Source organism: Acinetobacter sp. XH1741 (assembly GCF_041021895.1).
Lineage (GTDB): Bacteria > Pseudomonadota > Gammaproteobacteria > Pseudomonadales > Moraxellaceae > Acinetobacter.
Map to the genome: position 1 here is coordinate 1 of NZ_CP157428.1, position 57,671 is coordinate 57,671.

54 protein-coding genes, 2 tRNA genes, 4 rRNA genes and 1 pseudogene (1 of these 61 running past the window's edge) are annotated in these 57,671 nt (G+C 39.5%); 28 read left to right on the plus strand and 33 right to left on the minus strand.

Annotated elements, in window-relative coordinates:
* A 16S ribosomal RNA gene (locus ABLB96_RS00005) occupies positions 1–1,115 on the minus strand.
* 542 nt (positions 1,116–1,657) lie between these two features.
* Here ABLB96_RS00005 and ABLB96_RS00010 point away from each other — a divergent pair.
* Genes ABLB96_RS00010 through ABLB96_RS00020 form a run of 3 tightly spaced genes read left to right on the plus strand, consistent with a single transcriptional unit; the run spans position 1,658 to position 3,884 of the window.
* Entirely contained in the window at positions 1,658–2,161 is a 504-nt protein-coding gene (locus ABLB96_RS00010; RefSeq protein ID WP_309455035.1) for a YfiR family protein, read from the plus strand.
* A gap of 5 nt (positions 2,162–2,166) precedes the next feature.
* Complete coding sequence (locus ABLB96_RS00015) at positions 2,167–3,390, plus strand: diguanylate cyclase (RefSeq protein WP_348898473.1); 1,224 nt, start codon at positions 2,167–2,169, stop codon at positions 3,388–3,390.
* A 14-nt stretch (positions 3,391–3,404) separates the two neighbouring features.
* Complete coding sequence (locus tag ABLB96_RS00020) at positions 3,405–3,884, plus strand: OmpA family protein (RefSeq protein ID WP_004796325.1); 480 nt, start codon at positions 3,405–3,407, stop codon at positions 3,882–3,884.
* A 47-nt stretch (positions 3,885–3,931) separates the two neighbouring features.
* Here the strand turns inward: ABLB96_RS00020 and ABLB96_RS00025 are convergent, their stop codons facing one another.
* Entirely contained in the window at positions 3,932–4,942 is a 1,011-nt protein-coding gene (locus ABLB96_RS00025) for a metallophosphoesterase (protein WP_348898474.1), read from the minus strand.
* 106 nt (positions 4,943–5,048) lie between these two features.
* On the opposite strand from ABLB96_RS00025, the gene ABLB96_RS00030 reads away from it, so the two are divergent.
* Entirely contained in the window at positions 5,049–6,674 is a 1,626-nt protein-coding gene (locus tag ABLB96_RS00030; RefSeq protein ID WP_348898475.1) for a phospholipase D family protein, read from the plus strand.
* On the opposite strand, the gene ABLB96_RS00035 is transcribed toward ABLB96_RS00030, so the two are convergent.
* A complete protein-coding gene (locus tag ABLB96_RS00035; RefSeq protein WP_348898476.1) occupies positions 6,675–7,484 on the minus strand; it encodes a lysophospholipid acyltransferase family protein in 810 nt (269 codons plus the stop codon).
* A 203-nt stretch (positions 7,485–7,687) separates the two neighbouring features.
* On the opposite strand from ABLB96_RS00035, the gene hflX reads away from it, so the two are divergent.
* The 4 genes from hflX to ABLB96_RS00055 all read left to right on the plus strand — a co-directional run bounded on the left by hflX (position 7,688) and on the right by ABLB96_RS00055 (position 10,652).
* Positions 7,688–9,022: a ribosome rescue GTPase HflX gene (gene hflX / locus ABLB96_RS00040; RefSeq protein WP_348898477.1), complete on the plus strand. Its 1,335-nt coding sequence runs from the start codon at positions 7,688–7,690 to the stop codon at positions 9,020–9,022.
* 42 nt (positions 9,023–9,064) lie between these two features.
* Complete coding sequence (locus tag ABLB96_RS00045) at positions 9,065–9,436, plus strand: hypothetical protein (RefSeq protein ID WP_002048719.1); 372 nt, start codon at positions 9,065–9,067, stop codon at positions 9,434–9,436.
* Between the two features lie 10 nt (positions 9,437–9,446).
* Complete coding sequence (locus ABLB96_RS00050; RefSeq protein ID WP_348898478.1) at positions 9,447–10,124, plus strand: LrgB family protein; 678 nt, start codon at positions 9,447–9,449, stop codon at positions 10,122–10,124.
* An 84-nt stretch (positions 10,125–10,208) separates the two neighbouring features.
* Positions 10,209–10,652 carry a DUF2147 domain-containing protein gene (locus tag ABLB96_RS00055; protein ID WP_348898479.1) on the plus strand — a complete coding sequence of 148 codons (444 nt, stop codon included), beginning with the start codon at positions 10,209–10,211 and terminating at the stop codon, positions 10,650–10,652.
* A 37-nt stretch (positions 10,653–10,689) separates the two neighbouring features.
* Here the strand turns inward: ABLB96_RS00055 and ABLB96_RS00060 are convergent, their stop codons facing one another.
* Genes ABLB96_RS00060 through pdxA form a run of 3 tightly spaced genes read right to left on the minus strand, consistent with a single transcriptional unit; the run spans position 10,690 to position 13,349 of the window.
* Positions 10,690–11,529 (minus strand): symmetrical bis(5'-nucleosyl)-tetraphosphatase, encoded by an 840-nt coding sequence (locus tag ABLB96_RS00060; protein WP_348898480.1) that lies wholly within the window; start codon positions 11,527–11,529, stop codon positions 10,690–10,692.
* A complete protein-coding gene (gene rsmA, locus ABLB96_RS00065; RefSeq protein ID WP_309454229.1) occupies positions 11,530–12,342 on the minus strand; it encodes a 16S rRNA (adenine(1518)-N(6)/adenine(1519)-N(6))-dimethyltransferase RsmA in 813 nt (270 codons plus the stop codon). It lies immediately after the preceding gene.
* Between the two features lie 23 nt (positions 12,343–12,365).
* Positions 12,366–13,349: a 4-hydroxythreonine-4-phosphate dehydrogenase PdxA gene (gene pdxA, locus ABLB96_RS00070; protein ID WP_348898481.1), complete on the minus strand. Its 984-nt coding sequence runs from the start codon at positions 13,347–13,349 to the stop codon at positions 12,366–12,368.
* 173 nt (positions 13,350–13,522) lie between these two features.
* On the opposite strand from pdxA, the gene rplM reads away from it, so the two are divergent.
* From rplM to ABLB96_RS00115, 9 genes are all read left to right on the plus strand, one after another.
* Positions 13,523–13,951 (plus strand): 50S ribosomal protein L13, encoded by a 429-nt coding sequence (rplM, locus tag ABLB96_RS00075; protein WP_002117832.1) that lies wholly within the window; start codon positions 13,523–13,525, stop codon positions 13,949–13,951.
* Between the two features lie 12 nt (positions 13,952–13,963).
* On the plus strand, positions 13,964–14,350 hold the full coding sequence (rpsI, locus tag ABLB96_RS00080) for a 30S ribosomal protein S9 (RefSeq protein ID WP_174729024.1): 387 nt from the start codon (positions 13,964–13,966) through the stop codon (positions 14,348–14,350).
* 174 nt (positions 14,351–14,524) lie between these two features.
* On the plus strand, positions 14,525–15,178 hold the full coding sequence (locus tag ABLB96_RS00085; RefSeq protein WP_348898482.1) for a glutathione S-transferase N-terminal domain-containing protein: 654 nt from the start codon (positions 14,525–14,527) through the stop codon (positions 15,176–15,178).
* 6 nt (positions 15,179–15,184) lie between these two features.
* Entirely contained in the window at positions 15,185–15,613 is a 429-nt protein-coding gene (locus tag ABLB96_RS00090) for a ClpXP protease specificity-enhancing factor (protein WP_348898483.1), read from the plus strand.
* Between the two features lie 17 nt (positions 15,614–15,630).
* A complete protein-coding gene (locus ABLB96_RS00095; protein ID WP_348898484.1) occupies positions 15,631–16,287 on the plus strand; it encodes a hypothetical protein in 657 nt (218 codons plus the stop codon).
* Between the two features lie 341 nt (positions 16,288–16,628).
* Positions 16,629–16,988, plus strand: coding sequence for a hypothetical protein (locus ABLB96_RS00100; RefSeq protein WP_017387724.1), 360 nt, complete (start codon positions 16,629–16,631; stop codon positions 16,986–16,988).
* Positions 16,989–17,074: 86 nt separating this feature from the next.
* Complete coding sequence (locus ABLB96_RS00105; protein ID WP_348898472.1) at positions 17,075–18,040, plus strand: hypothetical protein; 966 nt, start codon at positions 17,075–17,077, stop codon at positions 18,038–18,040.
* 8 nt (positions 18,041–18,048) lie between these two features.
* Positions 18,049–18,609, plus strand: a complete 561-nt coding sequence (locus ABLB96_RS00110; protein WP_348898471.1) for an ATP/GTP-binding protein — start codon at positions 18,049–18,051, stop codon at positions 18,607–18,609.
* The gene (locus ABLB96_RS00115; RefSeq protein WP_348898470.1) at positions 18,602–19,021 is read left to right on the plus strand and encodes a roadblock/LC7 domain-containing protein; all 420 of its coding nucleotides are present in this window, start codon (positions 18,602–18,604) and stop codon (positions 19,019–19,021) included. Before ABLB96_RS00110 ends, ABLB96_RS00115 begins: the two co-directional genes overlap by 8 nt.
* Positions 19,022–19,070: 49 nt before the next feature.
* Here the strand turns inward: ABLB96_RS00115 and ABLB96_RS00120 are convergent, their stop codons facing one another.
* The 6 genes from ABLB96_RS00120 to ABLB96_RS00145 are packed head-to-tail and all read right to left on the minus strand — an operon-like array spanning position 19,071 to position 27,455.
* Positions 19,071–21,011, minus strand: a complete 1,941-nt coding sequence (locus ABLB96_RS00120) for an acetyl/propionyl/methylcrotonyl-CoA carboxylase subunit alpha (RefSeq protein WP_348898469.1) — start codon at positions 21,009–21,011, stop codon at positions 19,071–19,073.
* Between the two features lie 21 nt (positions 21,012–21,032).
* Positions 21,033–21,866 (minus strand): enoyl-CoA hydratase-related protein, encoded by an 834-nt coding sequence (locus ABLB96_RS00125; RefSeq protein WP_348898468.1) that lies wholly within the window; start codon positions 21,864–21,866, stop codon positions 21,033–21,035.
* A gap of 10 nt (positions 21,867–21,876) precedes the next feature.
* Positions 21,877–23,034: an acyl-CoA dehydrogenase family protein gene (locus ABLB96_RS00130; RefSeq protein ID WP_348898467.1), complete on the minus strand. Its 1,158-nt coding sequence runs from the start codon at positions 23,032–23,034 to the stop codon at positions 21,877–21,879.
* Positions 23,035–23,076: 42 nt separating this feature from the next.
* A complete protein-coding gene (locus ABLB96_RS00135; protein ID WP_348898466.1) occupies positions 23,077–24,690 on the minus strand; it encodes a carboxyl transferase domain-containing protein in 1,614 nt (537 codons plus the stop codon).
* Between the two features lie 9 nt (positions 24,691–24,699).
* A complete protein-coding gene (locus ABLB96_RS00140) occupies positions 24,700–25,629 on the minus strand; it encodes an SDR family oxidoreductase (RefSeq protein ID WP_348898465.1) in 930 nt (309 codons plus the stop codon).
* A gap of 20 nt (positions 25,630–25,649) precedes the next feature.
* Positions 25,650–27,455 (minus strand): acyclic terpene utilization AtuA family protein, encoded by a 1,806-nt coding sequence (locus ABLB96_RS00145; RefSeq protein WP_348898464.1) that lies wholly within the window; start codon positions 27,453–27,455, stop codon positions 25,650–25,652.
* Between the two features lie 186 nt (positions 27,456–27,641).
* On the opposite strand from ABLB96_RS00145, the gene ABLB96_RS00150 reads away from it, so the two are divergent.
* Positions 27,642–28,241 (plus strand): TetR/AcrR family transcriptional regulator, encoded by a 600-nt coding sequence (locus tag ABLB96_RS00150; protein ID WP_348898463.1) that lies wholly within the window; start codon positions 27,642–27,644, stop codon positions 28,239–28,241.
* A gap of 30 nt (positions 28,242–28,271) precedes the next feature.
* Here ABLB96_RS00150 and ABLB96_RS00155 read toward each other — a convergent pair whose 3' ends face one another.
* From ABLB96_RS00155 to ABLB96_RS00210, 12 genes and pseudogenes are all read right to left on the minus strand, one after another.
* On the minus strand, positions 28,272–29,435 hold the full coding sequence (locus ABLB96_RS00155) for an acyl-CoA dehydrogenase family protein (protein WP_348898462.1): 1,164 nt from the start codon (positions 29,433–29,435) through the stop codon (positions 28,272–28,274).
* A gap of 135 nt (positions 29,436–29,570) precedes the next feature.
* Complete coding sequence (locus tag ABLB96_RS00160) at positions 29,571–30,134, minus strand: DUF4256 domain-containing protein (protein ID WP_348898461.1); 564 nt, start codon at positions 30,132–30,134, stop codon at positions 29,571–29,573.
* A gap of 20 nt (positions 30,135–30,154) precedes the next feature.
* The gene (locus tag ABLB96_RS00165) at positions 30,155–30,505 is read right to left on the minus strand and encodes a GFA family protein (RefSeq protein ID WP_348898460.1); all 351 of its coding nucleotides are present in this window, start codon (positions 30,503–30,505) and stop codon (positions 30,155–30,157) included.
* 173 nt (positions 30,506–30,678) lie between these two features.
* Positions 30,679–31,083: an SRPBCC domain-containing protein gene (locus ABLB96_RS00170; protein ID WP_348898459.1), complete on the minus strand. Its 405-nt coding sequence runs from the start codon at positions 31,081–31,083 to the stop codon at positions 30,679–30,681.
* 323 nt (positions 31,084–31,406) lie between these two features.
* Positions 31,407–31,521, minus strand: a 5S ribosomal RNA gene (gene rrf / locus ABLB96_RS00175).
* A gap of 177 nt (positions 31,522–31,698) precedes the next feature.
* Positions 31,699–34,590: ribosomal RNA gene (locus ABLB96_RS00180) — 23S ribosomal RNA — on the minus strand.
* Between the two features lie 360 nt (positions 34,591–34,950).
* Positions 34,951–35,026 (minus strand) — tRNA-Ala (locus ABLB96_RS00185).
* A 56-nt stretch (positions 35,027–35,082) separates the two neighbouring features.
* Positions 35,083–35,159, minus strand: a tRNA-Ile gene (locus tag ABLB96_RS00190).
* A 59-nt stretch (positions 35,160–35,218) separates the two neighbouring features.
* Positions 35,219–36,756 (minus strand): 16S ribosomal RNA (locus ABLB96_RS00195).
* The 16S, 23S and 5S rRNA genes sit together here with 2 tRNA genes alongside, the layout of an rRNA operon.
* A gap of 410 nt (positions 36,757–37,166) precedes the next feature.
* A pseudogene (locus ABLB96_RS00200) lies at positions 37,167–38,286 on the minus strand (DUF6670 family protein).
* Between the two features lie 17 nt (positions 38,287–38,303).
* Complete coding sequence (pssA, locus tag ABLB96_RS00205) at positions 38,304–39,137, minus strand: CDP-diacylglycerol--serine O-phosphatidyltransferase (RefSeq protein WP_348898383.1); 834 nt, start codon at positions 39,135–39,137, stop codon at positions 38,304–38,306.
* 41 nt (positions 39,138–39,178) lie between these two features.
* A complete protein-coding gene (locus ABLB96_RS00210; RefSeq protein WP_348898384.1) occupies positions 39,179–40,036 on the minus strand; it encodes a 23S rRNA (adenine(2030)-N(6))-methyltransferase RlmJ in 858 nt (285 codons plus the stop codon).
* Positions 40,037–40,153: 117 nt separating this feature from the next.
* Between ABLB96_RS00210 and ABLB96_RS00215 the strand changes: the two genes are divergently transcribed.
* Together ABLB96_RS00215 and ABLB96_RS00220 are read left to right on the plus strand one after the other, a co-directional pair.
* Positions 40,154–40,759 carry a 2OG-Fe(II) oxygenase gene (locus tag ABLB96_RS00215; RefSeq protein WP_348898385.1) on the plus strand — a complete coding sequence of 202 codons (606 nt, stop codon included), beginning with the start codon at positions 40,154–40,156 and terminating at the stop codon, positions 40,757–40,759.
* A 68-nt stretch (positions 40,760–40,827) separates the two neighbouring features.
* On the plus strand, positions 40,828–41,355 hold the full coding sequence (locus tag ABLB96_RS00220; RefSeq protein WP_348898386.1) for a hypothetical protein: 528 nt from the start codon (positions 40,828–40,830) through the stop codon (positions 41,353–41,355).
* 47 nt (positions 41,356–41,402) lie between these two features.
* On the opposite strand, the gene ABLB96_RS00225 is transcribed toward ABLB96_RS00220, so the two are convergent.
* From ABLB96_RS00225 to ABLB96_RS00240, 4 genes are all read right to left on the minus strand, one after another.
* The gene (locus ABLB96_RS00225) at positions 41,403–41,648 is read right to left on the minus strand and encodes a DUF2789 family protein (protein ID WP_347913876.1); all 246 of its coding nucleotides are present in this window, start codon (positions 41,646–41,648) and stop codon (positions 41,403–41,405) included.
* Positions 41,649–41,811: 163 nt separating this feature from the next.
* Positions 41,812–42,798 carry a malate dehydrogenase gene (locus tag ABLB96_RS00230; RefSeq protein ID WP_348898387.1) on the minus strand — a complete coding sequence of 329 codons (987 nt, stop codon included), beginning with the start codon at positions 42,796–42,798 and terminating at the stop codon, positions 41,812–41,814.
* A 211-nt stretch (positions 42,799–43,009) separates the two neighbouring features.
* On the minus strand, positions 43,010–43,672 hold the full coding sequence (locus tag ABLB96_RS00235) for a ribonuclease I (RefSeq protein WP_348898388.1): 663 nt from the start codon (positions 43,670–43,672) through the stop codon (positions 43,010–43,012).
* A 55-nt stretch (positions 43,673–43,727) separates the two neighbouring features.
* The gene (locus tag ABLB96_RS00240) at positions 43,728–45,671 is read right to left on the minus strand and encodes a transglycosylase SLT domain-containing protein (RefSeq protein WP_348898389.1); all 1,944 of its coding nucleotides are present in this window, start codon (positions 45,669–45,671) and stop codon (positions 43,728–43,730) included.
* 287 nt (positions 45,672–45,958) lie between these two features.
* On the opposite strand from ABLB96_RS00240, the gene miaB reads away from it, so the two are divergent.
* Genes miaB through ybeY form a run of 3 tightly spaced genes read left to right on the plus strand, consistent with a single transcriptional unit; the run spans position 45,959 to position 49,022 of the window.
* Positions 45,959–47,410, plus strand: a complete 1,452-nt coding sequence (gene miaB / locus ABLB96_RS00245; RefSeq protein WP_348898390.1) for a tRNA (N6-isopentenyl adenosine(37)-C2)-methylthiotransferase MiaB — start codon at positions 45,959–45,961, stop codon at positions 47,408–47,410.
* Positions 47,411–47,447: 37 nt separating this feature from the next.
* Positions 47,448–48,536, plus strand: coding sequence for a PhoH family protein (locus tag ABLB96_RS00250; protein ID WP_348898391.1), 1,089 nt, complete (start codon positions 47,448–47,450; stop codon positions 48,534–48,536).
* Between the two features lie 9 nt (positions 48,537–48,545).
* The gene (gene ybeY / locus ABLB96_RS00255; RefSeq protein WP_348898392.1) at positions 48,546–49,022 is read left to right on the plus strand and encodes an rRNA maturation RNase YbeY; all 477 of its coding nucleotides are present in this window, start codon (positions 48,546–48,548) and stop codon (positions 49,020–49,022) included.
* A gap of 87 nt (positions 49,023–49,109) precedes the next feature.
* On the opposite strand, the gene ABLB96_RS00260 is transcribed toward ybeY, so the two are convergent.
* Positions 49,110–49,994: an energy transducer TonB gene (locus tag ABLB96_RS00260; protein WP_348898393.1), complete on the minus strand. Its 885-nt coding sequence runs from the start codon at positions 49,992–49,994 to the stop codon at positions 49,110–49,112.
* A gap of 234 nt (positions 49,995–50,228) precedes the next feature.
* Here ABLB96_RS00260 and ABLB96_RS00265 point away from each other — a divergent pair, with 234 nt between their 5' ends.
* The 3 genes from ABLB96_RS00265 (at position 50,229) to ABLB96_RS00275 (ending at position 52,419) form a co-directional block, all read left to right on the plus strand.
* Positions 50,229–50,900 (plus strand): hypothetical protein, encoded by a 672-nt coding sequence (locus ABLB96_RS00265; RefSeq protein ID WP_348898394.1) that lies wholly within the window; start codon positions 50,229–50,231, stop codon positions 50,898–50,900.
* Between the two features lie 157 nt (positions 50,901–51,057).
* Complete coding sequence (locus ABLB96_RS00270; RefSeq protein ID WP_348898395.1) at positions 51,058–51,771, plus strand: DUF3108 domain-containing protein; 714 nt, start codon at positions 51,058–51,060, stop codon at positions 51,769–51,771.
* Positions 51,772–51,843: 72 nt separating this feature from the next.
* Entirely contained in the window at positions 51,844–52,419 is a 576-nt protein-coding gene (locus tag ABLB96_RS00275; RefSeq protein WP_348898396.1) for a xanthine phosphoribosyltransferase, read from the plus strand.
* Positions 52,420–52,471: 52 nt separating this feature from the next.
* Here the strand turns inward: ABLB96_RS00275 and wrbA are convergent, their stop codons facing one another.
* On the minus strand, positions 52,472–53,074 hold the full coding sequence (gene wrbA / locus ABLB96_RS00280) for an NAD(P)H:quinone oxidoreductase (RefSeq protein ID WP_348898397.1): 603 nt from the start codon (positions 53,072–53,074) through the stop codon (positions 52,472–52,474).
* Positions 53,075–53,354: 280 nt separating this feature from the next.
* On the opposite strand from wrbA, the gene ABLB96_RS00285 reads away from it, so the two are divergent.
* Entirely contained in the window at positions 53,355–54,602 is a 1,248-nt protein-coding gene (locus tag ABLB96_RS00285; RefSeq protein WP_348898398.1) for a YihY family inner membrane protein, read from the plus strand.
* A gap of 21 nt (positions 54,603–54,623) precedes the next feature.
* Here the strand turns inward: ABLB96_RS00285 and ABLB96_RS00290 are convergent, their stop codons facing one another.
* Entirely contained in the window at positions 54,624–55,538 is a 915-nt protein-coding gene (locus ABLB96_RS00290; RefSeq protein ID WP_348898399.1) for a DMT family transporter, read from the minus strand.
* A 104-nt stretch (positions 55,539–55,642) separates the two neighbouring features.
* Between ABLB96_RS00290 and ABLB96_RS00295 the strand changes: the two genes are divergently transcribed.
* A complete protein-coding gene (locus ABLB96_RS00295; protein ID WP_348898400.1) occupies positions 55,643–56,437 on the plus strand; it encodes a helix-turn-helix transcriptional regulator in 795 nt (264 codons plus the stop codon).
* A 70-nt stretch (positions 56,438–56,507) separates the two neighbouring features.
* Here ABLB96_RS00295 and ABLB96_RS00300 read toward each other — a convergent pair whose 3' ends face one another.
* Positions 56,508–57,149 (minus strand): fumarylacetoacetate hydrolase family protein, encoded by a 642-nt coding sequence (locus ABLB96_RS00300; protein WP_348898401.1) that lies wholly within the window; start codon positions 57,147–57,149, stop codon positions 56,508–56,510.
* A 38-nt stretch (positions 57,150–57,187) separates the two neighbouring features.
* Positions 57,188–57,671: the 3' portion of a hypothetical protein gene (locus tag ABLB96_RS00305; protein ID WP_348898402.1), read on the minus strand. Its footprint extends 14 nt past the window's final position; only the last 484 of its 498 coding nucleotides appear in the window; the start codon falls outside the window, past its right edge; it ends in the stop codon at positions 57,188–57,190.

Genomic DNA, 57,671 nt, shown 5'->3' on the forward strand with positions numbered 1-57,671 from the left:
AGGAAAAGGGTTGCGCTCGTTGCGGGACTTAACCCAACATCTCACGACACGAGCTGACGACAGCCATGCAGCACCTGTATGTAAGTTCCCGAAGGCACCAATCCATCTCTGGAAAGTTCTTACTATGTCAAGGCCAGGTAAGGTTCTTCGCGTTGCATCGAATTAAACCACATGCTCCACCGCTTGTGCGGGCCCCCGTCAATTCATTTGAGTTTTAGTCTTGCGACCGTACTCCCCAGGCGGTCTACTTATCGCGTTAGCTGCGCCACTAAAGCCTCAAAGGCCCCAACGGCTAGTAGACATCGTTTACGGCATGGACTACCAGGGTATCTAATCCTGTTTGCTCCCCATGCTTTCGCACCTCAGCGTCAGTGTTAGGCCAGATGGCTGCCTTCGCCATCGGTATTCCTCCAGATCTCTACGCATTTCACCGCTACACCTGGAATTCTACCATCCTCTCCCACACTCTAGCTAACCAGTATCGAATGCAATTCCCAAGTTAAGCTCGGGGATTTCACATTTGACTTAATTAGCCGCCTACGCGCGCTTTACGCCCAGTAAATCCGATTAACGCTTGCACCCTCTGTATTACCGCGGCTGCTGGCACAGAGTTAGCCGGTGCTTATTCTGCGAGTAACGTCCACTATCTCTAGGTATTAACTAAAGTAGCCTCCTCCTCGCTTAAAGTGCTTTACAACCATAAGGCCTTCTTCACACACGCGGCATGGCTGGATCAGGGTTCCCCCATTGTCCAATATTCCCCACTGCTGCCTCCCGTAGGAGTCTGGGCCGTGTCTCAGTCCCAGTGTGGCGGATCATCCTCTCAGACCCGCTACAGATCGTCGCCTTGGTAGGCCTTTACCCCACCAACTAGCTAATCCGACTTAGGCTCATCTATTAGCGCAAGGTCCGAAGATCCCCTGCTTTCTCCCGTAGGACGTATGCGGTATTAGCATCCCTTTCGAGATGTTGTCCCCCACTAATAGGCAGATTCCTAAGCATTACTCACCCGTCCGCCGCTAGGTTAGGTAGCAAGCTACCTTTCCCCGCTCGACTTGCATGTGTTAAGCCTGCCGCCAGCGTTCAATCTGAGCCATGATCAAACTCTTCAGTTAAAATCATTTTGTACCTTATTTAAAGACAAGGTACCAATTCTGGCTCATCAATTACTGACTTAAATTCGCTCAAATAAACTTCGAGTAATTTAAACCAATCAATCAATGAAAATTATTTCGATTAATCAATCAGTAAAAATCCACACAAGTTGTTCTTCAATTCTCTTAATGATCTTCTTCCTGGTTCGTCACCAGCAAGCTAGGTCGGCTATATTACTCTTAATCTCTTAAAAGTCAACAGGTAATTTCGATATTTTTTAAAACTTATTTTCTAAACCTTCTCATCATCAAATTCATCACTTAACGCAACCAACTCAATCACAAGTAACTGTTTTTCAACAAGTTTCTATCTGCATCACCGCCGATGGATGTGCATTATAGACCATTAATTTCCACTTGCAACCCCTTTTTCACCACCTTTGTATCAAGTGGGCGTTTTTTAGGCTTTTTAATAGAAATTAGATGAGATATTAAACTTTTTTTAGTTAATCAACTTCATGTAGAATAGATTATTCGTGCAATTGATTTGGCATTAACTCACCATGTGGCACTCTGCTAAGAAGGTATTATTCTGCATACTTGTAGTGTTTGCTACGAGCGGGCCTTCTTATGCCAACTCAAAACATAACTTCTATGTGCTGACTTTATCTATTTTAAGTTATAGCAAATGGGAGAATGTAAGCACCCCTACTCTTTGTGTAATTGATAATCCCTCAATTACTTCTACATTCCAGTCTTATATTCAACAATTATCTTATAATTATCGTGTGCAAACGGTTAATGCTAAAGATTTCTCTAAGTCGCATTGCCAAGCAGTTTATTTCTCTACTACCTCACCCCAACAACAACAGACTCTAATTCAAAACTATCCATATCGTTCTTTACTTTCTTTGAGCATTAATAATCCTGAATGTGAAACCGGTAGTATCTTTTGTCTATATGACCAAAATAATTACACTACTTTTAAAGTTAACTTAGACGCATTAAGTCATTCCAAGGTCCATATTGATCCAAGGGTATTACTCTTGGCCAAGAATGCGGAGTAAGGGCCATGATATCTAAGTTGTATCAGTCCACTTCACTACATGCTCTTTTTAGAAAATCTCAATTCACTATTTTTGCTATTACTTTTTTTATCTGCTCTTTTACGTTTGTATCAATTTCCGTTTTTACTATGGAAACTTATGCAAAACAAAATTTGCAATTACTCAGCCACACCTTACTTGAACGTATCCAACCTGCTGTCGTGTTTAATGACAAGATCACGATAGAACAAATTTTAAATGAATATACAAATGATCATTCGATTCGAGCGATTCATATTTATGATTCTGAACATCATTTAATTGCTCAAAGTTTTAAATTGTCGAGTCAGACTTCTATTTTAGAAGGCTGGTTTGATCATTGGTTTCTCAATGAACCTGTTCATTTAAATATTTATCATCATCAACAAAATGTAGGTGAGTTAACTCTTTTTGGTAGTTCAGAAAAAATATTGCAATTCTTAAAAATGATTATGGTTGGTCTTGCGATTGCCATGTTATTTATTGTTTGTGCGTTATGGTGGTCAGTGAATTTGACTTATCGTCAGATCATGCAAGCAATTTATCCACTTACAAATATTGCCCAAATCGTAAGTGAACAAAAAGCTTATAATCTTCGTTTTCCATATAATCGAATTAAAGAGTTTCAAGATTTAAATACGGTCTTTAATGAGCTTCTTGAAGAAATTCAGATTTGGGATAATCAGCTTCAAAAAGAAAATCGTAAATTATCATTTCAAGCTCATCACGATCAGCTTACCCTTTTACCAAATAGACATTATTTTTATCAAATCTTATTAGACATGTTTGAAGATAAAGATTTTGATAACAAGTCTGCCCTCTTGTTTATAGATAACAATAACTTCAAATCAATTAATGACCAGTTCGGACATTTGGCTGGTGATGAAGTTTTAAAAGAAATGGCTAAAAGGTTACAAACACGCTTAAGACATCGAGATTTTATTGCTCGTTTAGGGGGTGATGAATTTGCGGTTATTTTGCATTCCATTACGCATGCCGATCATTTAATATCTATTGCTGAAAATTTACTCGAAAGCTGTAAAGAACCTTTGCATCTAAATGATCAAACAATTTATTTCAGTTTTAGTGTAGGGATTGCTTTATCCCAATTTGCGTCTAGTCCAGAAGATTTTATTATGCAAGCAGATCAAGCAATGTATAAAGCTAAGACTTCTGAGCAACATTGGTTTATTTATAAACCAGAGAATTAAATTTAGGCTAATCTATGAATACAAGATCTTTGAAACTCTCTTTTATTGCATTGCTGTGCATTACTCTTGCAGGCTGCTTGAGTTTTGGTCCTTTGAAATATCGTCAAGTAAAATTGCTCAAAAAAGAAGGTTTTGTTCTTACTGATGAGGGATGGACTTTAGGTTTACCAGAACGTTTGTTGTTTGACTTTAATAATGCAGAGTTAAAACAAAGTCATGAAGCCGAATTAGTTCGTCTAGCAAATCAATTGAACAAATATGATCTGAATAAATTGAAAATTGTTGGTCACACTGATGATGTTGGCGACGCTGCATATAACCAGAAGTTATCTGAAGAGCGCGCACAAAGTGTGGCAAATCTTTTCTTAGCTCGCGGATTTAAAAAAGAAAATATCTATGTAATTGGTCGTGGTTCAACGCAACCTTATGTTCCAAATACAACGAATGAAAATCGTGCGATTAACCGACGTGTTGCCATTGTCGTTATTCCATAACTTCAGTTCATATAAAAAAGCCAATCTTTATGATTGGCTTTTTTGTTTTATAAAAGCTCAATAATATCAATGGTAGGTGGTACACGGAATCTTAGGGGAATTCCAACCATACCTGTTCCTACAGTAACAAATACATCCGCATGCTCATGCGAGTAAAAGCCACGCTTATGACCTAAAATTGATACTTTTTTCATAATATAGTTAGTCACCCAAGGAAGTTCGACCTGCCCTCCGTGGGTATGCCCAGATAACATTAAAGGACGATTAGGTAATTGGGGCACCATATCTACAGTATCTGGATTGTGGGAAAGAATTAGCCAAGGTTTATCTTGGGGTAAATCTGGCATTGACCGCATATCGGTTTTTCCAGCCCAAAGATCACCAATGCCAATTAAGCGAAACTCATCAAATTCAACAACTTTCCCTTCAATATCCATAACTTCATTGTAGTGAAGTGCATCTTTTAATAATTGTTGGATAGGAGGCCCTGGATATTGTTCGTCGTGATTCCCAGGAACAGAATATACAGGAGCCTGAATATCTTTGAGCACAGCCAGTTCTTGCACTAATTTATCTTCTGGCTCATAAGTCCAGTCCCCTGCCACAACCACTAAGTCTGGTTGTTGCTCATTAAGTTTTTTTACAATGATTTTGAGTTGGCGCTCGTGACCTGAAAATAAACCTATATGTAAATCAGCAATTAAGGCAACTTTTACAGGTTTATTAAAACGGCGGTCTGAATTTAAACGATATTGATGAACATCAACACGTACTAAATGTGGCTCTATAAAGCGTGCGTAAATTAAAATACCGCTTAAGAAAAAGATAAAAATAGTTTGATGAATTGAGTAATAACCCATCCAGCCTGCGTATAGATTAAAGAACCAGAGTGGAATAAGAAGATAAGATAGATAAAAAGCAAGTAAATGAACAAAAGCTTTAAATGGATGGATAGTTTCGGTACGCGACTGATGAGTCCAAGCTTCAGCAATTCCCCAGAGAGCAAGTATTGAAAAAATAAAGTAAAAACAAAAGAGGATTGAATTTGGGTTCCACATTACGACTCTCGACTTATCTTATATTGATTGCTAGTAATCAAATTCAATATTTATCTTTCAATATGCACGAACTATACTCTAGCTCACGTTATCGTATGTATTGATTATGGCACAAACCTTTCATTCCAAACAGCTTCAAACGCATCAACAGGCTAAAGGCTTTTTGATTAAAGCTTCTATAGTCGTATGTTCAAGTTTTGCTGTGACTTTGACAGGTTGTAGTACTCTACCGAAACATAGTGTTGAACCCGTTCAGTACGCACGAGATATTGATACCTCTCAGACTTCGCTTGCAAAAATTATTACGCCTTTACGTGAGCAAAATCCGGGATTAACAGGTTATCACGTTTTAAATGACCCATTAGAGGCACTTGCAGCCCGTTTAAGACTCATTGATAAAGCCGAAAAGACTTTAGATTTACAGTATTACATTTGGGATAATGACAAAATTGGCGCTTTGGCCTTGCATGCCATTATTCGTGCTGCTGACCGCGGCGTTAAAGTTCGTTTATTGATTGATGACAATAATGCTAAAAAAATGGAAGGGGTATTACTTGCCCTTTCTCAGCATAAAAATATTGAAGTTAAATTATTCAACCCTTACCGTTTTCGCCAATACCGTGCGATGGATATGATTTTAGATTTAAAGCGTATCAATCGTCGTATGCATAATAAGAGTTTTATTGCCGATAATCAGGTTGCGCTTATTGGCGGTCGTAACATGACAAATCAGTATTATAACGTCAGTGACAGTTATCAATTTTCTGATGTTGATGTCATGTTAGTTGGTGCTGCCGTTGATGACATCGTGAATTCTTTTGATGACTACTGGAATCATGATTATGCATATTCGGTTCAAAGTATTGTAAGTGCTCAATACCATCGTTTGCGCTATGAAAGTTTAAAAGAACAACTCGATGCGCATTATCAACAAGCCACTGTTCAAAACTTTCTAGACTTAACTTCTAGATCGCACGCTTTTGATAAGTGGCTAGACCATAATATCCAATTTGATTGGGTAAAAGCAGAAGTTGTGAAAGACTCACCCGATAAGATTAGATCAAAAGCAAAGAAAGAAGATCACTTAAATTTCCAATTAATTAATCACTTGGAAAAGCCAGAAAGTAATGTTGACTTGATTTCTGCTTATTTCATTCCAGAAAAGCAAGGTGCTAAAATTTTAAGTAGTCTTGCAAAAGAAGGCGTAGAAGTTCGAGTTTTAACAAATTCATTTAAAGCAAATGACGTGGCTGTTGTGCATGCTTTTTATGGTCGATATCGTAAAGAGCTTTTGAAAAACGGCGTTCAACTTTATGAGTTTTTGCCTACCCCAGATAAACGTAATTTAAATAAAAACACCGATGAGTTGGCAACTAAAGCAAAAGTAAATATGAAAGGCTTAAGCCGTTCAAGTTTACACACTAAACTTATGGCTTTAGATGAACAGGTTTTTATTGGATCATTCAATTTTGATCCACGCTCAGCCTACTTAAATACTGAAATTGGTGTAATTTTAGATAGCCCATCGCTAGCGAAAACAATTCACCATACGATGGATGAAAATTTAAATAAATATGCCTATAAATTAAAGCTCGATCCAAACAATAATATTTATTGGCAACAAGAAACGCCAAAAGGTCCTGTAATTTATAAAAAAGAGCCAGCAATGAAATGGTGGCAAAAGGCAGGCATGAAATTTCTTTCATGGCTGCCACTCGAAGGTTTTATGTAATTAGCTTCTTGGCTTAAGTACTTTTTGATGTAATTGAGCCAAACCTTCTACCATTTTTTCTTGGACTTCTTGAGTCAGACTTTTTACATCATGTCCTTCTACCGAGATAGGAGGTAATGTCAATAAATGAGCAGTTACTTTCGGCATTTCTAGGACACGCTGAATATGCTCAGCAAATGACATCTCACCAATAAATGGTGCAACGGTATCTAATTCGCCATGACGATTTACATAACAGATTAAACACACCTGTACAGGACGCCCTGCTTCAATAGCAGCTCCAAGTAAGCGACCATGTACTTTCTTAACAGAATGACCATCTGTCGTAGTCGCTTCAGGAAAGAATAAAACTGGAATATTTTGTTTTAAAAATTTGGTAATTTGCTCTCGAATTTTAATAGAGTCACCTGACCCACGTTTAATAAATAAAGTACCACCACCTTTCGCCAAGTTACCAAGAATAGGCCAACTTTCTATCTCGGCTTTAGCTAAAAAGAAAACTCGTGCACCTGAACCCAAAACTGCAATATCAAGCCAAGAGATATGATTACTTACCCATAAAGCAGGCTCTCTAGGGATTGTGCCATGTACTTGAACCTCTAGGTTAAAGACTTGACACAAACGGCGGCAGAAATATTGGACATAGCGTGTATTAACAGGATTATTTGGGTCTTTATAAAGCCCATGACGATAAACTAAGTAAAAACCTTCACTGATTGCCGCAGTTGCTGAAGTAACTTTTTTCCCGTACAAACCTATTTTTGAAAATTTCTTTAATGTTGAATTCACTATACTTTGCGTTTGAGCCATAAAATTTCACTAACGATCAATCATTGTTATACCCATCTTTGAGCCATTCTATACGTTTCAGAATAAACTTGCATCGCTATGCTCTACCATAAAAGCAAATAAAATGAGCTATGGTTAATCTAAAGGATAAGAGTAAACCCTTTCCCCTTTTGCTTAAGTTTCATCTAGAATAAAGTTTTACCCTTTTCAGGATTTATAGCCACGTGGAATATGTTGATCGGCATCAAGGCGGTGAACGCACAATATTGGTGAGTGTTTCTGTACAACTACTAGATGATCTGGATGCCGAAGAGTTTGCTCTACTTGCACAGTCTGCTGGTGCAGATATTCTTGAACATATTAAAGTGCAGCGTAATAAACCTAATCCCAAATTTTTTATTGGTTCAGGGAAAGTTGAAGAAATTGCAGAACAAGTTGAAAGCCTAGAAGCAAGTCTGGTTATTTTTGATCATGCTTTATCACCAGCCCAAGAACGTAATTTGGAAAGAATATTAAAATGTCGAGTCATTGACCGTACAGGTTTAATTCTAGATATTTTCGCGCTTCGTGCCCGTACACATGAAGGTAAATTACAAGTCGAACTTGCCCAGCTTAAACATTTATCGACTCGTTTGATTCGCGGTTGGTCTGCTGACTTTGAGCAGCAAAAAGGCGGTATTGGTTTACGTGGCCCTGGTGAAACCCAACTGGAAACAGACCGTCGTCTTATTCGTGTTCGTATTACTCAATTAAAAGATAAGTTAGAGAAAGTTCATCAAACGCGTATACAAGGACGAGCAGCGAGACAAAAAGCATCGATCCCAACCGTATCATTAGTGGGTTATACCAACGCCGGTAAATCTACTTTATTTAATATTTTAGCCAAAAGTGATGTTTATGCAGCTGACCAGCTGTTTGCAACACTTGACCCAACCTTACGTCGTTTAGAATGGGATGGAATTGGTACTGTTGTTCTAGCAGATACCGTAGGATTCGTACGAAACCTGCAACATGATTTGGTCGAGTCGTTTAAAGCAACCTTAGAAGAAACGCTGGAAGCTACCTTGCTATTACATGTAATCGATAGCAGTAGTCATGACATGCTTGATCAAATTGAAGCTGTTGAAGGCGTATTAAAAGAAATTGGCGCAGATGCACCTGTTCTACGTGTTTACAACAAAATTGATCTAAGTGGTGAAGAAGCCAAAATTGTTTACTCACAGCCTCACGTTCCTGACCGTGTATATGTATCAGCACATTCCGGATTAGGTTTAGATTTACTACGCCAAGCAGTACAAGAATGCTTAATGGGACAAATTCAACAGTTCTCATTAATTCTTAAACCGGCTTATGGCAAATTGCGTACTCAGCTTTACGCTTTAAATGTTATCGAGTCTGAACATTATGATGATGAAGGACTCTTACATATCGATATACGGATTGCTCCTCACAAGCTTGAGCAGTTAATTCGCCAAGCCAAACTACCTATAGACGAGATATTAGGTGAACGCGCGAGTCAGTTTAAACGACCACTAGAAGAGTTTGAAATCAAGGACTAGATCAGTTAAAACTCGATAAGTAAACTTTTAGAGATAAAAAATATGGATAAGATCAAAAGTATAGACTGGGCAGCATGGGTAGGAACTTTTCTACTTATTATTGGTTTCCGTGAAGGTTCAGTCGTCGTCATGCGTGCTTTTGGTCATCCAGAATTGGGAAATCTGGTGGGTTTAATCAGTTTACTCATCATATTACTCATTTGGCGTAAGTTTAAAAAAATCCCATTAAGATTAGTCGATACTAACAATAAAATCATGAAAGAAAGTGGTTTTGCTTTTTTACCCATTTGTGCAGGTTCTCTCATTATGCTGGTGCATATGGGTAAAGAAATTCCATTATTCTTGTTCGTATTGGTGGTGAGTACCCTTATACCCTTATGGGTCTATGCAAAAATGGCTAAACATTGGTTATAAGGAGAATAAAATGTTTATGATTTTATATGGATTTTTGATCACTCTCGTTGGCTATCTTTGTGCAAAACCTTTAAATCGCCGCTTTCCTCAAGTCCCTCTTTTAGTATTTGGCATGTTTATCGTCATTGGTTTACTTTCAATCTTGAAAGTTCCTTATCAAGAATACCGCCTTTACGTAAATGATTTATTTAGCCACTTATTAGGATATGTCACAGTCGCTTTAGCTATTCCATTGGCTGCAATGCGTTATGACGACCTTCCTCTTAAATCGGTGGTTGGAATATTGTGCTTTGCAAGTATTAGTGCAGTTGCTTTACCTATGGGACTCGCTTATTTACTACATATGTCTGAACCCACAATCTTGGCTTTTGCTACACGTGCTGTAACCACGCCTATCGCTTTAAACATTGCAACTTTACTACATGCACCAGAAACATTAGTTACTCTGATTGTGATTTTGTCTGGTGTTATTGGTGCAGCATTTTCACCATTTTTACTCAAACATATTCATGATGAACGAGCATCAGGACTAGCCCTAGGTTTAGCGGCTCACGCAATTGGTACTGCTCAAGCTTGGCAACGCGGGCCTGTAGCAGGTCGTTATGCTGCTTTTGGTATGGCATTAAATGGTGTATTTACAGCAATATGGCTACCGACTTTCATGCTATCGTTTGGAATTATTCCTTGAGTAAAAAGTGGCTTAAATAAACATTGAACCAATTCACAATTAGAAATAATATAGGTTTTTCAAATCTAAATGGATTTTTTGATTATGGGGAAATTTTTTGTTGGGGCTTTGCTCTTATTGGGAATAAACACAGCTACTTTTGCAGCTGATATTACCGGTCTTTGGCAAACAATTGATGATAAAACAGGTGCCCCTAAGGCTCATGTAGAAATACGAAAAGAGGCAAATGGTACTTATGCAGGAAAAGTTGTAAAAATTACACCTCGTCCAGGTTATACACCCAAAGAAATTTGTGATAACTGCCCAGCGCCTTATACCAATAAACATATTGTAGGTTTAGATATTGCGACTGGTTTAAAACAAGTTGATAGTACAACCTATACTGGGGGTAAAATTCTAGATCCGAACACGGGTAAACTTTATGGTTTAAAAGCCAAACTTAGTGCAAATGGTAAACGTCTACACATGCGTGGTTACCTTGGAGTTTCAGCTTTGGGACGTAATCAAATCTGGATTCGTTTAGAATAATTTAAAAATAAAAAAGCCGCGTATGCGGCTTTTTTTATTACATGACGGGGTTAACTACTGAAAAAGCTTGCTGATTTTCAAGTCGATAAGCAATTAAGTTTTTCCCCCATACACACCCACCATCAACATTTTGAATATGATCACTAATCGTTCTGCCTTCTAGAGCAGCCCAATGTCCAAAAAATACTTGATGTGTTTGTGCAGCTTTACTTGGGAATTCAAACCAAGGTAAATAACCTTCTGGCATTGGTGCATCTAAAGTATCTTTAAAACTAAATTCTAAAGTTCCTTGTGCATTGGTTAAACGCATACGTGTTAAGTAATTGGTAATACAGCGTAAACGGTCATTACCAGTCAAATCATCTGACCAAAGATCTGGTTTTGAACCATACATTTCTGCTAAAAACGCGTCTAATACAGACAAGTCATCGTGTGCTAATACTGCTTCAACTTCTTTTGCTAACGCAGCGGTTTTGTGAGCATCCCAAATACAAGGAATACCTGCATGAGTCAGCACAGTTTGTTCATTTGGAAATAAACATAATGGCTGCTTACGTAACCAGTCGATGAGTTCATCACCATCCACAGCATCAATAACATCCTGCGTGTGATCTTTTTCTTTAATTTCTTTAAGACCACGAGCACAAGCGATGAGCGTTAAATCATGATTACCTAATACTGTTGCCGCGGCACCACGATCAGCTAACTTTTTAATAAAACGTAAAGCGCCCACAGAGTTTTCTCCACGGGCAACTAAATCACCAGCAAACCAAATAAAATCTTGATCAGGATCAAAGCGTATTTCTTTCAGTAGTGCCTTAAGTGCTTCAAAACAACCTTGCACGTCTCCAATCACATAATTATAACGCTTGGTCATTTATGCCACCATTTGATCTGCCAAAGCCACAAATGCAGCAAGACTTAAAGTTTCTGGACGAGCCATTGGGTCGACACCTGCTTTCTCGAAACCATCATCTGCCAACATCCCTTTAAGACTATTTCTTAGTGTTTTACGGCGTTGGGTAAATACGTGTGCAACTAAACGGGCAAGTGCTTTCTCATCTTTCGCGACAATTGGTTTTTGTTCGTAAGGAACCAAACGGAATACCGCACTTGTTACTTTCGGTGGTGGATTAAATGCACCTGCCGGCACTTCAAATAAAAAGGTAGGTTGGCAATAATACTGAATCATTACCGATAAACGCCCATATTCTTTTGTATTTGGTTCAGCAGTAATACGATCCACTACTTCTTTTTGCAACATGAAATGCATGTCTTTTACTTGGCTACCAAATTCCAAGAGATGAAAAAGTAACGGCGTAGAAATGTTATAAGGCAAATTACCCACTACACGTAATGGGCGACCATCTTTTATAAGTTGGCTAAAGTCATATTTTAATGCATCAGCTTCTACGATCGTTAAACGTTCTGGATGTGGTACACGCTCTGGTAAACCTGCTGCTAAGTCACGGTCTAACTCGACTACTGTTAAAGCATCACACTCCCCAATCAAAGGAGAGGTTAAAGCAGCTAAGCCCGGACCAATTTCAACAACATTATCGCCTGGACGCGGATTTACAGAGCGTACAATTTTGGCAATGACTCGTTGATCATGTAAGAAGTTTTGACCAAAACGTTTACGAGCTTTATGCCCTTCATCTTTCGGGTTTAGGGCATTAATTTGATACATAGAACATTTCCAACATGAAAAATTTAACTCGCTGCCAACGATAAAGCCAAATCGACAGCGACATTTAAACTTGAGCTTTTTGCCAAGCCTGTCCCAGCTAAAGACAGAGCAGTACCATGATCGACTGAAGTTCGAATAAATGGTAAGCCCAATGTGATATTAATTGCTTCACCAAAACCCTGTGATTTTAGCACAGGTAAGCCTTGATCATGGTACATGGCAAGTACGGCGTCAGCATTTTTAAGATGATCAGGAGTAAATAAAGTATCTGCCGGCAAACTTAGACTTAATTTAACACCTTGGAATCGATAACTCTCGAGCACTGGATTAATGGTGTCAATCTCTTCACGACCTAAGTAACCATCTTCACCCGCATGAGGATTTAAACCACAAACCAAAACCCGTGGTTCTGTAATTTTAAACTTAGTTTTTAGGTCATGAAGTAAGATATCAATAACCTGATGCAACCGTTCTTTGGTAATTGCATCAGCAACATCTCTTAAAGGTAAATGTGTAGTTGCTAAGGCAACCCGCAAGGTCTTAGTTGCAAGCATCATCACAACGCGCTTAACACCTGCAAACTCTTGATAGTATTCAGTGTGTCCACTAAATAAAATTCCAGCATCATTAATGACCGATTTTTGCACGGGCGCAGTAGCAACCCCTACACTTTTACCAGACATTGCGTACTCAGCTGAACGACGCAGTTGTTCTAATACATAAGCTGAGTTAGCTGGATTTAATTGACCATCAACAACTGCAGACGCTAATGGCACATGCTCTATATAAAGTTCATTTAGAGATGATGATTCAGTCTGTCCAACATATTCTATAAACTGAATATCCAGCCCAAGTTTTTGGGCACGTTGTTTCAATAAATTTCGGTCAGCTAAGACAACAATAGGACGTTCATCAACGCGTTTAGCCAAGCTCAAACAAATATCTGGACCAATACCAGCCGGCTCACCAGAAGTGACATATAAAGGCAGCACAATCACTCCAGACACATAACAAAGATTAGTTTTATTTTAACATATCTGACATTCATCAGTTTATGGATTAAATTATCTAGCTTAAAATGGATTTTTCTTGTGGCTTTGAGCAAACTCGTTTAGAATGCTCGCTCCTTTTGTTTGGACAGATTCCATAGTCCAAACCAACTATAATAGGTAGTGGTTTAATGAAAACTCTCAGCGCTAAGCCAGCTGAAGTTCAACATGACTGGTATGTTGTTGATGCTTCTGGCAAAACTTTAGGTCGCCTTGCGACTGAAATCGCTCGTCGTTTACGCGGTAAGCACAAAACTTCTTATACTCCTCACGTTGACACTGGCGATTACATCGTTGTGATTAATGCTGAACAAGTTCAAGTGACTGGTAAAAAATCACTTGATAAGAAATATTATCGCCATACTGGTTTCCCTGGTGGTATCCGTGAGACTAACTTCGAGAAGTTAATTGCTCACAAACCTGAAGCTGTTCTTGAAAAAGCAGTTAAGGGCATGTTACCAAAAGGTCCTCTTGGTTATGCAATGATCAAAAAAATGAAAGTGTACGCTGGTACTGAGCATCCGCATGCTGCTCAACAGCCACAAGTTTTGGACATCTAAGGGATACAGCACATGGCTACTAATTATGGTACAGGTCGCCGTAAGACCGCAACTGCACGTGTTTTCTTGTCATCTGGTACAGGTAAACTCGTTATTAACAACCGTACTTTAGAGCAATATTTCGGTCGTGAAACTGCTCGTATGGTTGTTCGTCAACCTTTAGAACTTTTAGAAGTTACTGAAAAGTTTGACCTTTACATCACTGTTAAAGGTGGTGGTATTGGTGGTCAAGCTGGCGCGATCCGTCACGGTATTACTCGTGCGCTTATCGCTGCTGACGAAACTTTAAAACCTGTTCTACGTCAAGCTGGTTTCGTTACTCGTGATGCTCGTGAAGTTGAACGTAAGAAACTTGGTTTACGTAAAGCTCGTAAACGTCCTCAATTCTCTAAACGTTAATTCGTTTATCGAGTTGGACAAAAAGCCTTGGATTTTTCCAAGGCTTTTTTATTATGAAAATAGAACTACAAACTGCAAACTTATAAATATAAACAAACTATCTCTTTAGAACCGTGATTTCCTAGAGCATTTTTAGTATCCTAATCGATTCACTCAACCACGTCGTCTTGTGATATGTCGGTCGAAAACACCTCTATTCAGGGGATTACCCTTTACAGTCATGCTGATGATTTCCGTTCTCACTGGATTCGTTTCTTATTAGCAGAAAAACAAATTAAATATCAATTGATCGTAACTGATCACGAAGATGAGGATTTAGCAAGTCTAAACCCCTATAACCAATTGCCAATGCTAGTTGAGCAAAACCTTAAATTATTTTCGGCGCCGATTATTGCTGAATATCTCGATGATCGATATCGTCAGAATAAACTCTATGCCGATGCTCCTATGACACGTGCAGAGCAACGCCAATATATTTGGCGTCTTGAAAATGACTGGTTCAAGTTAGCTGATCATATGCTCAAACATGCCGATACTTTAAATGTAGAACAAAAACTAAAAGCACAAAAAGAATTACGTGATACCTTAATTTCACTTACCCCCTTATTTCAGCATTTCCCTTATTTTATGTCTGAAAATTTTTCAATTTTGGATTGTATGCTTGCCCCAATTTTTGTGAGGCTGAATAGCATGGGAATTGATTTACCAAAGCAGCAGTGTCGGCCTATATTTTTGTACTGTAAACGTATCTTTAGCCGCCCTTCTTTTGTTAAATCAATGACGCCCCAAGAGAAAACCCGTTACAATGAACAATTAAATATGGAATAGTGTGATATGTCTGAGCAAACTATTGAATTAACCCCTACACGTCCTTATCTTGCTCGCGCAATCTATGAATGGATTTGCGATAACCAGCTCACACCTTATTTATTAGTTGATGCAACACAGCCGCATACTGAAGTACCTCAACAATTTGTGAAAGATGGTCAGATTGTTTTAAATATTGTGCCACATGCTGTACATCAGTTACTTATTAGTAATGATGCTATTACTTTTTCAGCACGTTTTGGCGGTGTATCTAAAGATATTTACGTCCCTATTCAGGCAGTTTTAGGGATGTATGCACGCGAAAATGGCCAAGGTTTATTCTTTGATCCAGAAGAATATGCAAATGTAGTACCTGCTCAAGAGACGGTAGAGTCAGAAGCACAAGAACCAACTGAACCAACCAAGAAAAAGCCAACACTAAGAATTTTAGATTAATTTTAGAGGAATAAAGTATGGCATTTGATTTAGTCCAATACTTTGCTGAGCAAATAAAAATTCAAAAGCCTCAGCTTTTAAATCAATATCCAGCCAATGAAAAAAATAAGCTGATTGATGAAGTAAATGTGCTCACCCTTGGCAAGCTCATTAGTTTATGGCGCCAAAATGACAATAAAATTTATCATGAGATCAAGACTGCTGATCCATTATACATTCAAGAAGTTGCTCGCCATCTGACTACGTCTAAGCACAATCAGTCAGTGTTAAAAAATGCTGAGCTTGAACAAAGTATCTCTGAAATCCTAACATTACAGTTAACAGAGCTTAATCAACTTGATGAAACTGGTGGTTTTGGCCAAAACGGCTTAAAAGAATTAATTTTGGGACAAGTGGAACATTTATCAGGACAAGCTGATGATTGGGTTTGGTCAACAAACCATCTAACAGAATTAATTGGTTCTAAACCTGTTGAGCAAGAAGAGCTATCATTGGACGCAACAATGAAGGAGTTCAATCAAATGGTTCACCAAGCCCAACCACATCATGATGATTTACATGTTGAAGAACAACCGATCGAGACTTTTATTCCTACATGGTCAAAAGTTATTGCTCCATTAGTCGCTTTAGCAATTTTAGGTTATCTCTATTGTTTTTATACACATTTAGTTTAATTTTATAATGCATATTAAAAAGAGGAAACACTTGTTCCTCTTTTTTTTATTTAAATAAGTATAATTTATTATTCAATATTATTTTAACATTCTATTACAATTATTTTATTTAAGATAAAAATTATATTATGTAAACCTGAGCACATTATTAAAAGTATAATGCAAAAATACTCTTATAATATTTTTTATAGACTGACATTTTTGGTCAGTTATTTACCTAAACAACAATTTTAATCTTCACTCGATTTATTGACTTCAACTTAAGCAGAAATATAATGATTTTTAACTACTTTTAAGGAAAAAGTAGTAACTATAATTTTATAATCATGAGAGATAAAAAAATGGCTAAACTTTCTTTAGATAGCTTAACTGAAATTGATGGTTTTATTGCATCTGCACTTGTTGACTCAGAAAGTGGATTATCACTTGCAACACAAGGTGGTGGGGAAATTGATTTAGAATTAGCAGCAGCTGGAAATACAGAGGTTGTTCGAGCAAAGCGAAATATCGCTAATGCTTTGAAATTAAATGATAATATTGAAGATATTTTAATTACCTTAGGTAAGGCTTATCACCTAATTCGCCCTTTAGAAAGTAATAATAATTTATTCCTTTACTTGGTTCTTGATCGCACTAAATCAAATCTGGCTATGGCTCGTCATGAGTTAAAGTCATTTGAAAAAGAACTCGATTTTAGTTAATTGGTATATTTTATGCTCTTTATATATATTATAAAGAGCATATAAAAAATCATTATTATTATTTAATAAAAATTTAAAATGATACTATGGATAGGCATTGTATAAATATTGCAGTTTCTGGTTTAAGCTTAAAAACTTCAGATGAATTAAAAATTGTAATTCGAAATTTAACACCTAATCAGTATGGTATTAACTGGGTTAATATTTCTAGCGATCAAATTGATTTATTACTCATTAATGAAAACTTTTTTGATGCAGATAATATTCAAAATATTCTTCAGAAGAAAAAAATTCCTTATTTAAAAATTACGAAAACACCTTCAAATAATGGAAATGCCATTCATGAACATACTTTACACTTTCCTTTAGAAAAATCTGAACTTTTACTTGCTTGGCTACAAACGAACTTATTATCTTCTTTAAAATCTGCTGGTCTTAGTACATCTCCAGCTTTGCTCAATGAAAGAGCACTCATAGATGAACAATTTATAAGAAATTTGCATAGCCCAGAACATACCAAATTACATCTATTTGATGATAAAGGTACTCTCGCTATTATTGATAACAGAACTCAAGTTGCCTGGTTAGAACCTTCTCGTCAAAAACCACAGACCAATATGAGTTTTAATTTTGCTTTTGCTAAAACTTCAGATTTTATTAAAGTTTCTCGAAAAAAAGATTATTACTTACAAGACTGGTTATGGAATCTCATCTGGGCTTCAAAAGATTTTGAAAATTTAGCTTCAGTTGATGGATATTTCAAAATTGATCATTGGCCACAGCCCTATCAACAAGAGTCTAGAAAAGTTAGCCTTCAGCTCGCAGCCTGTTTTATACAAGGAGCAAAAGTTACTGACGTTGCTAAACAGCTCAACCAACCTATTGACGTTGTTTTACGCTTTATTACGGCCTGTTTAATAGCTAATAACGGTCAATACGTTACTGCAAATAAATGTTCTTACTCACCCAAGCTTCATTCAGAAAGCTCAAATACAGAAAATCATTTTTTTAAAAATTTTATAGGGAAGATTAGACGCCGTTTTGGTCTTTAAGGAACGTTATGATTATACAGCAATATAAAATTGTCTTTGCAGGCAGTATGGGGGCTGGAAAAACAGAAGCAATTAAATCGCTTTCTGAAATCCCAATTTTGGCAACAGAAGCATTTAACACAGATGTACAAAGCCACCAAAAATCGCAAACTACTGTTGGGATTGATTACGGTGAAATCACGCTAGATGACGGTATTAAAATTGGACTATACGGAACGCCCGGACAAAGTCGTTTTGATTTTATCTGGTCGGTTATTTGTGAGGGTGCGATCGGTATTATCCTACTCTTAGACCACAACAGTTCCAATCCAGTTGCCGAGTTAGAACGCTATCTGGACACCTTTAAAAACTATAATGATAATATTGCAATTGGTATTACGCATGTAGATGAAAATAAAGAATCTTCCCTTCACCAATATCGTAATTGGTTAACAGTCAATGAACTTCAACATCCGCTGTTTTTTATTGATGCAAGAGAACAAGAACAAGTTTTAATGATGGTTGAATCATTAATTGCATCACTTGAAGTCAAGATAGGCGTAGCATCGCAGGGGAATGATCATGCTTAGTATTCCAGTTCAAAAACGAACCGCACCAACACAACTCCTACAACTGGCAAAAAGTGAAGCTCATAATATTCTAATGAATACACGTGGTGTAGATTTTGTGATGATCTGTTCTTCAGACGGTTTCGAATTGGCAACTGTAAGTCATAAGAACTACCACAACACGACAAAGTTAGCGGCCGTGAGTAGTTCAATTTTGGCCATGGTGACTGCATTTTTAAAAGAGATTCAACTCACTGGCTGTAATAACATCACATTAGATGCAGATAATGGTAAAGCCATTTTGACGGCTATTCCGGCTATGCATCATCCCATGGTGATGGTCACATTAAGTAATAAAGAGGTGCTTTTAGGGCAACTACTTTATAGCTTGAAAAAAGCAAGTCAGGTCATTGCTGAAGCAGATGGAGAATAACCCATCTCTTCTAGCCAAAAAATACCGCGATCTATCGCGGTATTTTTTATTAAATCTGGATGGTAAATAACATTTGTCGCTTTTTTACCTGTTGGCCTTGCTGTCCTAAAACATCATCGACCACCCCATCGACATCAGATTTAATCTGTTGCTGAATTTTCATGGCCTCCAGTACTAATAAGGTTTGCCCCTTGACCACCTGATCACCTTTATTAACCAAGATATTCACTACAGCGCCATCCATCGGAGCACGAATTTTGCCATCACCCGCCACATCAGCTATTTCTGGGGCAGCATAAGTTACGTTGCGAATTGCAACATTGCCATTATCTCGGTCTAAATAAAGCTGATCACCATTTAATACATATTGAACACGGCGCCGCACACCATCAACTAAATAAATCAATTGCTCTGCTGTTTTATCAAGAACTTTAATACAAATAGTTTGATCGCAGAGTTGCACCGTATACTTGTTATTTACAGATGAAAGCTGTACTTGGATGTATTGATCATCATATTTAAGCTTTAATGGTAAAGGTACACCAAGCCCTGTTTGCCATGGCACAGCAGCATGAGTTTGACTAAATAATGCCGCAGCAATCGCTAAGGTTTCTAAAGATAGAGCTTGCTTATGCAGACTGCTATCGTTTTGGAAATGCTGCTGAATAAATGCTGTATTGGTATCTCCTGCTACAACAATGGGATGACGCAGTAAATTCACTAAAAACTGTTTATTGCTGTTTACACCTAGTAGAACACAATCATCCACTGCACGAGCAAGTAAGCGAATCGCATCTTCACGGGTTTTACCGTACGCAATAACTTTCGCAACCATGGGATCATAAAAAGGGCTAACTTGATCAGTTGCTAACATACCGTGGTCTATACGCACATTTGGTAAAGTTGAAGGCTGCCAACAAAGAACTTGACCTGTTTGTGGTAAGAAATTCTGACGTGGATCTTCTGCATACAAACGCACTTCAATTGCATGCCCACTTAAGCTCAACTCATGTTGCAGCAAAGGCAATTGCTCACCATTAGCCACACGTAACTGCCATTCAACCAAATCTAACCCTGTAATTAACTCAGTGACAGGATGCTCAACCTGCAAACGGGTATTCATTTCTAAAAAATAAAATGCACCCGATGCATCAAGTAAAAACTCAACCGTACCTGCCCCCACATAAGCACATGCTTTCGCTGCAGCTACAGCCGCCTCTCCCATTTGCTGACGCAATTCAGGCGTCATAACTGGACACGGTGCCTCTTCAACAACCTTTTGGTGACGGCGCTGGATCGAACAATCACGCTCAAATAAATAGACATAATTGCCATGAGTATCACCAAAAATCTGAATTTCGACATGACGCGGAGCGATAACTGCTTTTTCTAAAATGAGCTCGCCAGAACCAAAAGCATTTTCAGCTTCCGAACGTGCAGTTTGTAAAGCTTCAATTAACTCAGGGGAGTGCTCCACTAAACGCATGCCACGGCCACCACCACCCGCAGAAGCTTTTACCATAATGGGCAAACCAATTTGCTCGGCTTGTGTTGCTAAATATTCAAGGTCTTGACGATCACCTTCATAGCCTGGCACACAAGGCACATCTGCTTCAATCATGGCAATTTTTGAAAGCCGTTTACTTCCCATAAGTTCAATTGCTGAGGCTGTGGGACCAATAAATGTAATCTGGTTGTCGATACAGGCCTGAGCAAAATCGGTATTTTCGGATAAAAAACCATAACCAGGATGAATGGCATCTGCACCTGTTTTTTTACAGGCCTCTATTATTTTAGTAATAGAAAGATAAGACTCAGATACCTTAGATGCTCCAATATAAACAGCTTCATCTGCCTCTTGCACATGGCCTGCATTACGGTCAGCATCGGAATAAACTGCGACAGTTTGATAACCCATTGCTTTAGCTGTTTGTATGACTCGAACTGCAATTTCACCACGATTGGCAATCAATACTTTTGAAAATTTCATTGTTTTTTATCCTTATTTTTATTAATCAATAGCCCAATTCGGCAAACGTTTTTGGATAAAAGCTATCGTTCCTTCTTGTCCTTCGGCGCCGCCCACTGCTTGAGCAAACTGCTGTGCAGCATCATCTAGTAAACCACTCAAAGGCTCATTGAATGTTCGATGTAGTAGTGCTTTAGTCACACGTGAAGCTTCGGGCGCAGCACGTTTAATGTGTTGAATGGTTTCTTGTAAAGCTTGCTCAAGTTCCATTTCATTATATGCAATCTGATGTACAACACCGAGGCTAAGCGCCATCTGTCCATCAAAACGCATGCCGAGTAAAGCAAGTCGACGTGCCTGAGTCAGACCAATACGTTTCACCACAAAAGGAGCAATTTGCGCAGGAATCACACCAAGTCCAGTTTCAGGTAAACCAAACTGAGTATTGTCACGGCTGATGGCAACATCGGAAACACATGCTAGACCAAAACCTCCACCTAACACCGCACCTTCCAAAATCACCACAACTGTCTGTGGGGCAATTTCAACTTGCTCAAGCATGGCACCAAAACGACGATTAAAATCAGCATAAGGTTGTAGACTACCGACATGAGTTGCTTCAACACGTAAAGCAGCCATATCTTTAATGTCACCACCTGCACAAAAAGTCCCGCCTTCACCACGGATAATGACTGCACGAATTGAAAGATCATCTCGAATGGCGGTAAAGACTTGTTGAATCGCCTTAACCATATTCAAGTTCATGGCATTACGGCTCTCTGGCCGATTTAACCAAAGGTATAAAATATAGCCGTCTTGTTCTAATTGAATGCTGTCATCAAGATCTAAAGCTTGTAGAGATGCTAAAAGTGTCATGGCGTATTCCTTATTTTTGCTTTTTTGGCAAGATATCCATCAACTTACATATAATCCCCAACATAATCTCATCTGCTCCTCCGCCAATAGAACCTAAACGACCATCACGATATAACTGTGATGCAGGGTTATCCCACATAAAGCCGTTACCACCCCAGTATTGCAGACAACTATCGGCAACTTCACGAGTTAAGCGTCCAGCTTTAAGTTTTGCCATAGATGCCAGCTTGGTCACATCTTCACCAGCAATATGCTGTTCACACGCTTGATAAGTCAGCGCTTTAAGTGCTTCCACTTCGGTCATGAGTTCAGCAAAACGGAAATGAATATACTGATTATTGATGAGCGGCTGACCAAAAGTGGTTCGTTCTTTGGTATAGGCAATCGTCTTCTGGATTAAATTTTCTAACCCACCAATTGCATTAGCACAAGCCCATAGGCGTTCTTCCTGAAATTGCATCATCTGCATCATAAAGCCCATGCCTTCAACACCCACCAAGTTACGCTGCGGTACACGTACATCATCGAAATAAACTTGTGCAGTAGTGGTTGAACGCATCCCTAATTTATTAAGTGGCTCTGAAAAACTAATCCCTTTAGTTTTTGCGGGCACAATAATCATCGACTTATTAACGTGTGGTTTATCATCAGACGTATTGGCTAAAAGACAAAAGAAGTCGGCCTGCAATGAGTTAGTAATCCACATTTTGCTGCCATTAATAACGTAGTCATCACCATCTTTTTTAGCAGTCGTTTTAATGGCTGCCACGTCTGAGCCAGCATGTACTTCAGATACCGCAATTGATGCTACATATTCACCAGCAATCGCGGGTGTTAAAAACTCATCACGTAACTCTTTACGACCAAAACGTGCCAAAGCGGGTGTAGCCATATCGGTTTGCACACCAATCGCCAAAGGCACCCCACCACAAGCCGCATATCCAATTTCTTCTGCAACCACAAGGTTATAAGAATAATCTAACGCTAAACCGCCATTTTCTTCTGGCTTACAAATTCCCAATAAACCAAGATCTCCCATTTTTTTAAATACATCGTGGATTGGAAAACGTCCCGCAGCTTCCCATTCTGGAATATGTGGATTCAGCTCATTTTCAACAAATTGACGAGCTGTACGGCGCAGTGCTTCATGTTCGGCAGTAAATTTCATTGTGTTATTCCTATTAATTTTTTTAATTGCGGTGAATGTTGATTAAAAACGAGATACACCAAAACGGGTCGAATTCAACTCTCTTTGCTGAGCTTCATAAATGGTTTGTAAAAGGAAAATTAATAATTTTCGGGTATCTCTCGGGTCAATAATACCGTCGTCATGTAACATGGCCGTATTAAAAAGCGCGGTAGACTGCTGCTCCAATTTCATAGCCGTACTTTGCTCAAGAAAATCGAGCATTTGCGGATTGGGCTCCTGACCTGAAGCTTTTTGCTTTCCTTCAGCCACAATGCGTAGTACCTTTCCAGCTTGCGCGGCTCCCATTACAGCAACGTGTGAATTTGGCCAAGCAAAAATAAAGTCTGGTGATAGACTTCGACCACACATAGCGTAGTTGCCAGCGCCATACGACCCTGCCACAACGATTGAAATTTTAGGTACAGAACAATTGGCAACCGCTTGAATCAGTTTTGAGCCATGCTTAATAATGCCATTTTGCTCGGCATCGGTTCCCACCATAAAACCTGTGGTGTTATGCAAGAACAATAATGGACGTTTGGTCTGCTCACACAGATGTATAAACTGAGCTGCTTTCGCTGCCCCTTGAGGCGTAATCGGACCATTATTGGTAATAATGCCAATATGCAAACCACCAATTTTTGCCCAGCCACATACTGTTAAATCATCATATTCCTGTTTAAATTCTAGAAAATCTGAATCATCAATAATACGAGCAACCACCTCTTTCATATTGAATGGCTGTTTAGGATCACTTGGAATGACACCTAACAATTCCTCAGTATCATAACGAGGTTCTTTATAGGCGATATCAACTGATTTGACTTGCTCTTTCCAGTTCAGGTGTTCAAAAATTTCACGTGCAATTCGAATACCATCAGCATCATTTTCGGCTAAATACTCTGCGGTTCCTGCAATTTGCGTATGCATCTCTGCTCCGCCTAATTCTTCAGCTGTTGCTACTTCGCCAGTAGCTGCCAAAAGTAAAGGTGGGCCTGCAAGCAACATCTCGGTTTGCTTACGCACAGCAATGACATAATCAGAAAGACCAGGTTGATAAGCACCACCCGCCGTTGCATTACCATGTACCACTGCAAGCTGCGGAATACCTGCTGCAGATAGACGAGCCTGATTGGCAAAGGTCATGCCGCCATAAGTAAATACTTCAGCAGCATAATTTAAGTTGGCTCCGCCACTTTCGGTCAGCGTAATCAGCGGAAGCTTTTGTTCCAATGCAATTTTTTGTAGGCGTAAGGTTTTTTGTACTCCCATTGGTGACATGGTTCCACCTTTAATTGCGCTATTGCTTGCAGAGACTAGACAACGCACACCACTGACAAAACCAATGCCAGCAATCACGCCGCCACCCGCTTCCGAGCCATCTTTATCATCATGCATGTTGTAGCCAACCAAGCCACATAGCTCAACAAAAGGAGAATCAGCATCAAGTAACAACCGCACCCGCTCATGCGGCAAGATTTTGCCTTTTTTATCGAATTTTGGTTTAGCAGCATACGATTTATCAATGCTTTTTTGTTGTATGGCACGAACCTCTTTTAGCTGAGTAAGGAGTGCCTCTTTATTTTTTTGATACTGCTCACTGCCTACTGCAATCTCTGATGGAAGAATTGTCATCGTTATTCCTCACTCCAAGCCTAGCTTGTCGTCTTGCAGCTGGGCAGAGCATTGCTCTGCTTTTCCAGCTTCATCTTTTTTAAAAATTTCAGGGATAAAAGCACGATGGAAACCATTATAAGATTGACTATTTGTCGCCTCACTTAAAGGATACATACGCGTGCCTTGTGATGCAGCGCCATCAATACGTAACGTCACACCTGACACAAAAGCCGCTGCATCGGACAGTAAATAACAAATTGCCGATGAAACTTCTGACTCAGTTCCCATACGTTTTAAAGGTACATTGCCAGCAAGACTTGGAATAATCACTTTAGCAAAATCACCGCTATAATTATCCATACCAGATGACACAATCCATCCTGGTGCTACCGCATTTACACGAACACCAGATTTGCCCCATTCAACCGATGCTGTTTTAGTTAAGTTATCGACCCCTGAACGTGCCGCCCCTGAATGTCCCATTCCTGGCATGCCTCCCCATATATCGGCAGTCATATTGACAATACTACCGCCGTGTTTTGCCATCCATTGGTTATAGGCTTCACGCATCAAGTAAAAAGTTGCATGCAAGTTATTACGTACGACCGCATCAAAACCATTCGCGGAGATATTTTCTAAAGCTGACGGGAACTGGCCACCCGCATTATTTACCAGCCCATCTAGCCTGCCGAATTTTTCAATTACTTCGGCAATCATATTTTTCACTTGTTCTTCTTCACGGTTATCACACACAATGAAATGAACCAAACCACCATCTTCTATAATTTCATGGCTCACCTTTTCCAATTTTTCAATTTTGCGTCCCGTAATAACGACTTGAGCACCAAGGGCAGCAAGCTCATGTGCAGTACAACGACCAATTCCTGAGCCGCCACCCGTCACAATAATGACTTTATTAGCAAAAGCATCTGGTCTAAAAATTGATTGATAACTCATCTTTGTTTCATCCATTCATTTTATTTTTCTAAAAAGTGTGCCGGAACTTTGACAGGCATATCCAATAGTTGCTGTGCAAAGGCTTTACCTTGTGGGTCAATACGTAAACTTGCAACACCACCACCGCCCAAAGCATTTTCCAACATAAAATTCAGTGCATTTAAACCCGGTAACTCATAACGAATTACACGTCCTTTCTCAACATCCAAAACATGTTGCATATAGCTTGCAATAGCCTGTTCAGTCAGTGCTGCACGAATCCAAGGTAAATATTCTGCTTTACGCGCAATAACCCCAATATTGCTATGATTGCCTTTATCACCACTGCGGGCATGCGCAATTTCAATCAGAGGAACCTCTATTTCATTCCCTTGATAAACCGCACTTTCACCCGCTGCTACAGTATTAAATTGCTCTGTAGAAGTGTTCCGAGGAATCTCAACCGGATAGCGACGCCCTTCAAAATCGATTTCGACATTAACCTGATCTTTATCAATTAAAAATGAAAATAACTTAATGACTGGCGATGCTTTTGGTCGACCTCCAACAATTCCTGCTAGGGCTGGAGCCATGCCTGTTGAAGCCTGTGCAATTTCAGATGCAAAGAACATACATGCTTCTTTAAACATGTGTTTTACAGCGATTTTGACCACAACTTCACGACTATTTAATGTTTGGGCATGTGCTCCATAGGTACTTTCGAGACCTAAGATTTCAACCGACTTTTCACTAAATGGCGGCACCGAACGCATTGCTAAAACACGTTCGCATTTCGTCAAAATCGCATCAGCAATCACTTGTGCTTTTTGTGGTGCCTCACGTCCTGCTATAAGAAAACTGACTAAAACGCGATAGCCATCTGGATAAGTCGCACTAACTTTATATTGAGTTGTCGGTGCTTGTCCTTTGGCACCCGTCACACGAACTCGATGTTTTCCGACTTGCTCCAAATGTACCTGACTAAAATCCGCAATCACATCGGGTAATAAATATGCTTGAGGATTACCAATTTCATAAACGATTTGTTCAGCAACCGTGGCGGTAGAAACCAGACCACCTGTTCCCTGTGGTTTGGTCACAACGAATGAACTATCTTCACTCACTTCAACCACGGGGAAGCCCATATTGTCGAAACCCTGAACCAAGCGCCAATCAGTAAAATTACCACCCGTACATTGAGCTCCACATTCAATCACATGCCCAGCCAAGGAACCTTGTGCCAATTTGTCATAGTCATCTAAAGACCATTGATATTCATGAAGTAAAGGGGCAAGCACTACTGCCGAATCTACGACTCGACCCGTAATCACAATATCTGCACCTAAGTCTAAAGCGTCACGAATTGCGACAGCTCCTAAATAAGCATTACTACTCGCCACCTGTTCTGGCAAAGCTTCCCCGCTAAACATTTCTTGAATATTTTGCTGCTTGAGTTGCTCATGTTGCGCTAAAAGATCATCACCTAAAACCACCGCAACTTTCAGATCTAGACCATATTCTTTAATTATCTTTTGCAAGGCATCCCGACAAGCCAATGGATTAACTCCACCCGCATTACTAATTACCTTAATCTTTTTTTCTGCAATTTTTTTAAGTAGAGGCGCCATCACCCGACTGACAAAATCCAAAGCATAGCCATGCTTTGGTTCCATCATCTTCGCTTTTGCCATAATCGACATAGTGATTTCTGACAAATAATCAAAAACCAAATAATTAATATCAGCTAAATGTACTAATTGGAAAGCAGCAGTATTAGTATCTCCCCAAAAACCTGAGGCACAACCTATTTTTACGACACGCTTATCATCCTGCTGATCACTTGCCATTTTATTTCTCATTATTTTGTTTAAAAATTACACTCAACATTACCAAGCAAGCGCTTGGTTTGTAAAGAGCAAAATGTTATTGTGAAATTGACTAAAACTGCCAAATTTAACAACCTAGTGAAAACAGAATGAAATTTGGCAATTTTTTTCCGTTAAGTATTTTTATATAAAGGATTTAGCTTTCGTATGATTGCGACTTCAATTGAACAGATTCCAACTATCTCTTGTTTTGATGACAGTCCTCGTGGCCGTTTACTACAAGGCGCGGCATACTTATTTCATAAACAAGGTTATGACAAAACCACTGTTCGTGAACTGGCTCAATTTATTGGAATTCAATCGGGAAGCTTATTCCATCACTTCAAAAGTAAAGATGACATCCTCGCTAACGTGATGGAGCAAACTATCATTTACAATCTTGCTCGTTTAAAAGATGCAGCGCAGCAATCTACTCATCCAGAACAACAATTACGTGCTCTCATTAAAACCGAACTTATCTCAATTACCGGCGACACCGGTGCGGCAATGGCTGTTTTGGTATACGAATGGTTTGCTCTTTCAAAAGAAAAACAAGATTATCTTTTGAAAATGCGCAATGAATACGAGCAAATCTGGCTGGATGTGATTGAAAAGTTACGTACTCAGGGCAAAATAAAGCATGATGCTTTTATTTGGCGACGATTAGTCGGTGGTGCGATTTCTTGGACCGTAACTTGGTATAAATCTGAAGGCAAAGTCAAAATTGATGAATTAACTGAAATGGTTTGGGAAATGGCGCTGAAGTAAAAAGGTGGCCCAACAACCACCTTTGTTAAATTAATAACCCAACTGTTTACTAATCAAATCTTTCATAATTTCTTCAGCACCACCACCAATCATATTGACCTTCACTTCACGGTAAATACGTTCAGATTTGGTTCCGCGCATAAATCCCATACCGCCCAGCATTTGAACAGCTGCATCGGCACAAAACTGCATGGTTCGAGTAGCCACATTTTTAAGCATTGAGATTTGCGCCACTAGCTCAGGCCCCTGTAATTTTGGTTGAGTCATTTTCCATGCAGTTTCTTCAAGTAGTGCTCGTGTTGAGGTTAATTGCGTTGCCATATCTACCAATTTATGACGAACCACTTGATGATCTATTAATCGCTTACCAAAAGTTTTACGTTGTTGTGCCCAGTCTAACGCTTCTTCGTAACAGACTAACGCATATCCATAAGCGACTACTCCCAAGAAGAACCGCTCCATATTAAAGTTATTCATAATGACTTTAAAACCAACATTTTCTTTACCAAGAAGATTTGATGCAGGAACTCGTACTTGGTCAAAATGTAAATGAGCAGTATCCGATGCCCACCAGCCCATTTTCTTTAAAGGTGTTTTAGTAATACCTTCGCTGTGTGCATCAATCAACAACATTGAAATGCCTTCAGCACCAGTTTTAGTAGGATCGGTACGCACCGCAACCGTATAGTAATCTGCACGAATACCTGACGTGATAAATGTCTTCTCACCAGAAACGATATAATAATTACCTTCGCGAACGGCTTTAGTTTGTAATGCAGCAACATCTGAACCACCACCTGGTTCTGTAATTGCTAAAGCAGAAATTTTTTCACCCGAAATAATACTTGGGAGAACTCTAGCTTTTAATTCTTCACTTCCAAAGTGCTGAATAGGTGGTGCGCCAATCGTATGTACCATAAGAGAGATATGTACCCCACCTGAACCGGCACGAGCCATTTCTATACCAGCAAGCAGTGAATAAAATGGATCGGCATCTGGAATACCACCATATTCCTCCGAAAAACCTAATCCCAACAACCCAATCTCAGCAGCTTTTTTATAAAGTTCTCGTGGAAATGTCTCTGCCTCATCCCACTCATTAACGAAAGGTGCCATTTCTTTTTGTACAAATCGACGGACATTATCAGCAAAAGCAAAGTGTTGTTCATTATAGTAAATCGGATTGAGTTGCATTTTTGAGATATCCTGATGTTTTTATTTAATTCCAGAGCATATCTTGTCATGTTTCCGCTCTACCAAAAGTTGCAAGAAGCTCCAACTTTTTGGCAAAAAGCATCAAACAGAATTATTTTAAATTGGGTACAAAACCTATACTCTCAAACAACCACGAAATCCACGAGCTGCATAATACGATTGCGCTCCATTATGATAGACAAAAACACGACCATAGCGACGGTCTGCAAAAAGCGCTCCACCCAATTGACGAATTTCATCTGGAGTTGCAAGCCAACTTGATGTTTTAAGATCAAATTCTTCAATTTGTTGTAAAAAATGGTACTGTTCCTCGGTCAAAAGTTCGATTCCCATTTCTTTAGCTATATCTATCGTATTATTTTTAGGTGGATGATCTTTTCTAGATTCTAAAGCTTCGCGATCATAACAGAGACTTCGACGCCCCGTAGGAGTCTCAGAGCAGCAATCCACAAACAAATATTCATCTTTGATTTGATCATAAACAATTACATCGGGCTCTCCTCCCGTATTCTCCATTTCTTGCAATGACCATAATTTTTCAGGAAGCTTAATGAGTTTAGCTTGCACATGACTCCAACTTATTTCTTTATGACGGTGTGAATTCTCTTCAAATCTATCTTTTAATAACTCCATGAAAGCTTCTATCTGCTTTGGAGTTAATTGCTTTTTAGTTGCCATTAAATAAATCCTTATATTTATTAAACTGACCGCCCATCAAAATAATTTATTTTTATACTCTCTAAATCTATACCATCTATACAGCGAATATTAATAGCAAAAATAGAATTACCTTCAGCATCTACGCCTTGAGCATAGGGATGAATACCACATTTTTTACAAAAGTGATGGTTAATCACATGTTTATTAAAATTATAAGTCTCTAAAATATCAGGTTTTTCTAAAGTAACCTTGACTTGCTGGCTCGGTAAGAACCAAAGCAAAGATCCTTTCTTTTGGCAGATAGAACAATTACAAGATAAAGCTTCTGATAATTCACCTTCTATAGCAAACTTCACCTGTCCACAGTGACAACTTCCTTTATATTCCATATCTTTTTCCCACTTTCTAATTTTTTATAGTTTTATAATATTCTTTTGATAGATCAATTTTCAATCTTCTTATAGATTTTAATGTTTTCACCCTTCTCCAATCTAATTAATTAAACCTCTAGTAGATCATCTAAACACTGCAAGGTGAAAAGAGAAATCCTCATTCCCCTTACTTATTTATTATAAGAAATTACAGACTCAATTCGATTTAAGATTTGCGGCCAACCTTTTCCCATCCCAATAAAAGCCTGTTGCCCAACTGAAGAATCCATATTAAAACCCGAATGATTAAGCTGCAAAAGTGTACCATTTTCTTGAGGGGTTAATTGCCATCTAATGGTGGTATCAAGTACTCCAATAGCAAATACATACTCAAATAAAAGTTCTTTCTCAACTAATGTAACCAAACAAAGCTGCTGACCAAAACTGCCCATATCTAGAGTAAATTGATGGCCAATATTAGGTTGAATATTCCCCTTAATCCACCATTGCTGGAGAAGTTCAGGAGATGTTATAGCTTCCCAAACTTTTTGAGGAGATTGATTGATAAATTGTGAAACTTCAATAGACTCTAACATTTTTTTATTTTAGACCCGTCTATAATTAATTGGTTTTATTATGCTGCATAAAATAATTAGCAATATAAGGGATTATGTAAAATCATATCTACCTTTATTAAGCTGGATCATTAGTGAAGAATTATCATTAAATGACATTTTAGAAAAACCTTTTTATCACCCGACTCTTGAAGAGGGCCTGCGCACGGCTCTAAAACATGCACGTAGACAGTTAAAATAATACCTTTAGAAGGATTTTCTTAATTTTAAAGTGAGCTCTTATTTATTTTCTGCACATAAAAAAACACCCCAATCTCTTTTGAGATTGGGGTGTTTGAATAATGAGCTGGCGATGACTTACTCTCACATGGGTAACCCCACACTACCATCAGCGCTAAGAGGTTTCACTTCTGAGTTCGGGAAGGGATCAGGTGGTTCACTCTTGCTATGGTCGCCAGCACAACTGTTATGGATACTTGCCTTGGTCTTATTGTCTGCCAATGCGTTTTCCAAATCTTTACAGATGGGCTGATTGAATCTGAACTTGTTCATTTTAACTAGTGGAATAACTAAATCAAGTTACTTAGTATGATAATGAATCGATTGATGCTTTATATACAACTGCTTGGGTGTTGTATAGTCAAGCCTCACGAGCAATTAGTATTGGTCAGCTTCACATATCGCTATGCTTCCACATCCAACCTATCAACGTCCTAGTCTCGAACGGCTCTTTAGAGGACATAAAGTCCTAGGGAAATCTTATCTTGAGGTAGGCTTCCCGCTTAGATGCTTTCAGCGGTTATCCCTTCCGAACATAGCTACCCGGCGATGCGACTGGCGTCACAACCGGTACACCAGAGGTTCGTCCACTCTGGTCCTCTCGTACTAGGAGCAGATCCTCTCAAATTTCCAGCGCCCACGGTAGATAGGGACCGAACTGTCTCACGACGTTCTAAACCCAGCTCGCGTACCTCTTTAAATGGCGAACAGCCATACCCTTGGGACCTGCTTCAGCCCCAGGATGAGATGAGCCGACATCGAGGTGCCAAACACCGCCGTCGATATGAACTCTTGGGCGGTATCAGCCTGTTATCCCCAGAGTACCTTTTATCCGTTGAGCGATGGCCCTTCCATACAGAACCACCGGATCACTAAGACCTACTTTCGTACCTGCTCGACTTGTGGGTCTCGCAGTTAAGCGCGCTTTTGCCTTTATACTCTACGCGTGATTTCCGACCACGCTGAGCGCACCTTCGTACTCCTCCGTTACTCTTTAGGAGGAGACCGCCCCAGTCAAACTACCCACCAGACACGGTCCTCGTCCCGGATAACGGGACAGAGTTAGAACCTCAACATTACCAGGGTGGTATTTCAAGGACGGCTCCATTGGAACTAGCGTTCCAACTTCAAAGCCTCCCACCTATCCTACACAAGTAAGGTCAAAGTTCAGTGTCAAGCTGCAGTAAAGGTTCACGGGGTCTTTCCGTCTAGCCGCGGGTACACTGCATCTTCACAGCGATTTCGATTTCACTGAGCCTCTGCTGGAGACAGCGCCGCCATCATTATGCCATTCGTGCAGGTCGGAACTTACCCGACAAGGAATTTCGCTACCTTAGGACCGTTATAGTTACGGCCGCCGTTTACTGGGGCTTCGATCAAGAGCTTCGCTTACGCTAACCCCATCAATTAACCTTCCAGCACCGGGCAGGCATCACACCCTATACGTCCACTTTCGTGTTTGCAGAGTGCTATGTTTTTAATAAACAGTTGCAGCGGCCTGGTTTCTGCGGCTGTCATCAGCTCAGGAAGCAAGTTCCATCACCAACAACAGCGTACCTTCTCCCGAAGTTACGGTACCATTTTGCCTAGTTCCTTCAGCAGAGTTCTCTCAAGCGCCTTGGTCTACTCGACCTGACCACCTGTGTCGGTTTCGGGTACGATTCCTGTGTAACTGAAGCTTAGAGACTTTTCCTGGAAGCATGGTATCAGCCACTTCACTGTACAAGTACAGCTTGCTATCGGATCTCAGTATAGAGTACCCCGGATTTGCCTAAGATACATACCTACATCCTTCCACCTGGACAACCAACGCCAGGCTGACTTAACCTTCTCCGTCCTCTCATCGCATTACACAGAAGTATTGGAATATTAACCAATTTCCCATCGACTACGCCTTTCGGCCTCGCCTTAGGGGTCGACTCACCCAGCCCCGATTAACGTTGGACTGGAACCCTTGGTCTTTCGGCGAACGGGTTTTTCACCCGTTTTGTCGTTACTCACGTCAGCATTCGCACTTCTGATACCTCCAGCATACTTCTCAATACACCTTCATCGGCTTACAGAACGCTCCCCTACCACTTGACTAATGTCAAATCCGCAGCTTCGGCACATAGTTTTAGCCCCGTTACATCTTCCGCGCAGGCCGACTCGACTAGTGAGCTATTACGCTTTCTTTAAAGGGTGGCTGCTTCTAAGCCAACCTCCTAGCTGTCTATGCCTTCCCACATCGTTTCCCACTTAACTATGATTTTGGGGCCTTAGCTGGCGGTCTGGATTGTTTTCCTCTTGACTACGGACGTTAGCACCCGCAGTCTGTCTCCCGGATAGTACTCATAGGTATTCGGAGTTTGCATCGGTTTGGTAAGTCGGGATGACCCCCTAGCCGAAACAGTGCTCTACCCCCTATGGTATTCGTCCGAGGCGCTACCTAAATAGCTTTCGGGGAGAACCAGCTATCACCAGGCTTGATTAGCCTTTCACCCCTATCCACAAGTCATCCCCTGGCTTTTCAACGACAGTGGGTTCGGTCCTCCAGTTAGTGTTACCCAACCTTCAACCTGCTCATGGATAGATCGCCTGGTTTCGGGTCTATACCCAGCAACTAAACGCCCTATTAAGACTCGATTTCTCTACGGCTCCCCTATACGGTTAACCTCGCTACTGAATATAAGTCGCTGACCCATTATACAAAAGGTACGCAGTCACCGAACAAGTCGGCTCCCACTGCTTGTATGCATGCGGTTTCAGGATCTATTTCACTCCCCTCACAGGGGTTCTTTTCGCCTTTCCCTCACGGTACTGGTTCACTATCGGTCAGTCAGGAGTATTTAGCCTTGGAGGATGGTCCCCCCATATTCAGACAAGGTTTCACGTGCCTCGCCCTACTCGTCATCATTATGTGTGCCCTTTCGTGTACGGGAATATCACCCTCTACGTTCGCACTTCCCAGAGCGTTCCACTAAAACACACATAACTTAATGGGCTGATCCCCGTTCGCTCGCCGCTACTGAGGGAATCTCAATTGATTTCTTTTCCTAAGGGTACTGAGATGTTTCACTTCCCCTCGTTCGCTTTGCAACACTATGTATTCATGTTGCAATACCTACCTTAAAGTAGGTGGGTTCCCCCATTCAGAAATCTCCGGATCAAAGGATATTTGCCGCCTCCCCGGAGCTTTTCGCAGGCTATCACGTCTTTCATCGCCTCTGACTGCCAAGGCATCCACCACATGCACTTAATTACTTGACTATACAACCCCAAACAGTCGTCAACACCTACAAGTGAGTGTTGTCCGTGCGATTCTTCATCGCTACTATCTGTTGTCTGTGTACTTAAACACTGTACAGCTTCAATCTAAATTCATATACCAAAACGCTTGATTCAGTTAATTTGCTAGTTCTCAATTAACTCCAAGATCAGAATTACTTCATCTCTCTTTGTTATTGAGTGAACAATTTATTTCAGACTCAATTTTGCCAATCTGTTAATGAATAAACATGCCTTCGTCAGGTCATGCTTAATACCGTGATACTTAAATCACAGAAGTTAATAAACCAAGATCTCAATCTCTATTTACTAATTTCTGTAATCCGAACTTCTCTTAAGTTCTGGTGGAGACTAGGAGAGTCGAACTCCTGACCTCCTGCGTGCAAAGCAGGCGCTCTACCAACTAAGCTAAGTCCCCAGCTTACATCATCAGTCATGTATCTTTTTATCTATAACTTCAACCAGTCAAAGTCATGGTGGGTCTGACAAGACTTGAACTTGTGACCCCACGCTTATCAAGCGTGTGCTCTAACCAACTGAGCTACAGACCCTCAGATACATCTATGAAGAACAACTTGTTGTGGATTCTTACCAATCGTCAATCTTTCGTTAAGGAGGTGATCCAGCCGCAGGTTCCCCTACGGCTACCTTGTTACGACTTCACCCCAGTCATCGGCCACACCGTGGTAACCGCCCTCTTTGCAGTTAGGCTAGCTACTTCTGGTGCAACAAACTCCCATGGTGTGACGGGCGGTGTGTACAAGGCCCGGGAACGTATTCACCGCGGCATTCTGATCCGCGATTACTAGCGATTCCGACTTCATGGAGTCGAGTTGCAGACTCCAATCCGGACTACGATCGGCTTTTTGAGATTAGCATCACATCGCTGTGTAGCAACCCTTTGTACCGACCATTGTAGCACGTGTGTAGCCCTGGCCGTAAGGGCCATGATGACTTGACGTCGTCCCCGCCTTCCTCCAGTTTGTCACTGGCAGTATCCTTAAAGTTCCCGACATTACTCGCTGGCAAATAAGGAAAAGGGTTGCGCTCGTTGCGGGACTTAACCCAACATCTCACGACACGAGCTGACGACAGCCATGCAGCACCTGTATGTAAGTTCCCGAAGGCACCAATCCATCTCTGGAAAGTTCTTACTATGTCAAGGCCAGGTAAGGTTCTTCGCGTTGCATCGAATTAAACCACATGCTCCACCGCTTGTGCGGGCCCCCGTCAATTCATTTGAGTTTTAGTCTTGCGACCGTACTCCCCAGGCGGTCTACTTATCGCGTTAGCTGCGCCACTAAAGCCTCAAAGGCCCCAACGGCTAGTAGACATCGTTTACGGCATGGACTACCAGGGTATCTAATCCTGTTTGCTCCCCATGCTTTCGCACCTCAGCGTCAGTGTTAGGCCAGATGGCTGCCTTCGCCATCGGTATTCCTCCAGATCTCTACGCATTTCACCGCTACACCTGGAATTCTACCATCCTCTCCCACACTCTAGCTAACCAGTATCGAATGCAATTCCCAAGTTAAGCTCGGGGATTTCACATTTGACTTAATTAGCCGCCTACGCGCGCTTTACGCCCAGTAAATCCGATTAACGCTTGCACCCTCTGTATTACCGCGGCTGCTGGCACAGAGTTAGCCGGTGCTTATTCTGCGAGTAACGTCCACTATCTCTAGGTATTAACTAAAGTAGCCTCCTCCTCGCTTAAAGTGCTTTACAACCATAAGGCCTTCTTCACACACGCGGCATGGCTGGATCAGGGTTCCCCCCATTGTCCAATATTCCCCACTGCTGCCTCCCGTAGGAGTCTGGGCCGTGTCTCAGTCCCAGTGTGGCGGATCATCCTCTCAGACCCGCTACAGATCGTCGCCTTGGTAGGCCTTTACCCCACCAACTAGCTAATCCGACTTAGGCTCATCTATTAGCGCAAGGTCCGAAGATCCCCTGCTTTCTCCCGTAGGACGTATGCGGTATTAGCATCCCTTTCGAGATGTTGTCCCCCACTAATAGGCAGATTCCTAAGCATTACTCACCCGTCCGCCGCTAGGTTAGGTAGCAAGCTACCCTTCCCCGCTCGACTTGCATGTGTTAAGCCTGCCGCCAGCGTTCAATCTGAGCCATGATCAAACTCTTCAGTTAAAATCATTTTGCACCTTATTTAAAGACAAGGTGCCAATTCTGGCTCATCAATTACTGACTTAAATTCGCTCAAATAAACTTCGAGTAATTTAAACCAATCAATCAATGAAAATTATTTCGATTAATCAATCAGTAAAAATCCACACAAGTTGTTCTTCAATTCTCTTAATGATCTTCTTCCTGGTTCGTCACCAGCAAGCTAGGTCGGCTATATTACTCTTAATCTCTTAAAAGTCAACAGGTAATTTCGATATTTTTTAAAACTTATTTTCTAAACCTTCTCATCATCAAATTCATCACTTAACGCAACCAACTCAATCACAAGTAACTGTTTTTCAACAAGTTTCTATCTGCATCACCGCCGATGGATGTGCATTATAGACCATTAATTTCCACTTGCAACCCCTTTTTCACCACCTTTGTATCAAGTGGGCGTTTTTCACCCAAAAATGGTAAAAATATTCATTTTTTATATAAACATGGTTGTAAAAGCAGCAATTTATCGAGAATTTTTTCATTCTGATTCTTTTCTTGCCATCTTAAGGGTCGACAATCGATATATTCACAGTATCCACCTTCCCCTTGAAGACACTGATCATTCAAACTTAACTGATATCGAAAACTTCCTGTATATCCAGCAGCTAATCCAAATTTGTAATCACCACGACTTTCAGCATAAAGTTCAAAAATGACTTTTCCATTTTTTTTACATTGCCAAGAAAACTCTCTAGGTAAATACATTTCCCTTCCGTACGGTGTTTCAACCTTTGGATAAACTCGGTGGATATGAAAGTTGACATCTTCAGTAAAAGTTAAGGGTTCTTTGCCCACTTCTTGAATATCTAAGCGTGAACATAGAATGATATTCCATTGATTTCTTATTTGAGAGAGTGTGACTTGAGTCGTTTCATTAAGATTAATGATTTGATAAGTATAAAAACATAAAGACAAGAACGGTAAATGTAAGGCTCTAGCATGTTTGAACCGGCCCAATCCATTTACTTCATATTTTTGCCCTTTGTATAAGATCTCTCCTTCACACTGACATAAAACAGACCAATAGTCAGATATGCCCCATTGCAATGCAGATGAGTTTGAAATATTTGAAGGAGTTTGGATAATTAAGTCACAACTCGTTTCAGCATCGGTTCGTTGAAGGTGTATTTGGGGGATTTGCCATTCAATAAGATCCGTTTTATCAAATTGGTAGCGACTAGGGTCAAGCTGACACTGTCTTCGAATAGAATATATTTTTAAGTGCTCTACACTGTGCAGGCTATTACTGACAAGTACGGTTGCAGTATCAATTGCAGAAGTAAGTATACTATTTGCGTTATAGCAAAGCGGAATTCTAGGCTGTCCAATCAGACTAATATAATTAAAATAACGAAGTGGAGCAGGTAAGTTTGGAAGGATTAAACCTTGATAAACAACTTTAAAAAAGCCTCTAGAAGGTTGATACACAACTCCCTCATTTGAGGTGAGGCTCAGTTGCTGCAATTGATTTATCTGACTCATCAACTTTGGCATACCGAACCTCATCTAATTTATGTTTTGATAGTCTCGTTATTTTTTTTAGCTAAAAGTGTGGTAACAAAACCTGATAGAGCATAGATGATTGAAACAACCAAAATACCCATTGGGATATTATAAGTGATTGCTGCAAAAATCAGTACTACTGGCAACATAACTACAAAAGGAACACGTTTGCGGTCCATTTGCTTAAATGAATAATATTTAATATTGGAAATCATAAGTAGTCCAACCACTACCATAATTACCGAATTAATGACTTGAATTGCAATATCACGTAAATCGAAAATGAATGGGTAATCACGTGCAACCCATACAAGTGAAATAATGATAATTGCAGCTAGCGGACTTGCGATACCAATAAAATAGCGCTTATCAACCACTCCAATTTGCACATTAAAACGTGCTAAACGAAAAGCTGCACAAGCTGTATAAACAAAACAGCAAGCCAAACCAATACGGCCTAAGTCATGTAGACTCCAGCTATACATTAGCATTGCAGGAGCTACACCAAATGCTAATAGATCTGATAAAGAGTCATATTGTTCACCAAAAGCACTTTGAGCTCCAATGGCTCTGGCAACACGTCCGTCTAGCCCATCAAATAATGCTGCAAGAAAAATGGCATAAATCGCTTGTGTAAATTCGCCATTCATACTTGCAATAATGGAATAGAAACCAGACAACAAAGCGGCTGTCGTGATTAAGTTAGGCCAAAGATAAATGCCTCGACGTTTCACTTTTTGTCCTTCCGGATTATCTTCTTCTTCAACCACTTCGAACGTAATCCCATCAAATGAATGTTCATTATGAGTTAAATCTTGCTCTGGTTTAGGCGCATTTGTCATTATTTTCTATTCCAAACATGTGCATTGATTTAAGTTAACTGTTACTCACCGACCAACCAGCGAACAGCAGCATGTCCACCTGTTTCTTGCATACGTAAATGCGGGAATAACCACTGTAAAGCTTGGTCAGCTTGTTCAGAGAACTGCCAAGGTGGGTTAATGACTAATAAACCACAACCATTCAAACCTACAGGTGTGTCATCTGGCCATACACAAATTTCACAAACGAGTTGACGGCGAATTCCAGTTTTAAACATTTTCTTTTCAAAACGTTCAATCATTGCACGGTCTTTAATTGGATACCAAACTGCAAAAACACCTGTTGGCCATTTCTTATGAGCTTGCTGTAACAGTTCAACTAATTGTGGAAAATCCTTACGTTCTAATTCGTAAGGTGGGTCAATCATAACCAAACCACGCTTCTCTTTTGGCGGGATTACGCCAAGTAAGCCTTCATAGGCATCACGCTCATGCAAACCTGCACGTTTATCATGAATGTTATGGCGTAATTGCTGAAATACATCACGTTGCATTTCAAATATAGTCGCCTTGTCGATTTCACGCATACCCTTTAAAGCGAACCAAGGTGAACCTGGATAGCTTCCCTTACCTTCTTGAGAGCGTAGTTCTTCTACAAGTTTTAGGTATTGCTGGATTGCTTCAGGCGCTTGACGCTTTTCCATTTCAGAAAGCTGTACAAGACGATGAATACCCGTTAGGAATTCTCCTGACTTTTGTGCAGGTGCTTGAGATAGATCATATTTTCCTGCCCCTCCATGCGTATCGATATAACGATAAGGTTTATCTTTAGCATTTAAACGGTTGAGAAGCTGTAGCAAAAGCACATGCTTCATAACATCTGCAAAGTTGCCCGCATGGAAATGGTGACGGTAATTCATGTTGACTTTAATTCCTCAATTCAACAAATAGTTTAACATGAAAAAAATATTCTTTCGTAAGGTTGTGATCATCTAAAATAAGGCTGCTTGATTTTCTTACGATCGATATGAGGTTATATGTGCTCTCAACCGCTTCCTGACTGTTGGAATCTGGACCAGATTCTAGACGATTTAAATACACATGGTTTTTCAATTGTGAACCAAGCATACTCTAGTGAATATCATGCTCAAGTTGCCAAAGAGTGTAATCATCATGTTGATGAGTTTCGAGAAGCTGGTATCCAAAATGGTGTTGTGAGTACTATTCGAAGCGACCATATTTTATGGATTAATGAATCACTTCCCACTGCACAACAACATGTAGAAACCCTAACTTCATTTTGCCAACATCTAAATCAAGCTTTCTTTTTAGGAATTAAAGAGGTTGAAGCACATTTTGCTTGTTATAACGCAGGTGAGTTTTACGCATTGCACAGAGATAATCCTCAGCAAAAAAATGATCGTATTATGTCTACTGTTTATTATTTACATCCTGAATGGCAAGATGATTGGGGTGGGCAACTACGTTTACAGGATAAGAATGATATCTGGCATATTATTACGCCTGAACCTAATCGCTTAGTGATATTCCAAAGTAATTTGCTTCATGAAGTTTTAGTTTCTAAACAGCAACGACTTTCAATTACGGCATGGCTTCGTAGTGGAAACTCGATTTGGGTTTAGACGAACACTCTTTAAATTTTTTAAATGAACCCGATATAAGAGCTATTGATTAAACAGGGCGAAGGCGTATGTCTACTGAAACAAAAACGATTGTGACCAGAATTGGGGAAACAGACCAACTCTATTTAACTGAGAATACGCCAGAACTTGCTTTGGAACGTGCGGACTTACGCATGCAGCTCGCTACATTAAGCCGTGTTCGTCAGGAACAAATCCACTTTTTGCAAGAGGCCATTGTTTTACTTGAACAAGCTCGCATGGAATATGACGAAATGCCACTGAGCTTGTACTTGAATTTATCATTGCATTTAGCCAAAGCTTATATGATTTATTTTGAGTTAAATAAAGAAAAACGCTTTGCGCTCATTGCACAGCAAATTTTAAAACCATTATCACATCATGAGCATGGTGATATCTATTTCTTCTTGGCTTATGCTTCGGCAGCGCAAGAAAAGCCTGCCCTTACGCGACACTGGCTTACAAAATATGTATCAACCACCCAATGTGATCTTGAGTTGCTTCATGCACATCCTGTATTTAGTCCAGTACGTCATGAACCTTGGTATAAAAACTTAATAAAGTTAAAAACCCATTAATCTATTTATTTAAAAGGCCTGTTCTATATAACAGGCCTTTTTATTTGTTATTTCTTCACACTATCTTCATGCAACTGTTCATTCAGTTCATCAATCACTACGATCCACTCGTCATCTTTTTCCCAATGGCTTTTTAAGAAATCACTTTGACCCTTTGACCAGAAAGATGCTTCATGTAACTTTTGCTCAGCGGGTAACTGATGTGTTTTGATAAAGTTCTCAATACTCGCTTCATCAGCATCTAAACCCAATTGCTCAAATAAAAGTTCTAATGTTGGTTGCTGTTCAAACATTGTTATTCTCCCATAGCTTCTTATTCAATAATCTAACAACAATAGATGTTAGTTACATAACTATGTCTATATTTTCTTGTTGTTTTTTGTGTGCTCTTATTAAATTTTAAATATAAAAAAGCACCCTACAAGAGAGTGCTTTCTAATTCATCAAAATGATAAATTATTTTACCATGTCAGCAATTGCTGCACGTTCTTCTTCAAGCTCATTTAGAGTGAAGTTGATACGCTCACGGCTGAATTCATCGATTTCTAAACCTTGAACGATTTTGTATTCACCGTTTTCAGTTGTTACAGGGAAACCGAACATAACGCCTTCAGGAATACCATAAGAACCATCAGATGGAATACCCATAGTTACCCACTTGCCGTTTGTACCAAGCGCCCAATCACGCATATGGTCGATTGCAGCATTCGCAGCAGAAGCAGCAGAAGACAAACCACGTGCTTCGATAATCGCAGCACCACGTTTACCAACAGTTGGAAGGAACACATCTTTGTTCCAAGCAGCATCGTTGATCTTGTCTTTTAAGCTTTCGCCATTTGCAGTTGCAAAACGGTAGTCAGCATACATTGTTGGAGAGTGGTTACCCCAAACTGTTAATTTTTCGATATCAGAAACTGCAACACCAGCTTTTTGAGCAACTTGAGTCAACGCACGGTTGTGGTCAAGACGTAACATAGCTGTGAAGTTTTTCGCAGGAAGGTCTGGAGCAGATTTCATTGCGATGTAAGCGTTAGTGTTTGCAGGGTTACCTACAACCAATACTTTAACGTTACGGCTAGCAACTTCGTTTAATGCTTGACCTTGGCCAATGAAGATTTCGCCGTTAACTTTTAACAAGTCAGCACGTTCCATACCAGGACCACGTGGACGAGAACCTACTAACAATGCATAGTCAGCATCTTTAAATGCAACTTTAGGATCATCAGTCCCGATCATGCCAGCCAATAAAGGGAAAGCACAGTCATCAAGTTCCATCATTACGCCTTTAAGCGCTTGTTGTGCTTTTTCAACTGGAACTTCAAGCAATTGTAAAATAACTGGTTGATCTTTACCTAGCATTTCACCGCTTGCGATACGGAATAATAAGCTGTAACCAATTTGACCTGCAGCGCCAGTCACGGCAACACGAACGGGTTGCTTCATGTAATTGTCTCCAATGAGTGTCCTTAATCGGGCTAAATAGCGATTCTATCTAACCAAATCATCATAAACGGCAAAGATTGTACTCTAAAGAAGTTGCAGATGCATGTAAAAGCGGCTCATTTTCACCAAAAGTCTGATAGAAAATACAAATTAATCTTTACAAATACATTCAATGTATGGTGAGCATTTTTTTATGAAATGGTAACTACTCTTAATAGCTACCTTTAATTGTAATTTCGCTTGGACAATTAGAAACAACGTGATTTGAACATTGCTTATATTGGCCATTTACCGTGTAACAGACTTTAACTTCTGTTAATACCACATCAGAACGCGATAGCTGGCAAGTAAAACGGATGCCATTTGGAGGCAAACTCGGATTAAGCTTTGTAAATTGTTGACGTAATGTAGTTTGTTGCATTTCCACATTACTAGAGCTTGTTAAATTAGCAGGTATTTTCAAACGCTCGGCAAAGTTAATAATAGTACGAAAATATTGACTCGCATTCATCGGAACACAGCCACCCACACTTTTCCAAAGCTGCACACGAGCATTATTGTCTGGCATAACACGAGCGACAACCTTCGCTTGTAATGGTGACAAGGTGGCAGAACTCTCTGTTGAACAGTCAGTTCGGGTGGTTTCTGGCATTAAGCCCGTAATAGTAAGCGAGTATCCTTCAAGACATTTACGCTGCTTCTGTTTAGAAGGATCTAGCGAACAGACAGCAGGCGTCATTTGTACATGCATGACATAACCTTGCACGTTAACAGATTCCGCATGTAAAACAGAACTCATCAATCCTACACCTGCACAGATGAGCCACCATGCAAGTTGTGATATTGATCGAAGTCCTAAATATCTATATTTCATTTAATTAAAACTTGGTTATGCCAATTAAAAGAATGTTCCATCATTCATCATCTTGTTAAGGTGATGACCGCATTGGAATGACTTTCATACGCTGTATTAGTGACTGAGCACCTTGACCTAATACCACTCCATAATGTGTCGCGTTCGTCATGACGTGCTTGACATAATCTCTTGTTTCAAGCAATGGAATGGTTTCCGTATATTGGTCAGCCTCAATCGGTTGGTAATCGGGTTGCCAACGTCTTGCACGATTCGGGCCAGCATTATAACCTGCTGTTGCCAAAACAGGGTTATTGCTTAACTGTCCTTGAATCATTGATAAATAGAAGGTCCCATAACGAATATTAGTATTCATTTCACTTAATGCAGCCGGATTATATGTCTCCCCCATCTGGCGAGCAATCAACTTTGCGGTATCTGGCATAATTTGCATAAGACCACCCGCTCCGACATGAGAACGTGCCGAGGTAACAAAACGACTTTCTTGACGCATTAAACCATAAGCCCAAGCAGGATCAATTCCTGCATTGTAACTATGACTTACGACATTGGTCTTATGGGGGGTCACATAACGATAAGTATCATTATGTTTATTTGTTGTACGATCCGCTGCGTAAATCGCACGGTCATACCACCCCATATCATGAGCACGTTTTGCCGCAGCGAGTAGCAAACCATCATCATGTTGCAAATATGCCTGACGAACTGCCCAATTCCACTCACGATTAGTATAAGTTGGATTGGCATTAATACGTCGTAACGTGAATGCACGGTTAAAGTGAATATTTTGATCTAAACGGCGTAAATCACTTGCCGATGGCTCATCACTATAAGGTTGATGGTTATAGCGCACGCCTAAGCGGTCTTTTGCAAGAAGGTTGTGATAATCATCGCCACTTTCAGCTAATTTTTTATAAATACGCTGAGCGGTATTTTTTGAACTGTTATCACCACGTTGTTCAGTTGCACGTGCTAACCAATATTGCCAGCGATCTTCTTGTTTTTGTGAAACTGACATACTATCAATTGCACGAATTAAACTTTCCCATGCGCTAAAACGGATTGCTTGTCGTGCATAAATTTCAGCTTCTTCAGGACTTAATGGATAGCCATAACTTGCATCAAAGTATTGAAGAACCTCTCGGTTAAAGTTGTTTTTCATCACCGTGGTGCCACCAATATAGGCTACGGTTCTATAGAGATATTTTTGTACACTCTCGGGAGTCCCTTGAGCTACTCGCTGGACATTAGCAAATGCATTTCCCAAATCATTATTTGCTAAACGACCTAAAGCAAAAATCAAATAAGCATAATCAGCCTCATTGGTTTTTGGAGCTGTCCATAAATAATTAAGCGGATTCGCCTGAATCTGGTTTAGCTGAGCCAAAGAAAGGTTTATACCTAAACTTTGTGCCGTTGCAAGTGCCTGTCCAGATAAGCCAGAACGTAATTGCACCCATAAGCGTTGCTGCTTATCTTGAGCAGTCATTAACGGACTAGAAATCATCATACGGCCCAGACCAACACATGAGTCTGGCTGAGATTCGGTTGCTAACCATACATCTTTATATTCAGCAAATACTAAAGCATCACCACTTTTAGCTCGCACCTGTGCCAAAGCACAATTTTCAGCTTGGTCAGGATTAGAGACATAAGATAGAAGCGGTTGTGCAGATACAAAGTCAGCTTGTTTAACTTTTTCTTCTACATAATCTGCTGCAAGCTTCTCTGCCATTGCAGACTGAGGATAGCGCTGCGCAAAACTTACAATAGATGTTGGTGATTGAAAACCTAAATTACTGTTAAGTTTCCAATATTCAGGATAATAGCCCAATACATCATTTTGCATTGCAGCCTGATATTGATCTAACAAGGCTGTATTACCGCTATTTGCGGCATTTAATGCATCGTTAAATTGTTCTTCAGCTGCATAAGACAATGAACAACCAAGTAAACACACAGCTCCCACCCAGCTACGATGTGCGTATTTATTTTTCATCATATAACTCTTGTTTGATGAGCTCTTTTTACCTGGTCTCATAAATGTACTAAACTCTGACTATCCACCTTTAGGCATAGTTTAATTATTCTTCGTGCTTTCTTTTGTTGTGTTATGTAACTCTCTGATTCAACATCATTAAAATTTATGTCATTTATCTCCATAAATCATGTGCAGCTTATGGCAGTTTAATGTTATCTGTTCGGCTCAAATACTGGTATAATAATTGGTTTGACCCGTTTTGGGTCATTTTATTATTTAACCAGATCGATCTGTTAGGAGCCTGCATGACGGTTCAAACCTTCATTCCCAATGGTGCCAAAGCTGCCTCAGAAAACACTGTTACCCAGCCAACGCACACCACTGACGTTTCAATAAAGAAACTTTATATTGAAACTCAAGGGTGTCAGATGAATGAGTATGACAGTCACCGTATGGCCGACCTTTTAGGGGATTCTCACGGCTACGTTTTAACAACCAATCCTAATGAAGCAGATATTCTGCTGATGAATACTTGTTCTATTCGTGAAAAAGCGCAAGAAAAAGTATTTAGTGAGTTAGGCCGCTGGCGCAAACTAAAAGAGCAAAATCCTGATCTTGTAATTGGTGTAGGTGGTTGTGTTGCCTCTCAAGAAGGTGACAACATTCAAAAACGTGCGCCGTATGTCGACATGATTTTCGGTCCACAAACCTTGCACCGTTTACCACAAATGCTTGATCAGCATCACGCACAAGTGGAAAAACCGAAAAAAGAAAAAATTAAGCTCGTTGATATTTCATTCCCTGATATTGAAAAGTTCGACTTTCTACCTGAACCACGCGTAGAAGGTTTTAAAGCATTCGTTTCTATTATGGAAGGCTGCTCTAAATACTGTTCTTTCTGTGTAGTTCCATATACTCGTGGTGAAGAGGTTTCTCGTCCACTTGATGATGTACTTGCAGAAATCGCAGGTCTTGCTGAAAAAGGTGTTCGTGAAATTAGCTTACTTGGTCAAAATGTAAACGGATATCGTGGTGAAACATTCGAAGGTGGCATTTGTACCTTCCCTGAATTGTTACGACTCGTTGCAGAAATTCCGGGTATTGGCCGTTTACGCTATACAACTTCACACCCGCTTGAGTTCTCTGATGAGCTAATTCAGTGTTATGAAGATTTACCTCAAATGGTTTCACACTTACATTTGCCTGTACAAAGTGGATCTAACGATGTACTTAAAGCAATGAAGCGAAATCACACCATTGATGTGTATATCGACAAAATTGCCAAGTTACGTAAAATTCGTCCTGACATGCATTTGTCGAGCGATTTTATTATTGGTTTCCCGGGTGAAACTGATGAAAACTTCGCAGAAACTTTGCAATTTATCAAAGATTTAGATTTCGACCATTCTTATAGTTTTGTTTATTCAAAACGTCCTGGTACACCAGCATCTGACTTACCAGATACAACACCAGAACAAGTTAAAAAAGAACGTTTAGCTCAAGTTCAACAAGTCATTAAGCAATCTAGTATTGAAAAAACTGATGCAATGCTTGGCAAAATTGAACGTGTGCTTATTGAAAAAGTGTCTGATCAAGACCCAAATATTTTAGTAGGTACAGCAGACAATACCCGTTTAGTGACTTTTGTGGGTGATGCTTCTTGGATTGGACGTTTTGCAGAGATCGAGATTACTGAAATTAAAACTTTAAATTTAGTTTACGGTGAACTCTTGAATCTTGAGCCTGACGTGGCGTAATGTAGAGGTATTCTAAAGTCTACTGAAAGGTTTTCTCTTGACTGCAGCGATTCGACGTACCGTAACATTTCCTGAAATTTCAATGGAACGTTTAAAGAGCATCTTGGGTGCCTATAATGGGCACCTTAAGCAAATTGAACAGCGTTTAGATGTCAAAATTACTCATCGTGGAGATGTTTTTCACATCGATGGTGAGATAGATGCTGTTGGGAGAGCCGAAGCATTATTGCAACGACTCTTCGAAGAGTCTGAGGTGTCGCAGGAAATCAGTGCTGACCTGTTGCATCTCTTGATTCAATCTTCACAAACTGAACGCAACTTCGAGTTGGTTGGTGAAGAAATGGATGAGCATGATGCGCCAATGGATGTTTATTTTCAGACGCGAAAAGGCCGTATTAATCCACGCGGTGCCAATCAAAAACGCTATGTACAACGTATTTTACAAAGCGATATTTCTTTTGGTGTCGGTCCTGCGGGTACAGGTAAAACTTATTTAGCAGTTGCCGCCGCAGTAGATATGCTAGAACGCAATGAAATCCAGCGAATTTTACTTGTCCGACCTGCTGTAGAAGCAGGAGAAAAGCTCGGTTTCTTACCGGGTGATTTGACCCAGAAAATCGACCCTTATTTACGTCCTCTTTACGATGCCCTTTACGAAATGCTGGGCTTTGAAAAAGTTGCCAAGTTAATCGAACGTCAAGTGATTGAAGTTGCGCCTCTTGCTTATATGCGTGGTCGTACTCTTAACCATTCATTTGTCATTTTAGATGAAGCTCAAAACACGACACCTGAACAAATGAAAATGTTCTTGACCCGTTTAGGTTTTGGCTCTCGTGCAGTGATTACAGGTGACATTACCCAAGTAGATTTACCTCGAGGCCAACAATCCGGTTTGGCACACGCGCTTCGTGTACTTGAGAACATTAAAGAAATTCATATTACCCGTTTCCATTCCCGCGACGTTGTACGCCATCAACTTGTTCAAAAAATTGTTGAAGCGTATGAAGGTTGGGATGGTGAACAACAGCGTCTTAATGCTGAAGCACGTGCTGAACGTAAAGCACGTCAAGAGGCATTAGTTGCTGAAAACGATACAGCAGCAGACTTGCAACATCAGGATGCTTAAGGATTCATTTTGAAAATCAGTTTAAGTTTACAACAAGACTTTCAATCACCTGAGTTAGAGCTCAAACGAGCTCAACTCAAAAAAATTATTGAGACAACTTTACGTCATGTTGGTTACAAAGAAGATTGTGAAATTGGTGTTGCATGTGTTGATTTGGAAGAAAGCCATCAACTTAACTTGCAATATCGCGAGAAAGATAAACCCACTAATGTTCTCTCATTTCCAAGCGATATTCCTGAAGAAGTCCTACCTATGCTTGATGCACTACCGTTGGGTGATTTAGTAATTTGTATCCCTGTGGTATTACAAGAAGCTTTGGAACAGAAGAAAACTGCACAAAATCATTTTGCCCACCTTTTAGTACATGGAGTACTACATTTACTCGGTTATGACCATGAAACGAGTGACGAAGATGCAGAAGAAATGGAAGGTTTAGAGGTTGAAATTTTAGCTAAACTCAATATTGCCAATCCATATCAGGAATAATCAATTTCTCTTAAGCGATTAAGAACTCAAAAGGTTCTTAATTGGTTTTTAACATGTGGATATCCTAAAAGTTATCCACATTTTTTATTAATGTACTTCAAATTCAGCTTCAGCTGGATCAAATCGCCAAGTACGAATAATACGAAGCTCCGAAATATCTTTCATATTGACATCAAAATGACCAAATGGAGCACCACGGCGTACCGATGCTTTTGCGGCTTCATCTAAAACCGGATGCCCTGAACTTTCAAGTAAACGAATTGCACGAATTCCCCCTTGAGCATTCAAGATAACCATAAGGCGAACTTCACCTTTTAACTGCTGCAGTTTAGCCTCTTCGGGATAATAACGATTACCGTAAAGTTCCACTTTCTCACGGAACTTATCTAAATACGCCGCTGATGCATCTTTCTTTGCTTGAATACCATCTACTGTTTTTATTTTTTGCTGACGGCTAAAATCTTGCTGACGTTGTAAATATTGAGCCTCGAGACTTGCGACCATTGCAGCTTTTGCCTGAAACTGACTTTGTAATTGCTCAAGCTCTTTTTTTCTTTTGCTCTCCTCTGCTTGTTTCTGCCAACTTAACACTGTCATCAATACTTTTTCTTCGAACTTAAGTTCTCTTTGTTGTTGTACTTTTTCTAAGGTTTCTAACTGCGCTTCTCCAGTCGAAGCATCGTTAGGCATAGGCGTTTGAGCATTACTAGACATCCGATGAGCTTCTCGAAAGACCCCAGCACCTTGTTGGTCTGCTTGAGCTAAAAAATCGGCATTTTTGACTGCTTCCTCAGCAGGACGAATAGATACAGCAATTTCTTTGGTTGATTGTTCAGACGGTGCAGGCATCGCAAAGTGAATGAGCAATACCAAAATATGCAGTAAGATTGCTAATATTATTGCAGCGATAAAGACACGGTCTTGCCACCAATAATAAAAAGGCTCTATGGATAGACTTCTTTTTTTCAACATAATCTTAAAAGCATATAGATGCCTTTTCCCCACGGTATTAATTACCGAACAAAATACAAACTGATATTCAAATATGGATAAAAATGTGATTCACTTCAAATATGAACTTTTATCCATTTTCATTTTGTGAAAATGTATCAATTAAATTTGTTACACTGCAATATCAAAACCTGTTTTTTATCATAATAAAGATTGTGTTGATTCTTTAGTAAATCATCTTCTGGAAGTTCTTTTATGCAAACGCTATTTTCCTCATTAGTCAAACGTCTTCATAAAGTCTACCAAAAAGCTGAAGCCTTCATTGAGGAAGAAAGAGACTTTACATTATCGCAAACTTTTTTAAATGCGACTTTAGAACGTTACGTTACCAATAATGTCGAGTTCTTAGACGATCTACATGCAGATCTTTACCATGATTGGTTAAGACTGTATGCCACAATGCATGTTAAAGGTTTAGAGACAACATTGTCGGTCGACTTAAAACTCATTCAGATGGAATTTAATAAAGAACAACAGCTTTTGGTTTTTGAACAAATTAGTAATACACAAATTATTGAAGCAAAATATATAAATTTCTGGCAAAAAATTGCTGTGAAAGCTGCTGTTTTTTACTATCACAAAATTCTAAAAAAAGACCCACTAGGTATGATTCTTGAACGTTTTAACGTAGCTCAAGAAAAAGATGATCTTCTCTTCCTTGACCTTAACCGTTGGCTGGGTAAAAAAGCCAGCATTATTGAGACTTTAGGCAAGGTTCATATTAACTATGCACGCGTACGTGAAGCAGAGTTGGTTGTCTTTGGTAATGTTAATCTTGCTGCGTTACTTTTCCGAGATCAAGATGATGATTTTGATGATGACCTTGAAGACACGGAAATTACGCCAATACAGCAAAAAGATGCATAACAGTGGTATGAGCTAAAGAAACTAGCTGCTAAAAAACACAAAGAGATTACATATTTAGCATAAATCCTGATTTTTTCTCCACGATCAACAGGCATAATATGCAAAAGTCATAGATGCATCAGCACTGACCTTTCAGTCTGTACAAGGATATTTACTTATGGCAACAAAATTTCTGAAATCATTCAGCATCGCAACGGGTATTTCGACAACTTTGCTTATTGCAGGTTTCTCTAGCCATGCACTTGCCATGAGCCCATTTCAGGCAAATTACCAATTTACCTACAATAATAAAGGTATGGGTTCAGCAACACGTGCTCTTAGTCAACAAGGAAATAACTGGACTTATCAATTCACTGCAAAAGCGGGTGGAATCGCATCTGCAAGTGAAACAAGTAAGTTTAGTTTTGCAAACGGTAAGATTGGTTCTCAAAGCTTTAGCCGTACCAGTAAAATTTTGATTCATAACAATACGATGAATATCAATTTTAACCCTGGCAACAAAACAATTAGCACTAAAAAAGATGATAAGGCACGCTCATTTGCATGGCAGGCCGGCGTACTTGATGAGTTAAATGCAGAATTACAAGTTCGTGAAGATTTAAAAAATGGTTCACTTAAAACTTCATATCCTCTTGCCGATGCAAAAGAAGTTGAAAATCGTCGTTTTGTGAAACAAGGCAACGAAAAAATTAAGACCTCTTATGGCACCTTTGACACTGTAAAAGTTGTTTTAGAACATGGCAGACCAGATCGTAGTACTATTTTCTGGCTAGCTCCTAAATTAGACTATTTACCAGTTAAGGTAAGTCATATTGATGGTAAAACATCTTATGGTTTGTTATTAACAAGTTATACAGGTAAAACGAATTAAAGCTTGCATTTTTTCGGATGCTTTTTAAAATACGCATTTGCTTTAAAAAGCATCCGTCTAGAGGATTCTCCCGTGCACGCACTAGAACAGAAAATCTTAACAGAAGGTATCGTTCTATCTGATCAAGTCTTGAAAGTCGACGCTTTCTTAAACCACCAAATTGATCCTGTACTCATGCAGCAGATTGGTAAAGAATTTGCCGCTCGCTTTAAAGATGCAGGGATTACCAAGATTATTACCATCGAAGCTTCAGGTATTGCACCAGCAATCATGGCAGGTTTAGAACTTGGTGTACCTGTAATTTTCGCTCGCAAATATCAATCGCTTACATTAAAAGATGATTTATATCGCTCTAAAGTATTTAGTTTTACTAAACAAACTGAAAGTACAATTGCGATTTCAAACAAACATCTTCATTCAACTGATAAAGCATTAGTTATTGATGACTTCTTGGCGAATGGTCAAGCAGCATTAGGATTAATTGATTTAATTCACCAAGCAAATGCAGAAGTTGTAGGTGTCGGTATTGTGATTGAAAAATCATTCCAACCGGGTCGTGACTTATTGCTTGAAAAAGGTTACCGCGTTGAATCATTAGCACGTGTTCAATCACTGACTAATGGCACCGTAACTTTTGTTAAAGAATAAAACAGTTTTCAATAAAAAAGAGCGGATTTCCGCTCTTTTTTATTGCTTAAAATTAAGCGAGAAGTTTTTTTACCACTTCACCTAAGCGCTTACCTTGTGCTTCACATAAGATTTTTTCGTCTTGACTTAAGCCTTGGTCATGCCTAGGGCCACTCACATGACTTGCACCATACGGAGTGCCTCCAGTTTTAGTATTTGACAAAGCTGGAATAGAGTTTGGCAAACCTAAAATCATCATGCCATGATGAAATAACGGCGGTAACATCGTTAACAAAGTACTTTCCTGCCCACCATGCATTGAACCAGAAGAAGTGAAAACACATGCTGGCTTGTTATGCAAAGCACCATTTAGCCAAAGACTTGTGGTCTGATCCCAAAAATATTTCATTTCGCTTGCCATATTACCAAAGCGAGTTGGAGACCCTAGTGCTAAACCTGCACAATTAGCCAAGTCGTCTAAAGTGCAATAAATATCACCTTCCTCAGGAATACTCGGTTCAGCTTCTGTTACAACTGTTGCAATATTAGGAACTGTACGAATTTTTGCACTAATCCCCGCAGATTCAACACCATTGGCAATTAGATGCGCCATTTCTTTAGTGGAACCATATTTACTGTAATAAAGCACAAGAATGTAAGGTTGCATCGGTTTCATGAATTTTGTTAAAAAGAACACTATACGGTATTTTTTATTTTTTTGGCGCAGCCAATTTTATGAAATTCTAGAGGTGATTGATTTTTAAGGGTAACAGTAACAAATATCGGTAAAAGCTTATTACTACGTTTTGTTACCATGATACATACGGAACTTTCAGAATACTTTTTTATTCTTTAGGTTAAAGTTTACCCATATCAACTATTAGTGTTCTCAACCGAATACGCTGGTGACTCACAATCACCCACATCATGATTAAAAAAATCGGGATAGATGACGCATGTTAGAACGTTTTTTGAAGAAGCTTCCTTTTTATAACAAGACCTGGTTTCAATTTATTTTATTCGTAATCAAGCGTTTCGAAGCCGATCGTTGCCGGGAACAAGCTGGCTCTCTCACTTATACGACTCTTTTTGCTGTTGTGCCGATGCTAACAGTATTTTTAGTTATTATTTCTTCGATTAAAGCGTTGGAACCTGCCAGACAACAGTTACAACATTTAATTTATAGTAACTTTCTACCTAAGAGCACCATTGCTTTTGATAAAGCACTGAATGCCTTTACTGAAAAATCCAGTAACTTAACCGTTATTGGTGTGTTATTTCTATTTGTCACAACAGTTTTGATGCTGACATCAATTGAAACTGTGTTTAACCGGATATGGCGAGTAAAAGAAACCCGCAGTGGTATTGTTGGCTTTATGCGCTACTGGACCATTATTTCACTTGGTCCAATTATTTTAGGCAGTGCATTTGTTATTTCATCTACTGTTGCGTCCATGAACTTATTAAGTAATAACTTCACGGGTTACCAACTTGATGGTGCCTTTCTACTCTGGCTTATCTCTTTTGTTCTGACTGTTTTGGGTTTTTTCATTTTATATTGGACCATTCCCAATCGCACAGTTCCGCTCTATTCGGCAGCTATAGCAGCAAGTTTAAGTGCCGTATTGTTTGAGATTCTTAAAAACTTATTTAGCTTTGTAATGTCAAACTTTACCAGCTATGAAATTATATATGGTGCTTTTGCAGCAGTACCAATTTTCCTGTTATGGGTGTTTTTATCGTGGAATATTGTATTACTTGGCGTTGAGGTAAGTTTTGCACTGACAGCTTTTCATTCAGGCAAAGAGCAAAAAAGACATCCGGTACTCATGCTACTCGATATTTTAGAATTATTTTATAAAAAGCAAAAACTTGGTGAAAGTGTAAATGATAAAGAAGCTTTAGGAATTTTAGGCCGTGGTGAAATTGGTCGATGGCCCGCTTACGTCATATTACTCGAAGAGCAAAATTTGGTTAAACGCACAGATAAAGATGAATATGTTTTAGTTCGCAATTTATCTCAAGTCGACTTTTGGAGCTTCTTTACTGCTTTGCCTTATCCACTTCCTTTACGTCAAGATGTATTAAATGTGCATGAGGATGACGAATGGATGGAAAAAATTGGCCCTGCTTTAGTTGAATCAAATGATTATTTAGCAGCGAAACTTTCTATTCCACTTTCAACAATTTTTGAAGAGAAATAAAAAATGAACTAGCTACAGGGCTTAACCTTTGTTTGGTTGGCCCTGCTTTAGGCTCATTACTACTATTCCGGATAGCACCAAAATACTTCCAAAAATAAATTTCATTTCCAGTGTTTCATCTAATAACAGCACACTAAACAGAACACCAAATAATGGTGTTAAAAAAGAAAATACACCTAATCGTGAAGCTAAATAATTTCTTAATAGCCAAAACCACAACAATAAGCTTGCGAAAGATACAATCAAGGTTTGAAAACTTAAGCTTAAAACCATTAGAGTTGTTAAATGAATCGTTGTCTGGTCTGTCAAAAAAGCAATGAATAACAATAAAATAAAGCATCCAGTTAACTGATAAAATAAAGTTTGAGTCGCCGGAGCTTGAGCTAAAGAAGATAAGCGAACAATAATGGTACTTAATGCCCATGCAATTCCAGCCAAGAGTGCATACAGGTCACCAAGCCACATCTGATTTAAAGCTGATGTATTGATAGCTGTATTGGTCGGATAAAATGTAATAATAATCCCGATAAAAGCTAGAGCAATACCACCCCATTGCGCTGGGTTCAAACGTTCAGTAGGAAATTTCCAATGCAAACCTAATGCAACAAAAATTGGCGCTGTATAAAGCAGAACTACAGTATGAGAAGTAGACGTCAACTTTAGGGCTTGGGTTACGAAATAAAATTCTAATGAAAAAAATAAAGCGACAAGCGCACCAGCTTTAATGTGCTGATAAGAAAACAGATGAATCGAATGATCACGCCATAATAAAGGTAAAACCAAAATAGCAGATAGCCCAGAGCGTAAGGCGATTTGCATAATCGGTGTAATATCTGATGCTGCTATTTTTAAAACCACTTGTTGCAGTCCTAAAATCATGCATAAAAGCACCATTAAAGCCGAAGCTCTGGCATCCAGATTTTTGCGCTCTTCCATTTAGCACCTTTATTTATAGCGAAAAATCAGACTATAGAACTGTCGTGTTTACATGATATAGTGAAAAACAGACAAGCCATAAGCATTTTCAGGCAATTTTCAAAATGAAAAAATCAGCTCACCGCGTGCAAGATTTTCAAGAAATTCCTGCTCATAACTCAATTCCTGATTTACTCTGGTTTCGTGTCCGAAATGCGCCCGTAGAAACAGTTTATCCTCAACATGCACATGCATGGGGTGAATTTATTTATGCTTTTAGTGGTGTACTCGAAGTTAACATTGATCAAATTAACTATTTAACCCCTCCACCTTATGGAATCTGGCTCCCCCCTTATACAAAACATAGTGGAATTAACCGCAATAAAGTAACTCATGCCACCTTGTATATTCATGAGAGTTTGTGTCAAAAATTACCGCAGAAAGCAGGCATATTATTAACGTCCCCTCTTGTACCTGCCTTGCTAGATCATTTAAGACAACACCCTCAAGATGAAACTCAAACCGAATATTTACGGTTACTTCAAGTTTTATTAGATCAACTCATTCAAGCTGAGTTAGTCGGTAGTTATTTACCTACAACAAAGCATCCTGCTTTAGCAAAAATTTTAAATGATTTACATGAGTGCCCTGCCGATAATAGTACTTTGCAAGCGCTGGCTGAGCGAATAAATATGACTGAAAGAACCTTGGCACGGTATAGCCAGAAAGAGTTAGGAATGTCTTTGCATGAATGGCGTCAACGATTAAAAGTAATGAAAGCGATGACAATGCTCAATCAAGGCAAAACAATAGAAAGTATTGCTTTGGATTTAGGTTATGCCAGTGCATCGGCATTTATTTATATGTTTAAACGTTGGATGGGTTTCACTCCCGACCAGTTTCGAAAACTCTATCAATAAATTAATCTTGAGTGTAATAAAAAACCCTATTATCCATTGAATAATAGGGTTAAAAATTTAACGGGTTAAATTATGCTTTAACAAAGGTTTTCCAAACAAAATCTTGAGTCGCACCTTTCAAAGTCATTTTTAACTGATCCCCAGCATTTAATGGGCCGACTCCTGCTGGCGTACCCGTCATAATGACATCGCCTGGTTCAAGTGAGAATACTTGATTAATATCAACCAATAGATAAGCAATATTAAACATCAGTAAAGCGGTATTACCATCTTGACGCAACTGTTCATTAATATGGAAAGTAAATTTAGTCTCTTCCCAATTTGTGATCTCACTTACATCCACCCAGTCCGCAAGCACACATGAACCATCAAAAGCCTTTGCTCTTTCCCAAGGCTGACCTTTATCTTTTAACTCATTTTGCAAATCACGTAATGTCAAATCCAACCCTAAAGTTACCGCACCAATAGCGTGGAGTACTTTTTGTGGATCTGTTTCACCTTTTAAAGGCTGGTCAATACGTAAAACAAATTCGCATTCAAAATGACAGCTACCCCAAGCTGGATTCCATGAAATGCCTTCCTCTAAACCAATCAAACTACTTGGTGGTTTGATAAACAATACCGGACGTCCTGGCATTGCATTGTTTAGTTCTTTTACATGATCGGCATAACTTCTGCCTACACAAACGATTTTTGAAGGACGTGTTTTCATGAAGCTTCCTTTATTGTTGCGGCTATAATTCCAATAACTTATTTCTTAAATGTATTTTCAAATACAGTCTGATCTGAAGCTTGAGCGAAGGCGCGTTTAGGTACAATAATGACCGTTTTATTTTTTAGCTCAAGCATATATGTCAGCTTACCCGTCGCAAAGGTCTGCACTTCACCATATTGTACGACTTGTTTACGGCCAGCAGCATACAGCTCAAAATAATCCTGATATAAATCGATTCCTTGTTCACTCTTACCAAATTGATAACGAACAAATTGGCGTTTAAATAGCATTGGCAAAAGCCAATAGCGCATTAAACCTTGCATAACCAAGAAAAAAACACCTAAAGCAATATAGTAGCGGCCAACACCTGACAAACCTAGATAAAAGCCCCAAATAATAATCGCAACACTAATAAGAGGTGTTAAAAAACGGGTGAATTGCTTCTTTCCGAATGTCACCAAGCCGAATCCGTCTTGAGACTCTTCTAAATTTAAATAATAACGTAAAGATAAAGCGCTT

Excerpts from the sequence above, each read along its gene's own strand:
- ABLB96_RS00125 (WP_348898468.1), bottom strand. The coding sequence starts at position 21,866 with ATGACACTTTTAGCATCTCTACAAGCTTTAGATCTTGATGACAGCATT.
- ABLB96_RS00290 (WP_348898399.1), bottom strand. The coding sequence starts at position 55,538 with ATGGAAGAGCGCAAAAATCTGGATGCCAGAGCTTCGGCTTTAATGGTG.
- rpsI (WP_174729024.1), top strand. The coding sequence starts at position 13,964 with ATGGCTACTAATTATGGTACAGGTCGCCGTAAGACCGCAACTGCACGT.
- rplM (WP_002117832.1), top strand. The coding sequence starts at position 13,523 with ATGAAAACTCTCAGCGCTAAGCCAGCTGAAGTTCAACATGACTGGTAT.
- ABLB96_RS00285 (WP_348898398.1), top strand. The coding sequence starts at position 53,355 with ATGTTAGAACGTTTTTTGAAGAAGCTTCCTTTTTATAACAAGACCTGG.
- ABLB96_RS00145 (WP_348898464.1), bottom strand. The coding sequence starts at position 27,455 with ATGGCAAGTGATCAGCAGGATGATAAGCGTGTCGTAAAAATAGGTTGT.
- ABLB96_RS00120 (WP_348898469.1), bottom strand. The coding sequence starts at position 21,011 with ATGAAATTTTCAAAAGTATTGATTGCCAATCGTGGTGAAATTGCAGTT.
- ABLB96_RS00090 (WP_348898483.1), top strand. The coding sequence starts at position 15,185 with ATGTCTGAGCAAACTATTGAATTAACCCCTACACGTCCTTATCTTGCT.
- ABLB96_RS00115 (WP_348898470.1), top strand. The coding sequence starts at position 18,602 with ATGCTTAGTATTCCAGTTCAAAAACGAACCGCACCAACACAACTCCTA.
- ABLB96_RS00110 (WP_348898471.1), top strand. The coding sequence starts at position 18,049 with ATGATTATACAGCAATATAAAATTGTCTTTGCAGGCAGTATGGGGGCT.
- miaB (WP_348898390.1), top strand. The coding sequence starts at position 45,959 with ATGACGGTTCAAACCTTCATTCCCAATGGTGCCAAAGCTGCCTCAGAA.
- ABLB96_RS00215 (WP_348898385.1), top strand. The coding sequence starts at position 40,154 with ATGTGCTCTCAACCGCTTCCTGACTGTTGGAATCTGGACCAGATTCTA.
- ABLB96_RS00055 (WP_348898479.1), top strand. The coding sequence starts at position 10,209 with ATGGGGAAATTTTTTGTTGGGGCTTTGCTCTTATTGGGAATAAACACA.
- ABLB96_RS00220 (WP_348898386.1), top strand. The coding sequence starts at position 40,828 with ATGTCTACTGAAACAAAAACGATTGTGACCAGAATTGGGGAAACAGAC.
- ABLB96_RS00020 (WP_004796325.1), top strand. The coding sequence starts at position 3,405 with ATGAATACAAGATCTTTGAAACTCTCTTTTATTGCATTGCTGTGCATT.
- ABLB96_RS00170 (WP_348898459.1), bottom strand. The coding sequence starts at position 31,083 with ATGTTAGAGTCTATTGAAGTTTCACAATTTATCAATCAATCTCCTCAA.
- ABLB96_RS00060 (WP_348898480.1), bottom strand. The coding sequence starts at position 11,529 with ATGACCAAGCGTTATAATTATGTGATTGGAGACGTGCAAGGTTGTTTT.
- ABLB96_RS00030 (WP_348898475.1), top strand. The coding sequence starts at position 5,049 with ATGGCACAAACCTTTCATTCCAAACAGCTTCAAACGCATCAACAGGCT.
- ABLB96_RS00225 (WP_347913876.1), bottom strand. The coding sequence starts at position 41,648 with ATGTTTGAACAGCAACCAACATTAGAACTTTTATTTGAGCAATTGGGT.
- ABLB96_RS00015 (WP_348898473.1), top strand. The coding sequence starts at position 2,167 with ATGATATCTAAGTTGTATCAGTCCACTTCACTACATGCTCTTTTTAGA.
- ABLB96_RS00155 (WP_348898462.1), bottom strand. The coding sequence starts at position 29,435 with ATGCAACTCAATCCGATTTACTATAATGAACAACACTTTGCTTTTGCT.
- ABLB96_RS00010 (WP_309455035.1), top strand. The coding sequence starts at position 1,658 with ATGTGGCACTCTGCTAAGAAGGTATTATTCTGCATACTTGTAGTGTTT.
- ABLB96_RS00235 (WP_348898388.1), bottom strand. The coding sequence starts at position 43,672 with ATGAAATATAGATATTTAGGACTTCGATCAATATCACAACTTGCATGG.
- ABLB96_RS00295 (WP_348898400.1), top strand. The coding sequence starts at position 55,643 with ATGAAAAAATCAGCTCACCGCGTGCAAGATTTTCAAGAAATTCCTGCT.
- ABLB96_RS00035 (WP_348898476.1), bottom strand. The coding sequence starts at position 7,484 with ATGGCTCAAACGCAAAGTATAGTGAATTCAACATTAAAGAAATTTTCA.
- ABLB96_RS00260 (WP_348898393.1), bottom strand. The coding sequence starts at position 49,994 with ATGTTGAAAAAAAGAAGTCTATCCATAGAGCCTTTTTATTATTGGTGG.
- ABLB96_RS00160 (WP_348898461.1), bottom strand. The coding sequence starts at position 30,134 with ATGGCAACTAAAAAGCAATTAACTCCAAAGCAGATAGAAGCTTTCATG.
- ABLB96_RS00135 (WP_348898466.1), bottom strand. The coding sequence starts at position 24,690 with ATGACAATTCTTCCATCAGAGATTGCAGTAGGCAGTGAGCAGTATCAA.
- rsmA (WP_309454229.1), bottom strand. The coding sequence starts at position 12,342 with ATGTATCAAATTAATGCCCTAAACCCGAAAGATGAAGGGCATAAAGCT.
- ABLB96_RS00265 (WP_348898394.1), top strand. The coding sequence starts at position 50,229 with ATGCAAACGCTATTTTCCTCATTAGTCAAACGTCTTCATAAAGTCTAC.
- ABLB96_RS00095 (WP_348898484.1), top strand. The coding sequence starts at position 15,631 with ATGGCATTTGATTTAGTCCAATACTTTGCTGAGCAAATAAAAATTCAA.
- ABLB96_RS00025 (WP_348898474.1), bottom strand. The coding sequence starts at position 4,942 with ATGTGGAACCCAAATTCAATCCTCTTTTGTTTTTACTTTATTTTTTCA.
- pssA (WP_348898383.1), bottom strand. The coding sequence starts at position 39,137 with ATGACAAATGCGCCTAAACCAGAGCAAGATTTAACTCATAATGAACAT.
- ABLB96_RS00150 (WP_348898463.1), top strand. The coding sequence starts at position 27,642 with ATGATTGCGACTTCAATTGAACAGATTCCAACTATCTCTTGTTTTGAT.
- ABLB96_RS00140 (WP_348898465.1), bottom strand. The coding sequence starts at position 25,629 with ATGAGTTATCAATCAATTTTTAGACCAGATGCTTTTGCTAATAAAGTC.
- ABLB96_RS00100 (WP_017387724.1), top strand. The coding sequence starts at position 16,629 with ATGGCTAAACTTTCTTTAGATAGCTTAACTGAAATTGATGGTTTTATT.
- ABLB96_RS00085 (WP_348898482.1), top strand. The coding sequence starts at position 14,525 with ATGTCGGTCGAAAACACCTCTATTCAGGGGATTACCCTTTACAGTCAT.
- ABLB96_RS00230 (WP_348898387.1), bottom strand. The coding sequence starts at position 42,798 with ATGAAGCAACCCGTTCGTGTTGCCGTGACTGGCGCTGCAGGTCAAATT.
- ABLB96_RS00045 (WP_002048719.1), top strand. The coding sequence starts at position 9,065 with ATGGATAAGATCAAAAGTATAGACTGGGCAGCATGGGTAGGAACTTTT.
- ABLB96_RS00130 (WP_348898467.1), bottom strand. The coding sequence starts at position 23,034 with ATGAAATTTACTGCCGAACATGAAGCACTGCGCCGTACAGCTCGTCAA.
- ABLB96_RS00300 (WP_348898401.1), bottom strand. The coding sequence starts at position 57,149 with ATGAAAACACGTCCTTCAAAAATCGTTTGTGTAGGCAGAAGTTATGCC.
- ABLB96_RS00240 (WP_348898389.1), bottom strand. The coding sequence starts at position 45,671 with ATGAAAAATAAATACGCACATCGTAGCTGGGTGGGAGCTGTGTGTTTA.
- ABLB96_RS00050 (WP_348898478.1), top strand. The coding sequence starts at position 9,447 with ATGTTTATGATTTTATATGGATTTTTGATCACTCTCGTTGGCTATCTT.
- wrbA (WP_348898397.1), bottom strand. The coding sequence starts at position 53,074 with ATGAAACCGATGCAACCTTACATTCTTGTGCTTTATTACAGTAAATAT.
- ABLB96_RS00105 (WP_348898472.1), top strand. The coding sequence starts at position 17,075 with ATGGATAGGCATTGTATAAATATTGCAGTTTCTGGTTTAAGCTTAAAA.
- ABLB96_RS00210 (WP_348898384.1), bottom strand. The coding sequence starts at position 40,036 with ATGAATTACCGTCACCATTTCCATGCGGGCAACTTTGCAGATGTTATG.
- ABLB96_RS00165 (WP_348898460.1), bottom strand. The coding sequence starts at position 30,505 with ATGGAATATAAAGGAAGTTGTCACTGTGGACAGGTGAAGTTTGCTATA.
- ABLB96_RS00270 (WP_348898395.1), top strand. The coding sequence starts at position 51,058 with ATGGCAACAAAATTTCTGAAATCATTCAGCATCGCAACGGGTATTTCG.